Below are 57,671 nucleotides of genomic sequence, written 5' to 3'. Positions count from 1 at the left end.
TCAGGGTGACGACCCCCAACAGGATGTAGATGCCTATGCCCGTGATCCGTTCGGACCTGGTCTCCAGCATGGATGACCCTCCTTCCGTTGTCTAGTCAAGATTACCATAGGCTGCTTCCGCCCATTTTGCGCGCGATCCGGTTTACGGTCAGGAGCAGCACGAAATTGACGACGGCATTGAACAGACCCACGGCGGCGGAATAGCTGTACTGCGCCCCCAAAATGCCGCTGCGGTATACGTTGGTGGCAATGATGTCCGACGCTTCCATATTGAGCGAATTTTGCATCAGGAACACCTTTTCAAAACCGACGCCCAAAATCGATCCGATGTTCAAAATGAGCAGAACGACGATCGTCGGCGCGATGCCCGGCAAATTGATGTGCCACATCCGTTTGAGCCTGCCGGCACCATCCACCTTGGCCGCTTCATGAAGCTGCGGGTCAATCCCGGACAAGGCGGCCAAATAAATGATCGAGCTCCAGCCCATGCTCTGCCACACGCCTGACCAGACATAGATGCTCTTGAACCATGACGGTTCAGTCAGAAAAGCAACCGGCTGTCCGCCAAGCCATACGATAACCGCATTGACGAGCCCGCTGACCGGAGACAGAAACATCATCAGCATGCCGACCACAACCACAGTCGATAAAAAATGCGGGGCATAAGTCACCGTCTGGACGAATCGCCGGAACTTGGATGAACGCACCTCATGCAGCAGGAGCGCCAGCACGATCGGAACCGGAAAACCCGCGATCAACTCATACACCCCGATGCCAAGCGTGTTCCACAGAATGCGCGCAAAATAAAAGCTGTCAAAAAAGCGTTCGATATGCTTGAGTCCGACCCAAGGACTCCCCGTGATGCCTTTCGAGGCGATGTAATCCTTGAATGCGATCTGCACGCCGTACATGGGAATATAGTGGAAGACGATAAAGTAACCCAGAACCGGGGCAATCAACAGATACAGCTGCCAATTCCGGAGCCATGCCGCCGCCCGGCTGCTCCCTCGTCCGTTATTCTCGTACATGCTGCCGACCTTGCCGGCCATCTTGTTCACCGCCGTTTGGCTGTCCACAACGAATTTCCCTCCCCCTTGATCTTCTGTGCAAGATTCATGCCCCATGCTGGACGCTATCTGACACGAATGCATCATGACACAGCTTTGCCGCACGCCGCTATGGACAATTTTCAAGATGCTTACCCATCTCTCAACTCTTCTAACTTGCAGTCCGGAAATCATGAATAATCAAACTAAATCATAAAATTTGCATATACAATTTTTACGTTCTCTTAACATCCGCGCCCAATCGACTTAATAGTGAGCCGTTACATTAATGGGATAGGTATCCGTGCCAAAATGGTTTGAAGGGAGCTTAAGCGGTGATGATTAGCTGGATCAAGGAACGCAGGCGCTCGCTGTTCGTCCAGATTTTCGTTAGTTTTCTTGCGCTGATCCTGCTGTTTGGCGGGGTTTATACGGCCATTTACCATATGTTTAAAGGAACGCTTCAGGAAGAAATCATCCAGTCGAACCAAAGTGATCTGCACGATGCGGCGGGCCGCTTCACCAATCAGCTCCAGCGTCTGCAGGTGCTGCTGTACGATCTGTACAGCCAGGAGGACTTGATCGGCTTTAACAGCCAGCTTCACAGCGCCGAGAGCCAAAACGTCGATTATCTCAAAGCCCGGAGCGTGATTCTCCAAATGAGAAGGGATGTATACAACCCCCTTTTTTACCTGGAAGACGTTATTATTTATTTTGACGAAAAAGATTTTGCCCTCAGCAAATCCGGAAGCAGCAGCGCTTCCTACCTGTTCAGCCATCTGTATGCCAGCTCCGCGTACCCGCAGCCGTTCTGGCAGACCGCCTCCGAGTCGTCTGATCCTCAGACGTTCCGGCTACTGCCGGCGTCGCCGTTTCACGTCAATGTCACGGTGCCGGATGCCAAGCAGCTGCTGCCTTACGTGTACCAGCCGCCTGGCGGACGATATCAGGTGATCGCATTGATCGACATTGAAAAAGCGGCCAGTTCATTTTTCGGCAACACCCAGAACCGGACGATAGGAATCATGGACACGGAGGGAAACCTGCTGTATCAGCATGGAAAACTCAGCATGGATACGCTGCCTGAATTCAAGCCGGGACAGCTTCAGATGCTCATTGACGATACCTATTATTTCAAAACATCGCCGGACCAAGGGCTGACTTATATTACGGCAATACCCTACAGGCATGTCTCCTCGCAGTTCAGCCGGGTGACAGGAACCGTCCTGGTCATCTTCATGCTGACGCTCGCCGTTTCTGTAGGCGTTTCCATCCTCCTCAGCCGCAAGCTGCATACGCCCGTCAAGCGCATGCTGTCCGCCATGCTGGACCATAATCCCTTTGATGCAGCCCCTGCACCCTTGCGGAAGGGCACGGTGGAATATGATCTGATCGCGGAGAGGATCCACGAGCTGCAGCGGGACAAAAACGAGATCCGGGCCAAGCTCCAACAGCAGCGATCCGTACTGACCAGCTATTCGTATATCAGCCGCCTTAAAAACATCAACACGGATATTAACGAATGGAAGGACTTCCTGACGGCGGACGAACGCTATGTCGTGGTGCTGTATCACATCCGGTTCCGCTTGTCCCATACGGCAGATTTGCCTGTGCACGCCGATACAGCCGTCAGGCATCTGCTGGACCATATTCATATCCTGACGACCGGGCAGTTCGAGGGCTCCCATACGTTCCAGCTGGAGAAAAATGAAATTATATCTATTATGAAGGGAGCATCCTCAAGCTCGACTTATCCCTTTCTGGAAGAGATCCGCAGCATGCTGGAGGCGGAGAAGGACCAGATTCTGGTCAGCATTGCCGTCAGCGGCGATATCCACCAGGTATCGGAGTTCAGCCGGGCTTACCATGAGCTGCGGTCGTGGACGGCCCAGGCCAAATTGGTCGAGGAGGCCCAGCTGATTACCGGCAGCCGCTCCCTTCCCGCTTCCGTATCCCTAAGCCCTGCTCAGGAGCGCGAATTCACCGCTTCCCTGCAATCGGGCCAGGACACCCGCTGCCTGCAGCTGATCGACCAGGCGCTGGACTTTATGCTGCGCAAGGAAGCCGGCATCGGCCAATTCCGCTTCTTCGCCGATTCCATCGCCTCGCGGGTCATCTACTTCGTGGAAGCCGCCCAGGTGGAACCAACGAAGATTCAGTCGCTGAAGCAGTGGACCCGCGGGCTGCAGGACTGCCAGTGCGTCACCGATTACCGACAAGTCTTCCGCCAGCTGCTCGAAGCAGCCTGCTCCCTGCTGCGTTCCAAGTGGGATGCGCGGGAAGAGCCGCTGATCTCCAGGCTGCTGAAGGTCATGCAGACCCAGTACGCAGAGGATTTGTCCCTGGATTACCTGTCGGCCAAATTCAATCTGACGAGCACCTATTTATCCGCCTATATCAAAGACAAGACCGGCTTGAATTTCAGCGACCATCTGCAGGGCATCCGGATGGAAAAGGCGCGCGAACTGCTCGCCTGCACCAGCCTGACCGTCAATGAAATCAGCCAGCAGGTCGGGTACCTCAATATCACCTCTTTCAACCGGACCTTTAAAAAGGTGACCGGCATCACGCCGGGTGCCTACCGCAAAAGGCATTGGCTTCAGAGCACCAGCCAAAGCGGTTAGCGGAACCTGGATGCGGCGCTCCGCTCTTTTCGCATGTTGACCCAACACAAAAACAGCCATTTGCCGGTTACATACAGGCAAATGGCTGTTTTTTGCTTGAAGTTATATCTCGAACAACATACATCCCATGATCAGGTTCGCCGCCATGCTCAACAATTCCAGTACCCATAACATGACAAGATCCGCCTTAGGTTAATTTTGCTAATCATATTCCTAAAGCAAAGCGGTCGCAGTGTCACGTCATAAACAAGGCACTCTGTATAATTCTTCTAAAATATCCCACTATAAGAAAGGAAAGATTGCCAAGGGAGGAGGATGAGGATCATGAAACCCCAAATTTCGTTCGTTCAATCGGTCATGATCTTGATGCTCAGCACGGGGCTGATGAACCATGTCATCATTATCCCGGTCCTGCTGGATGCCGCTGATCGGGACGCCTGGATGTCTGTAATTGTTGCGGCGGCATGCTCGCTGGCGTGGATTGTCATCCTGCACTTAGGAATCAGCAAAATCGGCAAGCGTCCGATATTTGACATCGTCTCAAAGGCTTACCATCCTCTTGTAGGGCGCCTGCTGGCCGGAGCGGCAGCGATCTATCTCTTTGCAATATGTACGATTACGACCCGGGACACTGTTTACTGGATCCACCAGACCTTTTCTCCTGAAACACCGATTCTGGTGTTTGCCTTGATCTTTCTTTTCATATCGGTGGTCAACGCGTACCTTGGTATCCAATCGATCGCTAATACGTCCAGCATCCTGCTGCCCATTGTCATCCTGCTCGGCTTTTTCGTCATGTTTTCGAACACTATGCATAAAGACTACTCCTTGCTTAAACCGCTTCTCGCCCATGGCATGCAGCCCGTCTGGAGCGGCGTGATCTATGTGGGGGCCGGCTTCGCGGAAGTGATCATGCTGTTCTTCATGCATCATCACATCAAAACCCGCCTGTCGTATCTATCCTTTATGATCATCATACTTCTGCTGGCGGGTCTCACTATGGGGCCGCTTATCGGTGCCATCACGGAATTCGGGACGGACGAAGCGGGCAAGCTGAGGTTTCCGGCTTACGAGGAATGGAGGCTGCTGACGATCGGCCGCTACATCGAGCATCTGGATTTTTTCAGCGTGTACCAATGGTTCAGCGGCGCGTTCATCCGGATATCCCTCTCCATGTTTCTCATTCTGGATGTATTCCGGATTCAGAGCAAAAAGGGAAAAGCCTGGATGCTTGGCTTCCTTTACGCGGTCATCACCTTCATCTCAACCATGCCGATCAGCGATCAGGCATTTTTACGAATAATGACAAACTATTTGCTCCCTATATCGCTGTGGGGAGTGCTGGCGTTATCCGTTATTATGACTGGACTGCTCCTGCTGGCTCAGCGAAGGGGGAAAGCGGCGTCATGATGAGAAAAAGCAGCCGGAACGGTTCAGCGATCGATGCTTTGGTCTCCCGCTTATTCGATTCGAGTGCGGATATTAAGAATATAACCCTCCAGCTATCCAATGCAGAATACAGCGTTCAGCTGCTGTACTGCCAAGGGTTGTGCGACATCAACAAAGTGGAGCAGGATATCATCCCTGAACTGAAGGGCATCTCTGAAGATGTTTTTCAGTCGGACCAAATGAACCTGCAGCAGAAAGTTCCGTTTCACATGCAGGCCCTGCCTGAAAAAAACCGGGAAAATGCCATCAAGGAAACTGTGCTGAACGGAAATCTTCTGCTCCTATTCAAACCTACTTATCAGATTTACTCGGTGACTGTAGCCGATCCGCCCTTACGGCAGCCGGAGGAGCCTAATACAGAGGTGTCGACCCGCGGACCGCGGGACGGATTTGTCGAAGATGCATACACCAATCTGGCCTTGATTCGAAGAAGGCTCAAGACTGAGATGCTGGCGGTTGAAGCGTTCACGATCGGATCCGATACGTCGACCGAGGTATTTCTGATGTACCATAAGGGTGAACTTCAGAAGAACGTACTTGATAAAATTCGCTCCAGGCTTACGCACGTACGTACCAAGGGCCTGATCAGCAATACGCAGCTGGAAGAAACGTTGACAGGCTTTTCCTTTTTTCCGCTAATGTCCTATACGGGCCGGCCGGACTACGCCGTTAACGCATTGCTTCATGGCAAATTCGTACTAGTGATGAATGGTTCGCCGACGGTGGTCTTTGCCCCCGTGACCTTTAATCTTCTGCTTAACACGTCGGAAGACGCACATTACGTCAATGTCTTCGTGGCCTTCACCAGGTTACTGAGGATAAGCGGGGTCATGCTGTCGCTTTTTTTGCCGGGCTTCTGGACGGCGATTACGACATACCACCAGGATCAGATCCCCTTCACCCTGCTGGCGACCATCGTCAACTCCAGGCAAGGCGTGCCGCTCCCGGTCCCATTGGAGGCCGTGGTGAGCCTGCTGCTCTTTGAGATTTTCAGGGAGGCGGGGATGAGACTGCCTTCATCCTTCGGACAGACCTTGTCGGTCGTCGGCGGGTTGATTATTGGCCAGGCGGCCATCAGCGCAGGGATCGCGGCACCGGGGACCATCGTCGTTACGGCGATTTCGGTCGTCTCCACCTTTACGCTGGTGAACCAGTCCCTAGTCACGGTGGTAAGCTTGCTAAGGCTGGTGATTCTGCTGATCAGCGGGTTTCTCGGACTGTTCGGCACGCTGTCGAGTCTGATGGCGCTCATACTGTTTCTGGTCAATCTTCGATCCTTTGGCACCCCTTATTTGGCCCCTCTATCCCCACCGCAATTTAAGGAATGGTTTAAGGTCCTTTTCCGCATGCCTTGGGGCAAAGGAAAATTCACCGACCAATCCGGAAACAAAGGATGAGTAGAGGCATGAGAACGATAAGATGCATTTTAACTGTGATCCTGCTCTCCACGCTGCTGACCGGCTGCTGGGGAACGAGGGAAATCGATCATATGATCTATGTAAATACACTAGGCATAGATTATGTCAAAGACAAAGTCGTCGTGTACATCCAAATGGTCAACTTTGGAGGGATTGCCAAAAAAGAATCGGGGCAGTCCCAACAGCAGAAGACCTATGTCGGGAAAGCTGAAGACGATGCGTTCGACGCCGCGGTATTCAATCTGTACGAATCGAGTCCGCAGCGAATTGTCTGGAGCAACGTGAAGTCGGTTGTCTTTACCGAGAATGCATTAAAGCACGGACTGATCGATCAGGTTTTTGACGTATGGGACCGGTATTACGAGTTTCGTTATACCGTATGGGCAATGGCCACCAGGGAACCCTTGGAGCGGGTGCTCAATGCGACGTCAACCAGCGAACTGTCCGCCATATACTCGCAGCTGAACAGCCCGATGCGGTCTTATGAACAAAGCTCCATCGTCGCCCCGCTGTATATGTACAAATTCATTTGGAAATGGAAAGAAAAAGGTGAAACGGTCCATCTGCCTTACCTGGAAACCGTATCGGGTTGGACCGACAACCAGAAGCCGTCCCCTAACAACAGCATGGCCGGCGTATGCTTTCTGGATCATCAGAAGTTCCGGAGCTGTCTTCCGGCCCAAGATATCCTGGGTCTCCGCTGGACGGAGAAAAAAACGATAAGAACGCCCCTGATCATCAAGGAAAAAAAGAAAATCAAAGCCGTCATAGTCATGAACAACATCAAATCTTCGATCCGGCCACGTACCGTCAATGGGAAACCTGTCTTCGATTTCAAGGTTTCCATGCAGGGTACGCTTCCGCAGCTGAGCACAAGCCTTCATCGACAACAGCTTGAGCTGCAGGCTGCCAAAGAAGTCAAAAATCAGATCATGGACACGTATGTAACGGGACTCGCCAAAGATATTGACGTGTACGGCCTGTCGGCAAAGCTGTACCGCAGCATGCCCAAGGAATGGCAGGAACTAAGCAACAAAGGACAATTAAAGCTGGATCGGGGCAGCATTGGTATCATTACCGTCAAGGTGAATCTGATCAGCGGCGGTATTTCCAAAATGCGATGATGCACCATCCCTATGACTGCATCGAGGGGTATTTTTCGCGGATGAAGTCAAGGAAAGTTTCCGATACCGGGGTAAGCGGCCTGTCTTTTTTCCATACTACACCGATCGGAAGCTTGCATGCCGGGTCATCGACCTTCACCCAGTGCAAATGATGATTTTGAACACCTATCGTCTTCGGCAGCAAGGCAACTCCAAAACCCGCAGAAACGAGCCCGGCCACCGTATCCAATTCGTCCGCTTCAAATACGGTGTTCGGGCGAATCTGTTTTTTTTCGAACAATTGGTTGATGGTGAAATTTAACCCGCAGGACGTCTTTAAACCGACAAAAGGCTCATCCTGCAGCTCCTCCAGACTGATTTGGCTTTTGCTGCTCCACCGATGATGCTGCGGAAGGGCCAGAAATAATTCGGGCATGCCGAGCAAATGCCAGTTGAACTTGTCATCCAGCAGCTCGGGCGTGGAAAGGCCGAAATCGCATTCGTGATTGGAGATGAGCGTAAGCAATTGTTGATTGGAGCTCTCATGAAGCTCAAAACGGATATCGGTATAACGCTCCCGGAAGGAGCCGAGCAGGCTGGGGATCAGCTGAGCTCCGAGCGTATGCAGGAAGCTAAGGGAAATCACACCCGCCTCGGGATTGATTTGGTTCGCGATCTCCTGTTTGGCTTGCTCAATTTCACGAAAAGCATGTTCGGCCCGTTCTAGAAAAAGGCGTCCGAACCGGTTCAGGACCAGATTACGCCCGCTCCGTTCGAACAAAGCCACGCCAAGCTCCCTCTCCAAGCCTGCGATGGAACGGCTCAAGGCAGGCTGGGACAGGGATAACTGCTGTGCCGCCTTCGTCATATGCTGCAGCTTTGCCACCGCAATAAAATACTCAATCTGCTGCCACTCGATTTTCATCCCCTCCTCATCCATTACATTTATGCATGATTTATATACGAATTATAAATTAGACGAAATGAACGAACAAGGATACGATTCTAACTATAAGGAGGGATCGCAGATGACGTTCGATAAGCAGATGCTAAACCACTTGCGGCAGCCCGTGTCTTTTAAGGTAACTGGAGGCGGCGGCGTTAAGCTCCATGTCGAGGAATCGGGCAATGTCCATGGCCGCCCGCTGCTGTTCCTGCACGGCGGATCGCAGTGCAGCTTGTGTTGGAAGAAGCAGATTCATTCGGAGCTTGCCCTGGACTACCGCCTGGTAACGATGGATTTTCGCGGACACGGTCAATCGGATAAACCGGCGCAAGGGTATGCCGACGGACGGCTGTGGGCGGAGGATATTCATGCCGTCATTCGGGAGCTGGGATTGATTCAACCGGTATTGGTCGGCTGGTCATTCGCGGGAATCCCCCTTCTCGACTATATCCGGGAGTATGGGGAGAACGAGATTGGAGGAGTCCTGTTTGCGGGTGCCTTAACCCGGCTTGGCAAGGAAGCTTTGACCGCGGATATGGGAAGCGACACGCTGAACATGTCGGCGAGCCTCTTCTCTGACGAACCGATGGTTCGGATTAACACACTGGAGCAATGGCTGGAGCAAAGCGTGTTTTATCATACTTTGACCCGCGAGGAGCACTATCTCTTTCTCGGATCCAATGTGGTCGTTCCGGCATTCGTACATCAAGGAATCTTTAACAGGCAGATCACGAACGATGATGTATTGTCATCGATGACGAAGCCCGTTCGGATCACGCACGGAGCCCAGGATTGCACCGTGAAGCTTGAAGCCAGTCGGCGAACCGCTGAAATCATCCCCCATTCCAGGGTATCCCTGTATGAAGAAGCAGGGCATGCGGTCTTTTGGGATCAGCCGGAGCGCTTTAATCTGGAACTCAAAGAGTTTGTTGATTCGATCGGACCGAGCTGAATCCGACACGCTGCATCCATGCTTAGAGCTTAATTTTCTGCAAATCATCCATCATTATTTAAGAGAGGCGGCATCCAAATGAACAATTATCAAGCATTAACGGTAGATTGGAAAGGGGAACATCTGAAGCCGGAAGTACGGGGCTATTCGCTGGAGGATCTGCCGGAAGGGGACGTAACGATCCGTGTTGCATACTCAGGCGTGAACTATAAAGACGGGCTGACCAGCATCCCTGGAGGCCATATCGTGAACAGTTACCCGCATATTCCGGGAATTGACTTGTCCGGAACCGTCGTCGCTTCGTCTGACCCGGCATTCCGTGAGGGAGACGAAGTCCTCGTTACAGGATACGGATTGGGGGTATCCCATCCGGGAGGCTTCAGCCAAATGACGCGGGTGCCCGCTGCTTGGGTCGTGCCCCTGCCGCCGGGTATGTCGGCGAAGGCAGCGATGGCGGTCGGCACCGCCGGGTTCACCGCTGCCTTATCCATTCACCGGATGGAGGAGAACGGACTGGCTACCAGCCAAGGCCCCGTGCTCGTGACCGGTGCCACCGGCGGCGTGGGAAGCTGGGCCGTCGCCATGCTGGCGCGGTCGGGTTATGACGTGACGGCCAGCTCCCGCAAAAGCGCTGAAGCCGATTATTTAAAAAAACTAGGCGCCGCCGAATGCATCTCGCCCCAGGAGCTGGAATTGCCTGAAGGACGCGCCCTTCAGCAGGAGCGATGGGCCGGTGCGGTCGATCCGGTAGGCGGGGCTCTTCTGCCTCATGTCCTAAGATCGGTCCGTTACGGAGGCTCTGTCGCAGTCAGCGGTTTTACCGGAGGAATGGACTTCGCTTCATCAGTGCTTCCGTTTATTTTACGCGGCGTTAATCTGCTCGGCATTGACTCGGTGCAGTGCCCTATGGAGCTCCGGCGCAAGGTATGGGGACGGATCGCGGCCGAGTGGCTGCCGGAAGAAGAAATGCTCGATTCCGTCGTTCACGAGATTGCGCTGTCCGATCTGCCGGACGCGTTGACTCAAATTCTTCAAGGCCGTATGCGGGGCCGAGCCATCGTGAACCTCACTTGAGCAGCATGTCATGGTAAAGCGTGAGACGTGTACTGGAAGGCTGGTCGCTGTTAACGACCAATCCGGTCACGTCTTTTCAATGGTTAGGAGTTAAATCATTTATCATATAATTGAGCGGTTCTGCGTACTCGATCGGCGATCTCTGCCCTTATGTGTTCAGGTTCCAATACGAGAACATTCGGCCCAAAACTTAGAATCGTATCATATAGCCAACTATCCTCCAGAAACTCCCCTTTAACTTGAAGCGAGCCGTCAGGTAAATGGGTGATCGATTCCGCTTGGAAGTAGTCCTGTACTCTCGTTCTTACCTGCGGCTGAAAATGTAACTCCAAATGAGTAACCGGACCGCGATCGTTCCATAAATCCTCGAAGTCCTCGATCGTTTTATCTCGGCGAACAAAGCTCTCTGAGGCAGTCCGCAGGTTGTTTATTCGAGATAATCGAAAGATTCGATAATTGTTCCGAGTTGTACAATACCCGTACACATACCAATGATAACCTTTTAATGCTATCGTCATCGGTTCTATTTTGCGAGCATGATATTCGCCAATCGTGTTTGGGTAATCAAATTCAACCATCAGGTTGTCCTTAATGGCTCCGCGCAATTGTTCTATAATGTCTTGTTCCGATCGTCCGTGCCCCCATGGATTAAAGTCTACGATCATTTTCTGCTTATGCTCCTGCATTTGATCCCGTTCCGCTTTTACGATAAGAGCTTGTACCTTATCCATTAACAGTTGGATCTTCTGATCATCCAGTGAGGAGAGCATCCCGTTCAGGGCTGTCTCAATCACGAACAGTTCTTCAAAAGTCAGCAGTTGACGATCAAGTTTATAATGATCAATCAGTCCGTAACCCCCAGCGTTCCCTGTATAGGATACGATAGGGATACCTGCCTTATTGATTGCGTCGATATCTCGGCAGATCGTTCGGACCGATACCTCAAAACGTTCGGCGAGTTCCTTGCCGCTTATTCTATCGCGCCCCAACAGCAGCGTCACGATAGCAAGAAGCCTGTCGATTTTCAAGGCCCTTGTCCCCCATTTCCGCTTCACACTATAGTTCAATACACACTCATTAAAACACAAAACGTTGGCCTAAAAAACCCGAACCGTTCATGACATAATGATGTCGTAAACGGTATAGTACAATGTCACTGCACCTTAAACGAAAGGAGAGGCAAACATTGATGAATCTAATGATTACAGACAACAAGTATTATCACGCTCCGGATCACCCCGAACTGATTGAGCTTGAAAGCAACCTTTATCTTACCATTTCCGATCAGGGTGCCCCTGGTGGATCTGCCCACCTGGCTGCTGTACAAGCACTTTACACCTCCGCATACGGAGTCAAATCACTGATGATGAAGGAAGGCAAAGATTTTATCGTGCCGGTTCTGGAGGGGCTCTGGTGGGTGGACGGCAATAAGCCTGTTCGGGAAGTGCCAATGGAGCAATGGTATTGGAAACTGCTCATACGAGTTCCCGACTACGTGACAGAGAGCCATTGGGAGAGGACCAAATTAAATGCGAGCATAGACAATCCGCTCATTCAATCTATCGTCCTAGAAACGATCAATGAGGGTAAATGCGTGCAAATGATGCATAACGGCCCCTATGAACGGGAGCAGGAAACCGTGGATTTGATTGAGGCATTTATGAAGGACCATAACCTGGTACAAAACGGGCTTCATCATGAAATTTATATTTCCGATATCATGAGCACCCCTCCGGAGAAGGCAAGGACCATTTTACGACACCCGGTAAGAATGGGCACAATCCTTTAACCAGAAGGTGAGCCTTGTGATCGGATCACTTCGCTTGCCCGTAATTTGCCAAAGGAGGCGGGCAACCGACTGGAAGTCAAAAATGGCGGCGCAGGGATAACCCCCTGCACCGCCATTTTTATCAGTTCCATTCGAGCAAACTTACTGCGGGCGCTCAATCGTGAATATGTCCCCGATCCTCGCGTAATGGTTGCCAGCCAGCCGGCTAACCGCAGCCAGACGCCGGGCGTCGATTCGGCCGTTCTCGTACAGATCCTCCTGGATATGAAACTGAACGATTCGGCCGATGATGAAGTCGCATCCGTCAGAGCCCGTTCCGCCCAGTTCAAGTGCTTGTTCGAGCACACACTCCATCCGGATCTTGGCTTCGGCGACGCCCGGAACAGCGACTTGGGTGCTTTCTACGGGCGTCAATCCGGCTATTTCGATTTCGCTGTGGTTCGGAGGCAGCTTGGCTGCCGTCTCGTTCACTTGGCGAACATTCTGCTCATCCACAATATGAACGACAAACTCCTGGAGGTCGCGAATGTTTCTGGCCGTATCCTTAAGTTCGCCGCCTGACCGCTGAATGGACAGGGAAATCATCGGCGGGTTACTGGACACGATGTTAAAGTAGCTGAACGGCGCTCCGTTCAATACGCCATCCTGTGATTTCGTCGTTACAAACGCGATCGGCCTGGGAATGATGCTGCCAATCAGCAGCTTGTAGTTATCCCTTTCGCTCTGGGCTTTGGGATCGATGGATATCATGCGGGTTGCCCCTCCCTTCAATTAGTCCAGTGTTCTGACTTCAAACGGAAGCAGAACCCGTTCAAGCTCAGCGCGATGAGGTTCGTATTGCGCCGGCAGCATCAGCTGCTGTCCCATCGTTTCCAAAGACTCGTCGTGGGCAAATCCTGGAGGATCGGTGGCAATTTCAAACAAGATTTCCCCATGCTCTTTAAAGTAGACGGCATTGAAATAGTTGCGGTCACGCACATGCGTCACGTGATAGCCGTTGTCAGCAACATAGCTTTGCCAGTCCAACTGATCCTGATCGTCTTTGGCCCGCCAGGCAATATGGTGTACCGTTCCGACCCCCATCTGACCGCGGCCTGCCGAGGCCAGCTTCAGATCGATGACGTTGCCGATATCCGCAGTAGAGCGATACCGGGCCAAATCCCCTTCTTTGCCGATGAGTTCCAGACCCATCACGTTCTCCAGCAATTCCGCCGTCTGCTCCGGATGCGCAGAATACAGGGTCGCGCCTCCGAATCCTTTGATCGCAACGTCCGCAGTTACGCCGCCAAAGCTCCAGGCATTAGGCTCGCCTTCCTCCCGCTCAACGATTTCCAAATGGAGTCCGTGCGGATCGTCAAACGTCAAGTACGTTTCGCCAAAGCGCTGCGTTTTTGTAAAAGGAACCTGAAACTGCTCCAGCCGTTTTTCCCAGAAGGACATCGCATCGGCAGGCACAACATAAGAGGTGACTCCAACCTGGCCGTCGCCGATTTTGCCCTGATACGCGTTTGCCCAAGGGAAGAATGTAATGATCGTCCCCGGTTTACCGCCTTCATTGCCAAAGTACAAATGATAGGTACCCGGATCGTCAAAGTTGACCGTTTTCTTTACCAGGCGAAGCCCCAATACGCCGGCATAAAAATCGACGTTTTCCTGCGGATGACCCACAATAGCTGTAATATGGTGAATTCCCATCGTTTTTTTACTCATTTTAAATTCCTCCCGTGATCTTCATTATTTTAGATCGAATGATTAAACCTGTACATGAAGCTGATGCTTGATTTTTCCGAGCAGCTGTACGAAGGTTCCCGACTCCTCTTCAGACAGCGATCCGAACAGCTGCTCCACCCGCTCCTGATGTCTCGGCATGATGGACTGCATGAACGCTTCCCCGTAGGGGGTAAGAACCAGATGGATTACCCGGCGGTCGTCAGGACACGGTACCCGTTTGAGCATGTTCTTACGCTCCAGCTTATCGATCACATACGTCATGGATCCGCTTGACACCAAAATGCGCTGCGCCACTTCGTGGATCGTCTGCTTGCCATGGAAGTAGAGGACTTCCAATACTGAAAATTCCGTAACGTGAAGGTCGGTTTTCGCCAGCTCGGCTCTAATGCATTCCTGGATTTCTTTAGAAGTCTGCATTAACGCCAGGTACGCTTTATTTTTGCATGTCGATTGCATCCGATTCCCACCCTTCAAAAACCTTAAATTCATTTGTCTTTAATTTGAGATATTTGATTATGAGACAATTCTATGCTTAAATACGTTTGGTGTCAACCCCCTTTTTTTCGTCTTTCTGAATAACCCCTTCCCTGCCTCAGTCAGCCGCTTCTAGAGGGTTTGTCCAGAGTTGATGATGTTTAAATCGACCTTGCATTTCACGGTAAGATGAGCATACTCTTCATACCAGTCAAGTTTCTTCCAGGACGCATAACTCATGCTGTTACGCACATAAGCACCAATCCCGATGCTGTCCACCTTGTTATCCTGCATAAACTTGATCATCTCATCCGCTCTGCTCTCCAGATGCCTGGCTGCCTGCTGCAATAATGTATTTCGGTCCGCATCACTGTGCAGCTTCAATTTTCCGATATACTCAAGCACCGATCCGGACGCCTTGATATGAATCATCACCACGGGTTTGCCGCTCTTGTCGCGAAGAACATCGATCTTCCGGTCACTCTTCAGATAATTGAAGGTGATCAGTTCTTTGTGCTGTCCTTCCGAAGCCAGATGGATCGTCATATCCGCATGCCGCAGATTATGTCGTAACAAAGCCAGTATGTGCAAATCATCCGGTTTGATCCTGGTAATATATCTGTCCCCTCTAAACAGTCCTACGCCGGAGACCGTAATCGTATCTCCCGCGTCTTTGATGATGGGAGCGATCGGATCAATTCCGTCATCGTAATAATCCCGTATGAATTCGTACAGGGTAGCCTCAGGCACCGTTTGATACGCCGCCTCCTTTTCCAGCAAAGTATAAATGTACCGGTCGGTTCGGGGGTGCTCCTTGTAATTTTTTTTAAGCAAATCATAGGCATCGCCATCAGCCAGAGTAATCTTGACTTTAGGCGGAATCGATGGATCTCGGCTCAGTGTATCCATTTGGTCCAAAAGACCGCCCTCGGCTAAAGGCAGGCTGAAGAGAAGGTTCCGCAGCTGTCCGTTAACCAGCAGCAGACTGGTTTGTCTGACCAATTTCGGTTGTGAGTCCTTACTGCTGTGGGCGATAGCTTGCAGCACCTCCCGGTCCGTCTTGGAGTTCGGATCTGCCTTGGGTACGCTCAGTCCGATTTTAAAATTATGGTCCGGCAAAAGATCGTAGCTGATCGTGTGGCAAAATCCGGTTCTCTCCAATATGTGCTGATCGTCGCATCCCGTAAGCATGGCAAGGGTCAACAACAATCCGGGCCATCTTTTGTTCATGATTGGAATTCACCTCTGCTTCGTTGAATAAGCAACAACAAGATCAGAGCAATCGGGAAGCCGAAAGCGAGACCGGTTTCGATGTAAGCTGCGTAATTCAGCCACCTCTGGGCCTCCATCAGCACCTTCGGGATAATGGAGATCACATAACCGAACAGCATGATCAAAAAACTTAATACGACGTTTTTTAATTTGGGAAACATCCTTTTCCCGACCTCAACGGCAGCCCAGCTGTTCATCACCGTCGTGATCATGGTTGTAAACAAGAGAAAACCGTAAAGCAGATTCTCAATGCGTTCAATGAGCGGAAGGTGAACATACGCAAACAAGACGAGAATCGGGTATTGCAGCACCTTCAGATAGCCCAAACCGAAAAAGCCAAAAGAGACGAAGGCAATGAACGCATACACGATGGTCGCCAGCCCACTGCTTATAAATGCCGACCGCATGAGATGCGTTTTTTTGTCCGCATATGGAAAAAGCAGTAGGGTCAGCTCGTATCCGAGAAAAGCTGGATACACATCGAAAAACCCTTTGATTTTGTCCGGATTTCCACCTTGAAAAATGAAAGGCGTAAGCCGGGTCCACTTAAAGTCATGATAGTAAAAAAAGAACAAAAAAAGGATCCACACCGTGATGATATAAAAAACGGTCGAAACTTTGGCAATATTGTAAATTCCCTTATTAATTAATAAATAGGCGAGCACACAAAAAATAAACATAAAGATCATCGGATGGGTCGAAGGAAAAGCGATAATTTGAAAGATAAATATGTACTCCTTCGCGGCCAAACAGCCGATCGTTACCCAAAAACAGCATAAAAAAAGGTATATCGGGAACAGAACGATTTTGGGAATCGACCTTTCTAGCGTTTCAAAGACGGATTTCCCTTTGGACAGCCGATAAACAACAGCAATGATCGCCGTGTTTAGAAATGCAAAGGCCGCCATAATGAATATCGCAAGCCAACCGTTCGTTCCAAAATGCTGGGCAAGCATTCGGGGAAGGCTGAAGCTGACTACGCCGACTTGAGTCATATAGATTAATATGGTGGTGTGAAACGCAGATAACTTCTCCTTCATGAGCCGTCACCTACCTTCTGGGCTTTTGTCTTATCCGGTTTGGCGTCTTGGTTTGCGTAGGTCTTTCATCCAGGATAAAAAATGGAGCCCGGATAAACGTATCTTTCCAATCCCTAAACTTAAACGGGGCAACGGGAGTTAAATATGACGTACCGAGGCTGAGCACTCCCCCAAGATGAATAATGATCGCGGTGAAACCGATCGCAATCCCGAAGTTCCCCCATATTCCTGCCAATACGATGATCCCGAAACGAATGATTCGAATCGAGCCGCTCATGGCATAACTGGGAATAACAAAGGAGGAGATCGCAGAGATCGCCACAGCGATAATTAAAATATTACTTGTCAGACCGGCCTGAACGGCTGCCTGTCCTATCACAATACCCCCGACGATACCGATGGTTTGCCCGATTTTAGTAGGCAGCCGTGCGCCGGCTTCCCTTAGCAGCTCGATCGTGGTTTCCATCAGCAGAGCTTCATATAAAGGTGGAAAGGGAACCCTGCTTCTGGATTCCGTTAACGGGATCAGCAGATTTTCAGGAATCATCTCATAATGATACGTCGTGACGGACACGTAAAGGGCCGTGAAGGCTACTGTAATGATAAAGGCAACGAATCTAAGCAGGCGGATCCCGGTACCGACCATCCATCGTTGGTAGTAATCGTCCGAGGAAGAGAAAAATTCGAACACGGATGTAGGTGCACTAAATGCTGAAGGACTCCCGTCACAGAGCCCGACCACCCGCCCGGATACCAGCTTGGACGCAATCGCGTCCGGACGTTCCGACGTAATGAATTGGGGAAACACGGATTTTGGGCTGTCCTCTATGCATTGGATGAGCATCGAGGTGTCATACACGGCGTCCATTTCAATGGCTTGAATTCTGCTTATCGCCTCATGGACATAATCCATGTTTGCAATTCCTTCTATATAAAGGATAAACACATCCGTTTTGGTGACTTCCCCCACAGACAACCGGATCACTTTCAGATGTGAGCTTCGAATTCGGCTGCGAATGAGCGCCAGATTCGTTCCCGCACGTTCTGTAAAAGCATCATGGGGGCCCGTAATGACCGTCTCCGTTTCGGATTGGGTAACGGCGCGCGATTCGGGGCCGAAAACATCCACTAAATAGGCGGATTGCCCGTAAAAGATAGCTGCCTGTCCGGAAAGAATCCCTTTAACGATTTGCTTGCTGTCCTCACTTTTGGAAAATTGGCTTTGCTCCAACACGCCGGATACTTCAGCTTCACCAGCTTGCAGCAGGGGGTTAATACGTCGCGAGTCAGCTTGTCCATATCCATCATGGGACTAAAGTACACGATATCCACTTGAAGTTTGGGGTACGTTCGATGCACCAGATCGGCGCAATTGTCAAATTGCTCCAGCGTATGTTGAAGAGAGGGACTTTCGTTGTTTTCAGGATATGCCTCGACAATGGCTTCCTGCGATTTAGATTCATCCTTGAGCATGGCCTTCCATAGTTGTTTGAAAAATGACATTTGTCGGTCCCCTTGCAGCACGGTTTATGAATCTTTCTCATCATTTTCGCCATTTCGCAGAGTCCATATACTTGAGAATCGTCGTGCATCGTATGCGTCCGAGGATTGCCAAATACGAAAACTCCTCTTCGGGACGTCTGCACAGACGCTGTGCAGCCGCGGGAAGAGGAGCAGATTCTGCCGTTATTTTAGGTCGATCTCAATCGAAATGATGTCCCGGTTCAAACTCGAACCGCTGTGCCGCTTCGTCAAGCTGGCCGTCAAACGGGAAACGTCATCCGCTATCCCTTAACAGATCAGCCTGCAGCGAAGAGTTACCTTTCATATGGTGGTTCGACAACTTGCCGTCACGAACTCAGTTCTTCCTGCCAAAGAAATCTCAAGGATGCGGCACCTTCATCAGCTGTACCGGGCCAATCAACCCGGATGGGAAGGACTTGCCGTCGTAGCGGTTGGCCAGGCTGTTCGTGACAGACACGCGTAAGCGGTTCGTTTCAGAAAGCAGTCCCGATTCGGTCAAGTCAAAAACGTAAGGCTTCCACATTCGGACTCCCGCCTTCCTGCCGTTCACCTCGAGCTGGACGAACTCATGGGCATCGCCAAGATCCAGCAGGAGTTCTGCCCACGCGGACGGGTCTGCGAGTTCAAGGCTCCGCTCGTAAACAACCGTTCCCGAGAAGCGGTCCATCCCTTCCCAATGAGTCCATGACGACAGCGAAGAGAGCTCCCCGGTCCATGGACCATCCACCACCTGCCAGCCTTCCGACAGGTCCTCCACCGATACGTCCCCATCCCTCTTGCTCTTCGCCGGCTCCCCTGTGAAGCCTGTCCCTTGGTCATCCGAGGCCGGATTCACGGCAACGATGATGCATTCCCTGCGCTCTATACGCAAGTCGACGACCTGTCCATCCTCTTTTCGAACCGTCCTCGCCGCTTCGCATTCCCCCGTCCAAGGCCGCCAATATTCCGCCGCACCGGTGTGGTTGATCCGCAAGGCACCTTCGTATCCTTCTTCGCCCTCATTGACGATGACATAGAAACAGATATCGTTCTTCAGCACCCGGCTGATCCGAATCGCTTCCGCGGCGGGTTCGAGCCTATGCTTCAAGCCCAGCCTACGCCCCAGCGCTTCCGGAACCTCTTCGATTCGGCTTACCGCGATCTGGCTGATATGTGCGCTATCCTTGCCTTCCGGACTCCATTCGATGATCACCCCGCCCTGATCGGCAAACGTCCTCAGGAACTGAAGGCTGGACGGCGCAAGCCGCAGGGAATCCTCAATCAGGAGCGCTTTATACCGGTAACCGGCGATCGCAATCGTCCCGTCCTCTAACTCGCAGGAGGTGTTCAGCAGCGATTCCTCCAAGTAATTGAACTCGATCTGCTGCTCATACAGCGGCTTGACGATTTGCCAAGGCAGGTGTTTAGCCCCCGCCAGTACGGCGACCTCCGTTCCGTTCACGCCGCCTGTCATCATCCAGCTCATCCGCTTGATGTACCTTGCAAACCGGCCGTATTCCGGCCACCATATGTTATGAGGTCCGACATCCGGCGGACGCTCGTCCCTTCGCTCCCCGCGGATGGAGTAATAAAAGGCATGCGGGCTGATCAGATTGACACCCCGGACGAACAGCCAGTCCAGGTACCATTTCATATTGTCGGCGGTCAGCGACCAGCCGCCTTCGATTCCGCAGACGCCGAAGCACTCGTTCAGGTTTCTTCGTCTTCCCCTGTGGCGGGCGGCATCCGATGAGCACTTGCCCATGGTGCTGTGCACGCCGGTGAGCGACTTGCCGTCTTCGGGAGCGATGTACCTCCAGACGACATCCTGCCCGGGAATATGAAAATGCTCCAGCAGCCCAATGTCGTCACTTCCCGCCGGATGACCGGTAAGGCTGATACCATGCGCTTCGCACCAATCGGCGATCTGCTTATAATACGTGCGGCCCAGCCGGTTCCGGACCGCCGTTTCGTAGGCTTCGCGGACCGAAGCGGCAGAGTCTCCCGTCTCGAACCACAGCGCCGGTAAATCCTGCTCCCGAAAGCCGTTCTCGATAAGCTCGTTCAGGAAGCCGTTCGTCCATGGCTTCAGCCCCCTGATATGGCCGCGGCCGAGCAAATCAGGTTCGTCGGTGAAAAAGGCGAATACGGTCGTTCCAAAATAGCGATGCAGCCTTTGATAGTATCTTTCATGCGTTATCGTAATAAAGGTTCTCACCGCATCCGGATTCAGTAAATCAGCCGCTAATGGAGCGTCCGGCTCGCCATCGTCCTGTCCGGGATGAACCCCGCGGATGGTTCCCTGCGATGGAGTCTCGATGAACAATAAGACCGACCAATTTCCTTGTGCCGGCGGTGTGAACGACACGCCGTCGTTCTCACATTCGAGCATGAGTGCCGTTCCCAATTGGACCTCACCTGCAGACGGCTTGATAACAGCTTGGGCCGACACCAGCGTCTCCCCAGGGGACAGTGAGATGGGAACCCTGACGGGGCCTGATCCTTTATCGCATGTGATCTCCTGAAGCCGCAACCCCCGGCTGGCCAACGCGGGATTCTGCTGCACGACGAGTCCGCAGGCGGAGCCGGAAGGATACATCCCTTCATCATACAGAATGACCCGCATCCCCAGATCGGCGGCTTCCGATACGGCGGTTTCAACCAAGTCCATGTATTTCTCCGACAAATAAGGAATCTCTCTGGGCATTCCCATCCGCGGGTGAATGACGAAGCCTGCCACCTCTTTGGCATGAAAATCATGAATTTGGCAGATGATTTCCTCCTCAGACAGGGCATCGTTCCAAAACCAAAAAGGAATAGGGCTGAATTCCGCAGGCGGATCAGCAAACTGCTGTTTAAGATTTTCGATTTCCGTCATGAACTGCACCTCATTTTCACGTTGATCAGCAATCCATACCTGCAGAAATACGCATATGGAATTCTTTTTAGGAAGCGGTTTCAATTCAAACTACAACGATCTTACCGTCATGCAGTCGAAAGGACAATATTAAAATAGTGCGAAATCATATAATAATATGGACTTCAGGGCTGCGCCTCCCCAGAATATCACCTGGTTCCGGACGTGATAATAATCAAATTTTATGATTACCCGCTGTCGTGACTATCCCCGTGCATCCTTCTTCCCGGAAAAACGTAAAGCCGCCATACCGGGCAGCATGTGCTCCAGTACGGCGGCACCTATGCCAATACCGTATTACTTGATGACCATATCCCCCGGTCCCCAGTAGGCCTTCATCGAAGCGATGCTGCCTTGTTCGTCGAAGGTCATCACTTCAATGACCGGTATGGAAATGGTTTTCCCTTCAGCTGAGGTCGTAATCTGCAGCGCCATGGCTCCCGAATTGCCGTGAGATCCCCGTATGGGTCCCTCAAGCCGGATTCGGGTATTTCCATTAACCACCTTTTTGTAAAATTCAGCGATTGCGGATTTCCCTTCTACAGCCGGTGAACCGACCGGATCTTCCACGGTGGCTTCTTCCCCGAAAAGGGAAAGCACGCCTTCCACATCATCCTGATTGAAGCGGTCAATGTACTGTTTCATCACGGTTTTGATCACGTCTTCCTGCGGCATGGTTCCCCTCCTATGAACAGATTTTCATGGGTTATTTGCGATGCTCGCCCAAATGGTATTGTATACCTCCCTTCGTCCGTATGCCAATGGAGTGACCTTATTCATGAAAAGCTGAGATCGGCTCACCTGATAACAGGCGCCCTCTTTCTATCGTTTTTTCTTTTTTCGGACTATTTAGTCAAAATATTATTGACCATTTAGTCCGGAATTGTTATATTAGGTCCATACCTTTGGCGAATTGCTAAACAGGTCCAATCCACCGCAGAAAGCGAGGCATCTCAAATGGGCACGATTTCTTCCGCACAGGCAGAAACGATCATGCAATGGTTCACAGATCGTATTATGAACAAAGATTATGAAGGTTTTCTCGATTTGTTTGATGAGGATATCGTTTTCGAATTCCCTTACGCGCCTGAGGCGCTACCTCAATTTTTGAAGGGTAAAAGGGCTCTGAAGCAGCACCTGGATATGCTGGACACCCTGCTTGAGATTCGCTCTTTTACCAAACCGGTAATCCATGTTTCGGCGGAATCCCCGGTATTTATTGCCCAGTACGAAGGCAACGGGAACGTCTTCGCGGATGGCAAACCATATGAGCAGAAGTATATTTCTGTTGTAGAGGTTAAGAACGGAAAAATTGTCCGGTTTCAGGACTACTGGAACCCCTTAGCACTTTGATCATCACTCAAACGATAAAAAAAGGAGCTGTTCTTATGCATACCGATTCATCCAATCGCATTCTAATCACAGGAGGACAAGGAAAAACTTCCTCCCGTCTCGCCCAGCTTTTGATCAACCAAGGCTACTCCATCCGGACAGCCGGACGAAGCCCGTCCAACATGGAGAATGCCCTGGCAGACCATGCACGCTTTGACTGGTACGACGATTCCACCCACGAAGCAGCCCTGCAAGGTGTTGGTGCGATTTATCTCGTCGCCCCGACGGGCATGCACCCGGATAAAGTCATGATCCCTTTGATCCGCAAAGCACTGGACGCCTCCGTCCGCCGCTTCGTCCTGCTCTCCAGTGCGTCGATAACGGAGCATGGGCCCGTCTTCGGCCCCGTCCATCAGTACCTGAAAGAGCACGCGCCCGAATGGGCCGTGCTGCGGCCATCCTATTTCATGCAAAATTTTACGGAAGCCGGACATGGGCATACCATCCGCCAGCAGGGTCAAATGTTCACGGCGACCGGGGATGGCAAAGTCGGCTTCGTGGATGCGGAAGATATTTCAGCCGTCGCCTTCCATGCGCTGACGGACAAGGAACCGCACAATACGGAGCATATCATTACGGGGCCCGAATCACTCAGCTATGATGAAGCCGCAGCGATAATCAGCCGGCTTACAGGCCTGGCCGTCAAGCACAGCCGCATTACGGAAGAGCAGCTGGCGCAGTCGCTTACAGCCGCCGGTATTCCGAATGACTACGCTGAATTCCTGGCTGATCTGGATCGCCGTATTCGGACGGAAGGCGTGGAAGATCAGGTTACGGACACGGTACTGCGAGTAACCGGGCGGAATCCGCGGTCGCTGGATGAATTTATTCGGGACAACCGGTGCTGGCTGGAGAAGGCTTACGTCTGAGCAACGATGTATAGTTTCAGGCTGTTGATTAACCAATAAACGCTAGCAAAAGAATAGCTCGACTTTATTACGGTCATGGAGCGGGTTTACGGCAAAGAACGATTGGATCATAAGCAGAAGAACAATCCTTTGTCATAAGTCCGTTCCTTTTCCGTAAGGGACCATCTTGTTTATGCAATAAAGATATTCAGAGACGCAATCTCACCGCAAATAATAAATATAATAGAACGGGTAATCCTATTGCCGATAGTATTGTAATTGCAGTACGTACTTTTATCTTATCCCGTAATATAAACATTAAAAACGTATACCCTAAAACACCGACGAATCCACCCAAACCATTTAAAAGGATGTCATCAATGTCTGATGCTCCAATGCCTAAAAGGCCCTGAATGATTTCAATAAATAAACTTATTATTACTATGAATAGCAGATTGGTTGTTCTTTTATTGTTCTTAATTAACGACAAATAGGTGCCGAGAGGAATAAAGATAACGATATTGCCAACCACATTAGCAAAAGCGAATTTTTTTATCGTGGCAGAGTTGCTAAATATATAGTCCTTTATACTATGAAAAGGAATGAGATTGATCGACCTATCTATAGTCCTTTGACTATTAAACAAATCCACAAGCGAAACCCTTGACAAGAACAATAATTTACATAAAAAAAGGATGTAACAAATGAACACTGCATATAAAAAAGCTGTTTCCATTCTCCCTTGTTTATTCATCATACTTCCATTTTTCATTGTTTCCCGCCTATTCTCCAGTGTTCAGTTTACAACATTCGCATCGGCTTTGACTTTAAGCCGACCTAAAGTGTAAAACCATTTTACCACGCCTGTAATAGCTTTTTTACTCTTTAAGCAACATGAAGAAAGGCTATCCCCATGATCATGACCGATGACCACGGGATAGCCCTTTTTGCGCACCGCTTCTATTCTATATGACTACCACTTGGATTGACGACCGACAGCACGATCTTCATGATCCCCAACAGGTCCTGTTCGTCCATCCCCATCTTTGCCGCAACGACCAAGGATATCCGCTCATGCGCCAGAAATCGGGCCAACTCGCGGGTATTGGTTGCCGGATCGATCTCGCCCCGCTCCTTCCCTCGCTCCAGCATGCTGTAGAAAGCCTGCTCCACCTGTTCGGTGTTGGAGCGGATATAGGCGGCCAGCTCCTCGTCATGAGGCGCTTGCTCAATCGCGCTGCTGATGATAAAACACTCCCGGCGCAGCTCCGGGTCCGCCAGAGCGCTGATCATCGCCGTGAAAGCCAGCTTCACTTTATCAATAACCGCACCCGGCTGGTCCATTAATTCCAGCAAATCGCGATTTTTACGATCCATATAATATTTGACGGCCGTCACGAACAGGTCACGCTTCGTACCGTACGTGTCATACAAACTCTGGCGGGCGATGCCCAGCCCGGTTAACAGGTCCGGCAGTGTAGTGCCTTCATAGCCCCGGCTCCCGAAAACCTTCATCGCTTTATGCAGAACTTCATTCGTATCAAATGCTTTAGTTCTAGCCACGTTCAGCTCCCCTTTTCTCTCTCATCATAGGGCAAATTACGTGGAGCTGCAACGTCAGCGGCAGTTTTGCTCAACCAAACGTCCGTGTTTTCAACATCGTCCGGTTTGGATGGAGCCATCCTGAAGATCGTGAGCCTACAGGATAGCCTGAAGCTCGGAAGGCGCGAGCTCAACCTGCGGATCAAAGTCTTCCGATCGTACATATTCGATCAGGCTATGCAGGAACTGCTTGCCCTCCGGCGTATCAATCACCGCTTCCGTATTCAGCGGACAGACCAGAAGCCTGCCGGCGCCGACCCGGCACTCGAACAAGAGGCCCAGCTTATGGTTGCGCTCAAAATTGTCGATCGTCTGTACGATCGGCGACAAGGCTTGGGACAGATCGTCCAGAATGATCGGACGCGAGTGGGTCGCGATGCTCCACCAAGGATACGTCGAATGCGAGGCGCTTGGAAAATGCCGCAGTGCCTGATGCAAGTGATCGATCAGCAGTCCCATCGTACCGACAGGCACAGGCTTGTTCATGCTCTCCGATATCGACCGGAACATCGGGTAACACCAGAAATCCGTGCAGTACGTACCGTCTACGGCGGATTCCAGCCGGGCTGGGTCCGGCGTAAGCAGCAGAGACTCCCCCTGCGCAAGACGCGCCAGGACGCCTGGGTCCAGTGCGGTTACCCATTGCTCGGCTGATACATCGACAGTCACTCCCGCCGGGTAGAGCCAGAGCGGGTAGGTTTTACAGATATCCGTCCCGGTGATCGCAAGTGACAAAGTGACCTGTGTCATACCCGCAGGTTCCGGAACTACGAAGGAGATATCCCCGAAATCGACGTAGTTATCGTCTTTGGATGCTTCTGCAGCCAGCGTTCCTTCGGCCAGGATCGTCCCGCCTTCTGCAACGTTCCAGACGACCTCAGCCGTGTTTAGCGGTATGCCGCGGAAATAAGCCAGTTCGACGTGCGCGCCGAAACGCTCGCCGGCTGTAAAATGATATTTGTCAAAACGAGCCAGCAGCACGGCGTCGGAGCAGAACGTCCGCCACTCTTCCGGAGTCACCAAGCCCTTGCTGTCCATAAAAGCATCCAGCACACCCACGAGCGCCGTCCCTTGGCCGCTGAAATCCTGGAGATCCAACAGCTGAAACCCTGCCAGCCGGCGGGACCGGAAAGCAGCTTCCAGCTCCTCCTTATAGCAGTCTACCGCCAGCTGCCCGGAGTTCCAAAAGTAAGCCTCCGCCAAATGGCCGAGCCCCTTGTCCTCGAGCCGTTTCCGGAACGTTTCGAAATTGCGGGCTTTGAGGGGACCTGTGTATTTCTCGATCTCGGCAAAATTCGGGAAGGTGGCATACTGTCCGATCTCGTGCGAAACGACCGGAATGCGGGGGATCAATTGTTCTTCTACGGCCGACGCCTGCACGGTCTTCGTACCTGTGCCGTACTGGATCTGGATGCTGTTCCCGGATCCTTCCTCCGGTCCTTTACCCAAGATGGACGGCTGGATCTGCTCGTCATAATCTTTCCGGGTGCTTGGCATGTCCGTCTGCACATGGCCCTGCGGCGCGTCGCACATGGCGTAGGAGCCGCGGAAGAGACGATCCCGCGAGAAGCGGACGCCGCAGAAAAAATCCTCCTCCGGGAGAATGTCCGGCACGAACTGGAAGTTGTTCGAGCCTTGCGTATACAAGGGGCGGTCATCGAACGCTTTGTAAGCGGCAAGGATCTCACTGAGGCGCGACTTGCTCCCCCACAACTCGTTCCCGAGCGACATCATGACAAAAGACGGATGATTGCCGAAGCTCTCCAGCATGGAGAACCCTTCCTGGATCAGGTATTCCTGTTCGGCGGCGTTATGATTCGGATCGGATTCGTCGGTGACGGTTCCCCAGAACGGCAGCTCCGGCTCCATATAGATCCCCAGCAGATCGGCCGCGGTAAAAGCAGCTTCCGGCGGACAGCAGGTATGGAAGCGATAATGGTTGATGCCGTACGATTTGGCAATGGTAAGCACCCGCAGCCATTCGTCAACGGTCGTCGGCGCATAGCCTGTCAACGGAAAAATGAGGCCGTCATGCTTCCCGCGCAGAAAGGTCCGGGTTCCGTTAACCGTAAACTTATCGCCGTCAGCCTGGAATGACCGCAGTCCGAATACGATTTCGGTCACGTCCAGCAGCGTTCCCTCCTCGTCCTCCAGACGAAGGTTCAGCTTGTACAGGTAGGGATCGAACTCGCTCCACAGTCTGGCTTCTTCACCGAGCGGGTATGTGATAACGACCTCGCGATCATCGGAAAGGCTGAACGTTTGCGCCTCCGGCCGATGCTCGGAATCGCCGTTGAATCCGGATGCTGACACGACCAGCTTGTCTGCAGAAATGCCCACGCGGCGCGCCTTGACGGTGACCGACCGGCTTGCTGCATCCGGATAGACCTGGACATTTTGCAGGTAACGCTGGCCCGTAAATTGCAGCTCGATCCGTCCGGTGATGCCGTTCCAGTTCGTCTGGGTATCCGGGGATGTAAGATGGCCGCCTTTGGTGGGGTAGTTCGTGTTGTCGACGCGAATGAGCATCGTATGCGTCCCTGCCGTCAGTCCTCCGGAGATCTCGTACACGTGGGGGGTGCTCAGACTGTTACGGCTGCCCAATTCCTCACCGTCGATCCAAACAGTTGTCACACGCGTACGCTCCAGGTAAAGGAAGCAGGGTAACCCCACGAGTGATGCGTCCACTTCAAACGTCCGTGAAAACCAGGCATAGCCTTCAAAACGATACTCATCCGTCAGCGAGCCGATCTCTGCGGCTTCGTTCCGCTCCCCTTTTCGGGCATGCGATGTCGTGCCCGGGAGCGCCATCGTATCGGCGAACGGCGTTTGCAATCCGGACTTCTCCCCATCTAATTGGAGTTCCCAAATTCCGGCTAGATTTAATGTAGTAAGCAAATGATAACCTCCTTGAGATCGTTACGCTGCATGCAGCGTTATATGTAAGACAAACTCTCGTTCTCCTGCTCTTTCCGAGCTACGAAAACGTATTCTGAAAAATTGAATAAAGTATACCCCTAGACCTTGACGAAGGTCAATCGGCTTCTCAGTTACAGTACAAAAAAGCCTGAACTCCAAAAGAGTCAGGCTTCGGTATTGCGGGTCATGTGTTTCGCACTTTGGCTGCTTTGAACGTTTCGATCAGGCTGGTAAAGCTGTTCCCGGCATATCCTTGGTCCATTCCCCGCCTGAAAATCTGGAGAACGGCAGCCGGTAAAGCAGCATCAATCCCCGCATCTTCGGCAGTGTGCACGACATGCTGGACGCTCGCCATACCCATGGCCAGTCTGTCCACATCGCCGGGATGCAGCCCTTCGTCAAGGCGAGGCGTATAGAACGCGATGAAGCCCGGCAGCGACGACAGGGTCGCTGAAGCATACGGCAGAAGCTGTTCCGCCGAAATGCCGTTTGCTTCAGCCAGCGCAAGCGCATGCAGATAGCTGAGCATGGATGTCCAGAACATGTCCATTTGGATCTGGTAATACACCATGGAAAGTCCGGGATCCTCTCCTCTGTAATCGGTGCCGGTCAGCACCTTCAGCGTCTCCTTATAGACCTCAAACGCCTCCCTTGGCCCGCTGTAATACGTATAGGATCCGGATTGGCCGATCCCTGAAGGAGGAACTTGCACGCCGCCTGTGACGAGACGGGCGGCGCGGTCCGCTAGCCACTCCGCCGCCTTACGGGCGTTCGCCGGCGTGTCCGAGCTCAAGTTGACGATCGTTTTGCCTGCCAATTGCTCTGAGGCCGGTTCAAAAATAGTGTACATGGCGTCGTAATCGGTGAGGCTGAGTATCGTGAGCTCATTCGCATCCAAAGCTCCGCCCACCGTCTCGGCCCGGACGGCACCTTGCCGGACAAGCTCTTCCACCTTGCCGGGGGTCCGGTTCCACAAGGTCACGGCATAGCCGCGATCCAGCAGTACGCGCGCCATCGCCTGTCCCATCGGGCCGAGTCCGATGAGGGTGACTGATTTGGAAGGGCCGGCCGCATACGAATCGCCAGCTTGACGGTTGTCTTTTGGAAAGCCTGTATTCATAGGTAATACTCCCTTCATCACGAGATTAAGCCCATCATAAAGGTTTACACTAGTGTCAATGTCAACATAAAAAAACCGGAGCATGCTTCCGGCGCTCCAGTGCTGTTTTGGCTATACGATGTTCTTTTTCCCGTTGGTGAAGGCGATTTGCCTTTCCAGTAATGTTTTCAGCCCGTGCAAGGCTTCGATCTGCTCATTTACCTGCTGCAGCTTTCCCTCATACGTGGCCAGCATCTCCTCGCAATATTCATAACCGTCAGGATCGGCCACTTCCGTTCTGAATAACGCTTTGATCTCTTCAACCGTCAATCCCAGCTTCAAGTACAGCTGGATCGCTTTGACCCGCCCGACGGCCGATTCTGGGAAATCCCGGTAATCGTTATCCAGTCTGTCGGCGATTAGGAGACCTTGATTTTCGTAATGACGGATCGAGCGGGCACTGACATGGGTTAATTGCGACAATTCGCTGATTTTCACTCCGGGTCGCCCCTTTCCTAATCATCTTATCTTCATTATACAGTCAGGATGGTTACAGCCACAATCCATTGTCCCCGCCTGCTTACTCTCTGTTCCGGCCGCTTTACGCTCTTGGCGTTATTTATCTGCGCAGGAATACTTTGGATAACCTTGGTTCACAATAAGATGCGACTTTACGCTCAGAACGGAGGCTTCTTATGGATAACGTTATGCTGGCACGGTCACTGTTCGGATCGTCCATGGCGTTTCATATCATCTTTGCGACACTCGGGGTAGGCATCCCCTTCATGATCGTCATCGCGGAAATTTTGTACCAGGTGAAAAAGGAAAAGGACTACGCCACGCTCGCCAAACGCTGGACCAAAGGCCTCGCCATTCTCCTTGGTGTCGCCATTCCGTCGGGAACCCTGGTCGGCGTGATGCTGTCCCTCTTGTGGCCCGGCTTTATGGAAATCGTCGGCCAAGTGATCGCGCTTCCCTTCCAGATTGAGATCTGGGCCTTTTTCCTCGAGGCGCTGTTCATGTCCATCTATGTCTACGCAGCGGATCGGCTTCCGGGAACACTGCGGATTCTGAGCGTCATCTTCGTTGCGATCGGATCGAGCATGTCCGCCGTGCTCATTACCGACGCTCACGCCTGGATGAACACGCCCAGCGGCTTCCGGATGGAAGACGGCCGGGTGTTTGACGTCCATCCATGGGCGGCCGTGTTCAACCCGAGCCTGCCGACGACGGCCATGCATGTCCTGCTGTCGGCCTATATGACCGGCGCATTTGCGGTCGCTTCGGTAGCCGCCTATAAGCTGCTAAAGCGCGGATCGTCGGACCGCGAGCGGTCCTATCACCAGAAGAGCCTGTTCCTGGGACTGCTCATCGGCGGGATCATTTCGCTCATGACGGCGCTTAGCGGCCACGAAACTGCACAAATGCTGCATGAGCATCAGCCCGAAAAGCTGGCGGCGGCCGAGGGGCTCTTTGAGACCCAAGCCTATGCGCCGCTCGCGATCGGCGGTGTCACCGATAAAGAAACCCGCAGTATTAAAGGCGCCATCGAAATTCCGTGGGCGCTCAGCTTTCTGGCGGGCAACCGGTTCGACACGGTGGTGAAGGGTCTGAACGATTTTCCGGAGGATCAGTGGCCTCCGCTGATCATTCATACGCTGTTCAACGTCATGGTCGGGATCGGCACGCTGCTAATCCTCGCATCGGCCTTTACGGTCGGTCTGCGGCTGCTGACCAAGCGCCCCTATCCGAGGTGGCTGCTGTCCGCCCTGCTGCTGGCCGGCCCGCTGTCCATGATCGGCATTGAAACGGGCTGGGTGTTCAGCTGTACGGGGCGTCAGCCGTGGACGATCTACCATATGCAGACGACGGCGTCGGCCGCGACGAAGGCGCAGCATCTCGGTTCGCTGTTTGTCCTTTTCCTTGGCCTGTATGTTTTTCTGCTCATCGTCACGGCCGTGGTGATGTACTACTATTTCAAACGGCATCCGGTCACCTTCGACGAAGTGGAGGGCGTAAACGGAGAGGGGAGAAGCCTATGAGCGACACGCAGCTTGCAATCACCATTCTCTGGTGCTTTATTTTCATCTATTCCATCGCCGGTTCCATCGACTTCGGCGCAGGCTTCTGGTCCATGGTGTTCAGCAGACGGAATCCGCATGCGGCCGACATCGCGAATCGCTTCCTGTCCCCTTCCTGGGAAGTGACCAACGTCTTCCTCGTCCTGCTCGTGGTCGCGCTGGTCGGCTTTTTTCCCCGGGCCGCTTATGTCCTGGGCACACTCCTGCTTGTGCCAGTGAGCCTGGTGCTCGTCCTGCTGCTGTTTCGGAGCGCGTTCATCGTCTATTCGTACTCTGTCCAGAAGCATGAACTGGCGCTCCGGATCGTGTCCGGCGTCACCGGACTGCTGATCCCCGGTCTGCTCGTCAGCGTGCTGCCGATTTCGCTCGGCGGATTTATTCACATGAGCCAGGGGTTTCCCCAGCTCGAGTTCGGGAAGCTGCTGACCAGCGCTACGCTGTACGCCCACGTCGGCTTCGGCATTCTGACCGAGCTGTTCCTGTCCGCCTTGTTCCTGTCCGACTACGGCCGGGAAGCCGGCGACGAACAGGTCTCGCAGCACTATCGCTCCATCGCGGTCGTTCTGGGGCCGCTGGCGCTGGCGATGGCCGTCTTGGCGACGTTTACGATGGTTCCGGAAGCGTTATGGATCGTAGCCCGGATGCAGGAGCAGTCGATGTGGTTCTTGCTGTCGGTCGTCGCTTTTGCCATCGGGTACGGTACACTGTGGATCCGCCGGAAAAACGGCAGAAAAGGCTGGCTGCGCCTGTCCGTCGTCGCCGTGATTCTGCAGTTTGCCCTGGCGAGCTACGCCTACGGGAGAGCGCATATGCCCTACATCGTACACCCTGACCTGACCGTGGAAGCCGGTTTTACGAACCACTCGATGTTCGTGTCGCTGCTCTGGGGCTACGGCTTCGGCACCGTCATTCTGCTGCCGGCGTTTATTTTGTTCTGGTGGTTATTCCTGAAGGACAAGCGGTACTTGCGGACAAAATAATACGATCTGAAGAAGCTGACCGGCGCCCATTGCCGGCCGGCTTCTTTTGCATGGCATACTGCCGAAACATGGCGGCGTTTGAGCATAGGGAAATTGATGACAACTGTCATATCAAAGTCATGACAACCGTGAATACCGGGAGTTTCGGTCCTTTTGATATGATGAATCCAGTGAAGATCATATCCATTCGGAGGAGTTAACATTATGAAAAAACCATCTGGCACCATCCATAGTTCCGCCATACGCGGAACGGCAAGCGGCGTTTTTTTTATGGCCTTATTCGGTACGCTGTGGGCGTATACCGGCATCATGGGATTGCAGGAGTTCGCAGCTCCTTTGTGGTTAGCCGCAGCTGTCGCCATTGGGGTTGTGCTGTTCATCGGAGGTGCCTCGCTGATCCGTGGGTCGCGGAAGATCAAGGATCAAAGCTCAGTAACTGATGCAAGGCCCGGCAAACGGATCGCCATCCTTTTCAATATCGTCTTTGCGGCAGAAGGTGCCGCAATCGCCATTGCGGTTGCCGTCTGCAATGCCGCCGGCCGCACGGCGTTGATCCCCATCGTGACCGCTCTGATTGTCGGAATTCACTTTTTTCCGCTGGCCTTTTTGTTCCGGGTCAAGTTTTACCATCTAACCGGGGCGTTACTGTGTCTGCTCGCGCTCGCAACACTGTTGTTCCTGCCTGTGGAGGCCAGCTTTGGCGCGGCTCACATCAATGCTTATATGTCCGTTGTCGGCCTTGGGTCCGCCCTGATCCTGTGGGGAACTGGCACTGTCATATGGTTCATGGGAAAAAGATTGCTGAAGGTAAGCAAACTGTAACATCTGTCTTTCATTCCGCCACTCGCCGCATTAGAAAAACGCCGATCGACGAATCTTCAAGGAAAGCAGGCTGCACTTAGCGGAAGCTTTCCTTGCGATATCGGAAATCCAAGTCTCAGATGCTGCTTATCCTGGAACCGGCCAAATGCCGGTTCTTTTGTGTTACTGTCCTGCTTGAAACGTCGATAGTAAATATCGGGCGCAATATGGGCATACATAGAATGTATTCCAAAATAGAAACCGCTGCGAGGTTAATGATATGCCGGAAATTCATTTAGGGCCCGTAACCCTCAAACTAATCGTCGGATTTTTTTTATTGTTCGTGATCGTGAGATTTGCCGGAAGAAAAATCATCAAACAAATTACGCCCTTCACCTTCATCGCCTCCATCGTGTTTGGAGAACTGCTCGGGAACGCCTTGTATGAACCGAAAGTCGGGCTGTCTTATATCATCTATTCCATCTGCCTGTGGGGAGTGCTGCTTGTCATTATCGAATACCTGGGGCAAAAATCGCTGTTTTTCCGGGGGATATTTGAGGGCAAGCCTTCTGCATTGATCAAAAACGGCGTCCTAGATCTTCAGGCGCTGAAGAAAAACCGGATGAACATAAACCAGCTGCAAAGCTTGCTCCGCCAGAGCGAAACCTTCTCGATTCGGGAGGTCGCCTTCTGCTATTTGGAGGCCGACGGCTCCCTCAGTATTTTAAAAAAGTCCCGGTATCAGAAAACGACCGGGGAGGATTTGAATCTGCCTGACAAACCGGTTTACGTTCCCGTAACGATCATCCGCGACGGGAAAGTATTGTGGGACGAAATCAAGGATCTCGGATTTGACGAATCCTGGTTGAGAGCACAGCTGGAACCGTATCACATAACCGATTATAAAGACGTTCTGATCGCCGAATGGCAGGAAGGGGACGGTATTTACGTCCAAACCTATGACAAAGACGCTAGTGGCAGATAGGACCTGGGGTTCCATCATTCGATTTACCAACCTTCGGATCCTGTAGAGGATAGCAGAACGAGGAACTGCATAAAAAGAGCCAGTCGCTGGATATCCTCCAACCACTGGCTCTGCATATCTGCCAAAGCTCTTGTTCGCTGACAGCTACATTCGTTAGCCTGGCTTCAACTTTACGGATAACAATATTCGTCCGGTCGTCTTACTTCAATAGACCGTATAAGTTTGTCCGGTCTGGGCACCTTCCACACTTTTCCGGAACGCTAAGGCAGCTCTTCTAGCAGGTATAGGCTCAAAGCCCGGGAAATAAGGACCATAGGTATCCATGGACTCCTCCAGTACGTTCGGGCTGACGTTGTTGATCCGGATTCCTCTTGGCATTTCAATGGCTGCCGACTGTACGAAGGCTTTGATGGCGCCGCCCGCCATCGCGGATGAGATTCCGCCCACAATGGGACTGTCCATAATAATACCGGTGGTCAGGGTAAAGCTTCCTTGATCATTTACATGGTCCAACCCCAGCAGCACGAGGTTGATTTGTCCTTTCAGCTTCCCTAAGACCGCGATTTCATTACGTTCCGGTGTTAATTCCTCCAGCGGACCGAAGTAAGCTTGTCCAGCGGTGCAGATCACCGCATCGACCTTGCCGACGGCATCATACATGGCGATGATGCTATCAGGTACCGACATATCGACGGTGACGTCAGCCCCTTTGCGTCCGGCCGTAATGATCTCATGGCTCTGCTCCAATTCATGGCGAACCGCCGTTCCAAGCGTACCCATTGCGCCGACGATCAATATTTTCATGTTCGAACCCTCCTACGCCAGCTTGCTGTTTGGCAAGCTCATATCATTGAACAAACACAAGAAATTTTAACACAATAGGAGAATTCCCATCAATGTGGGCTGATAACACTTCGCGGGAAGCCTGTACACATCGGGACGTGACCTCTTCGGACTATTAATTGATATTGTGATGATCGCTTCTGAGCAGAGACAAAAAAAGATCCGCCTTTGGCGGACCTTTTTGACCTGTTGATTATTTTTTAATCATTACAGGCCGAACCGTTTTCGTTGTCAGGACATCGAGCGCATCCCGAACGTCTCTTGCGAAAGTTAACGGTTTCGCATTTTTTTCGAAGTGAATATACCAAATATTAGGGTTTGTAAACAACCAGTGGTTATGCAGCGCGGTTACCTTGATACCATGACTGCGAAGTCGGGAAATAAAAGGATTGATTTCTGCGGTTAAAATAACGGTTTCGCCAAGGCACAAGGCTTTCCCGTCACGGCCAATGTTTTCAAAGGAAAAAGCCTGCGGGATGGCCAGAAATGATTTGGTTCTCTTACCTAAAATCCTTGGCTTAATGTTGTTTCTGACCGATGAAGCCGTACAAACACCGTTAATAACCTGCGGAGTCGCCTTCAAAATGGAAGCGAATTGTCTACAAAGCGGACTAGGACTAACTGCCATCTGTTCATTCCTCCAATCTTGTAATATACCAACATACTATGAAGAGAAGAGAAAGAGAGGAAAGGCGAATATGAACGATTAATAGACTATTTTTTAAATGCTAGATTGATTCCCCCTCCCATTGAACTGCTTATATGGGTTAATGCATGAACAGCGGTATGTCCTTGCAAGGACATACTCGATGTTTACCACACAAAAAAGCCCCCTAACGGGGGCTTAGCTTATTGGCATATGGGTTGAATATCGTTACCCAATCACATTCACAGGCGAGCCTTTCAGGTACGCATCGATCGCCTCGACGATGCCGCGGAAGTAGGCGCGGTAGGTCGCTTCGGTAACGTAACCGATATGCGGCGTGGCCAGCACGTTCGGCATCGTCCGGAGCGGGTCGTCTATAGGCAGCGGCTCCTGCTCGAATACGTCCAGGCCGGCACCCGCGATCTTACCGCTGCGCAAAGCTTCGATCAAAGCCTCACGGTCAACGATCGGTGCCCGCGAGGTGTTGATGAGGTAAGCGGACGGACGCATGAGTCCAAGCTCCCGCGCGCCGATCAACCCTCTCGTGCGGTCACTGAGCACGACATGGATGGAGACGAAATCGCTGCTCTCCAGCAGCTCGTCCTTCGACGATGCGAGCTTCACCCCCGCGGCGGCGGCTTTGTCGGCGGTCAAGTTCTGGCTCCAGGCCGTAACCTCCATGCCGAACGCCTGCCCGATGCGCGCGATGTTGCTTCCGATATGGCCGAGGCCGAGCAGCCCTAACCGCTTGCCGAGCAGGTCTACACCGATCGTGCTCTGCCAGGCTCCGCCGCTGCGCAGCGCTTCGTTCTCTTGTACCAGCCTTCTTGCGAGCCCGAGAATGAGCGCCCAGGTCAGCTCCGTCGTCCCCTCGCCGCCTCCTTGCGTCCCGCATACGACGACGCCTCGTTCCGCAGCCGCGGCCAGATCGACCGAGGCGTTGCGCATACCTGTCGTGACCAGCAGCTTCAGGCGCGGCAGACGCCGGAACAGCGATTCCCGGAACGGCGTCCGCTCCCTCATGATGACGACGATCTCGCAATCTTCGATCGCAGCAGCCAGCTCCTCTTCGTCATCGAAATGATGATCGAATACACGGAGCTCGACGTGCTCCGCGACGGCCGACCAGTCCGTCATCGATAAGGCAACCCGTTGATAATCGTCCAGAATTGCACATTTCATTATCCGTTATTTCCCCTTCCCGATTTTGGTTAGTCCAAGCTCTGCTTACTCCACCCGGACAGCCTGAATATAGACGGATTCTCCGGAAAAGCTGGAAAGCCTGCCGTTTTCATCAGAAAATATCGAGAAAAACCGGCGTACATCTTCTGCAGACTGCAGCATCTTGTTCTCTAAAGCCTCTCTCTCCACTTGCGGGAGTCCGGCCCGCTCGCACCAATCCTGAAACCGGAACGGTTTCGGGAAGCAGACGGCCATCTCAATGCGGAAGCCGGTGCTTTCGAGCAGATGAATCCACTCCGATTTCTTCCATGCCCGGACATGGCTCGGGTCCCGTAACTTTTCTATATCATTATAAAATTGATCCAAAGGGTCCTGCTCGGGAGCTGCGTTGTCTATGAAGAGCAGTTTCCCTCCAGGTTTGGCAACCCGCAGAGCCTCGGCGGCAAACGCCGGTACATCCGTGAAATGATGCGCGGCGATCCGGCAGGTCACCAGATCGAAGGATTCATCTTCAAAAGGCAGCTGCTCCGCGTCTCCCGTTATGTAGCTAACGTTCGTATGTCCATTTCCGCCGATAAAGCGTTCTGCTGCCGCGAGCATGTCACGGGTTAAATCACAGGCCGTTACATGCCGAACCAGCGGGGCAAGCGCATTGGCCACATGTCCTCCCCCTGTTGCGATATCAAGCACATTCATATTCGCATTGGCTTTGGCACATGACACGAGCCAGGCCAGATCCTCGCCTTTGGCATGGATTGCGCTCGTCACGTACTTATCCGCATTCCGGGAAAACTGCTGCTTTACCTGGTTTTTCCTCGACTCGTCCATCATAGACTCTCCCCCTTAAATCATCATCAGCTTCCGAATCGAATTGTCCACGGTCGTCGTCCGTTTGTTTCACAGGATGAAACAACATATCACTTGTTGATACACGATTAAATTTAACACAGGACTTCCGCATTGTAAATGAACCAAGAGTCGCGTTTGAGCAGCGGTCACAAATGCCAGCCTTATCTCGTTATATGTGTAAACCCACGAAAGAAGGTTGATCCCATATGATCGCAGCGGTGAATAAAAAAGAAGAAATTTTAAAGGCTTTTCAATTCAGACATGCTTGCCATGTATTTGATAGCAGCCAAAAAATCCCGGATGAAGACTTCCGCTTTATTTTGGAGGCAGGTAGATTGTCTCCGAGTTCGGTTGGCCTTGAGCCTTGGAAGTTTGTCGTGATTCAGGATGCGGCGCTCCGCGAAAAGTTAAAACCTGTCACGGGCGGTGCCCTGGGACAGTTGCCTACGGCGAGCCATTTTGTTGTGATTTTGGCCAGACAAGACTTAAGGCATGATTCGGCTCATGTCATGAAAATGCTGAAAGACATCCAGCATATGCCTGAAGAAGTGGTGCAGCGGGTTTCCGGGTTCTATAAAACCTTCATCGAAACGGAGCTCGAAAATAATGACCGCCTCCTGTTTGAATGGGCATGCAGACAAACGTATATCGCACTGGCCAACATGATGACAGCCGCGGCTCAAATCGGCATTGATTCCAGTCCCATCGAAGGTTTTGATAAAAAGCAGGTGACCTCTATTTTACAAAATGAAGGTATCATCGGAGCTGGCGATTTCGGCGTATCCTGTATGGTTGCTTTCGGATACCGGCAAGAGGACCCCAAACGTCCAAAAGCAAGGCAGTGCCTCGATGAGATCGTCGAGTGGCGGTAAGGGTTGTGTAAAAGTCCTGATTCCTTTAAGGTGAAAATAGAAATTCAGCTGCGGAAGGAGCAAGTCGGATGCAGGATCTTTACAAGCAGTACAAGAAGCTGTTATTCAAGCTTGCTTATCAATTGACGGGTTCGGTTTCCGATGCGGAAGACGCCGTGCAGGATGTTTTTGTGAAGGTACATGATGTCCCACGGGAACGTTTAACGCAGCCCAAGGCTTTTTTGTGCAAAATGGTCACGAACCACTGTAAAGATATGATGAAATCGGCACGAAAACAAAGGGAGGAATATTATGGAGAATGGCTTCCCGAGCCTTTTCTCATGTTAAACGACGATTCAACGGAAGCATTGGAAAGAGATGATCTCCTCTCTTATGGAATGCTTGTTCTGCTGGAAAACCTGACGACCTCCGAGCGTGCCGTGTTCATCCTACGCGAAGCGCTGGGCTTCAATTACAACGAGATCGCCGAGCTTATGGAAAAAAGCGAAGTGAGCTGCCGGAAACTGTTCAGCCGTGCAAGCGCCAAGATGGGCCGGATCGCCGATGAGCCCGTTCAGATCCACCCTGAGAGCCAGCAGTGGGTTCATGGATTTATGGGAGCGCTCAAGAAAGGGAACATGGATCAGCTTTTATCGCTGCTGGACCAAGATGTCGTGCTGGTTGCCGACGGTGGCGGCAAAGTGGTTGCAACGGTCCATCCGGTTGTCTCCAGGGAACGGGTTGGCCGCTACCTTCTCGGCGGTATGCGTAAAGCAGCCATGTTTGGAGAAGGAACGACTGTCGAAATGGGGGAAGTCAATGGAGAAGCTGCCATACTGATGCGTTCGGAAGACAGCGCAGTCAATGGAGTGCTGCTCTTTCACTTCGAAGATGGGAAGATCCACAACATCTATATTGTTCGAAACCCCGACAAGCTGGGGCATATTTTCTAGCGTACGAACTCAGCACCGGTCATCCAAAAAAGTCATAGCCACGATCTGTGGTTATGACTTTTTCGCTTGAGCGAGAACGGGGTATTACTGTCCCTGCAGGCGCACAAATGTAATATAATCCACGTTGACCGGCTCCATGCCGGCTGTGCGAAGCTTCATGTTGATCTGCCCCCTGTGATACTGGCCATGCAGCGCAAGATGAGTCAAAATGTCTTGAACGGATGTCCGGTACGACCTCCCGTACTGGTTGATGTAGGAAATCACATCGTCCAGACGTTCGTCGGTTAGCTCAGCGAGATATGCGCTGAAGGCTTCCCGCATCTCTTGCGCAAGACGTTTACAGTCATCCAGACTGTCGTTTGGCCAAAGCGGCAGGTGGTTGCTGTCCCGTCCCTGTAGCCGGGTGAACCACACCTGCTCCGCACGCAGAGTATGACTTAGCAGCCGGACCGCTTCGGCTTCGGATTCCCCATCCCCGCCAGCTTCCAGCGCATCCAGTATGCGCTTGTCGGCCCAATACAGCTGCTCGAACATGCTGCGAATCGTTTTCATTTCCTTAAACGCCCCCTTCATACCATAATTTCCCTTATTAAAATTCAGGTTAACTGAGGAGTTCGCCAGCCTGGACCCATTTCCTTCTATGCTCAGTTCGCATGACATAGCGATGGTTATCTCGTAAAAAGCCGTTTATTCATTCGGGCCGGACGACAAGTGAACATCAAAAAACTCCAAGCTAGACAGCTTGGAGTTCCCTACGCTTAAAATACTATTGGCGAGGTACACAGATCGTTAATCTGCCTGAGGTTGTTCCTGAAGAAAAGACAATGTTGACACAACGTCTCCCGTCTTGAGCCGTAAAGAACGAGATGGAAGACGGTCTGGGGAGTCCTAGAATATTGCGGACGGCTTGTACATTCCGCGTCCGTACGGCCGCTCTGAATGCATCCGTATTTAAAGAAATGTTTTGGGAATACAACACATAGGCATCGGCAACGATCATCAAGTCGTCCCCTTGCTTTACCCGTGGTTTTTTCGGCATGGATCTCACCTCCTCGAAATCTATGATGTATTCTATTCGTAAAAATGATAGATTTCTTGGATGCTAACATATCCAAAGCAAAATACACCGATACACAAAAAAGACAATGAAATCCCCTCCCTCCAAGCCTTATGAAAATATTGCGAACGCATCAAAAAATGTTGCTTGCCTTGCATACAAGGCCCCATTTACCATCAATCATGCGGAGGGTGTCACCATGACTTACATCTATCAGATCGAATCGCAGTGAGGGGGTGACGGAAAGTTTGATTCGGAGAAAATGCTGACCAAAATTTGAAAGCGGTTTCTTAACTTGAGAAAAGGAGCTGAACTTGATGAGTTGGTATAAAAGATGGGCTGCGGTTGCCATGACTGCAGTCATGATGGTGTCGCTGGTTCCGGCGGCCCAAGCGAGCGAGCTGGTTCCGACGATGCAGGCAAAAGGGATTTCCCCGGCGGATGATCCCGCGTCGCCACCGGATGAGGAGCAGCCAAAGCTCCGTAATCTTGCCCTTGGACTTCCTTATGAATGGTCTGAAGCCCCGGATCCGTCACATCCTGATGCCGGGAATAAGCTTACAGATGGGAAATATGGACAATTAGATATGAATGACCCGGCCTGGGTAGGACATGTTCGGGGCAAAGCGCGCGAAGTCGTGTTCGATTTGGGTGAGGAGAAGTCGATCGGAAAAGTAACCGCCCATTTTTTTCAGGATTACCCTGCCAACTCCATCCTCGTGCCTCTCACGGTATCGATGTATGTCTCGGACGATAAGGAGAATTGGGGCCTTCTCTCCCATAACGCCACTCAACTGCTTTGGGGAGAAGGACCGCCAAGGGAGGAAATGTTTGTGTGGGACGGCAGCCGGGACGGAATCCAAGGCGGGAGTACGGACGGCAAGCTGGCTTATGCCCGCTATGTAAAAGTCATTTTCACGATGCATCCTACCCTATGGGAATACATTGACGAAATTGAAATTATGGGCACGGACGGAAAGATGGACGGAGCGGTAAAGGTTCCCGCTGAGCAGCCTCATTTTTTGGAGCCGGGCGAAGCTACGGGCGGGATCCGGAATCTGAATCTGCTGTATAACGGGCAGTATGCGAATGGTTTGGGGGACTGGACCAAGGAACGGATCATCCCGAACATCAGTTACGTGGATCAGAACGGGGAACCTACCGACTGGCTTTTTGACGGTGTTTTATATCTCGGGCTTGCTTCCCCTGCCGGCCGGGATTTCGGTCTGGGGCAAACAAATCTGGGGGACTGGACCTGGTATTTGGACAAAACCTTTGCAGCTGCGGGAGATATGCAGCAGTTGAATGAGGCGACCAAGGAAGTCGGGTCCAAGCTGAACCAACCTGATTATAAAGAGAAGGTTGTGCTCATGATTCCGAATCCAGGGGAATCTTTAAACGATTTTGGCGATGTGGACGGGTCAGGGGAATCGTTAAGCTTTAATGCCTCTGTCGTCGGACAAGAGAAAGCCCTCGAAAACAGAAAAAAAGCGGTTCAGTGGTGGCTGGACCAGGTCCGGCAAAGATGGCAGGCCGCGAATTATTCCAATCTGGAGCTTGTCGGCATGTACTGGCTGGAAGAACAAATCAGCACAAGCGAAACGGGACCGGGCTTGATTAAAGCCGTGAGCGGCAAAATCCATGACATGAATCTGAAATTTTTCTGGATCCCCCACTCTTTGGCTTATAAAAGCTATATGTGGAAAGACGTAGGATTTGATGCCGCGGCCCTTCAACCGAACTATTTCTTTGGCGGCATGGATCAAGACCGGCTGGAAGATGCCGCAAATACTGCAAAGCGGTACGGAATGTCGAATGAAGTCGAATTTGATGACCGGATGCTTCAGGACGGCGTATTCCGTGAGCGTTATATCGATTACTTGAACAGCGGCGCCGCAACCGGCTTGATGCAAAAGGGATTCAGAGCTTATTACCAGGGAAATAATGCGGTTTATAATTTGGCGGTGAGCAAAGATCCCGGCCTGCGTCTCATGTATGACTGGCTGTATCAATACTTGAACGGAACATACGACATTCATAACAGTACACCACCTGAAGCAGACGTATTTATCAACGGACAAAAGTTAAATGGCGATGTGGTTGTTCCCAATACTGAAACAGTTGCATTCACATGGGAAGTGCAAGACGATGATAGCGGTTTGACCCGGGTTACGGCCACTTTCGACGGCAAACCCTACGCCCCGGGAACGCCGATTGATCTGAAGGGAATGCCGGGTAAGCATCAACTGGCCATTACCGTGGCGGCTGCCAAATCCAAGACGACAGCTTACACAATCCGGGCGGCATCTACCGCTGACACCATGAAAGCTCATGTGAACCTCTTCGCCGAGCAAAAGCAGTTCACGACGCCCGGAGCTCCCCGCTCGTTGAACGCGCAGCTGGACCAGATGAAGCGTTTTGAAGGAAAGAATGCTGCGCAGTTTGATCAATTCCTCAAAGGTTTCAATGTAAAGCTGGATCAACTGTACGCGGATCGTATTGTTTCCGATACGGCTTATGCTTCGCTGAAAGAAGAGGTGTATGATCTTGCTGGTAACCTGGCGGAAAATAAAACCGTAACCGCCTCTTCCGTCGAAGGCTCCGTTTCGACCTTGGCGCCGAAATATGCCGTCGATGGGTTTTCTTCGACAAGATGGGCGAGCAACTACGTGAATGACAGCTGGTTCCAGGTCGATCTAGGCGAAGCTAAAGCATTCGATACGGTCCGGATCGAGTGGGAATTAGCCCGCGCCAAAACTTACAAAATCCTTGTCTCCAACGACCAGCAGAACTGGAGCAGCGTGATCCAGGACAATGATGGCATCATTACGGCCCATGATGGCAAAGAAACGGTCCATTTTGCCCCCGTTACAGCCAGGTACGTTAAATTTCAGGGGATTGAAAGAGCCACCGATTATGGATATTCCTTTTATGAGTTTGGGATCTATAACCTCTCGCAGTCAAGGGAGTAAGAACTTTGGAATAAGATAAATCTCCTCTTTTCAACCATATAGTCCTTGTGAGAAGAAGACTGCCGTTGAACCGGCAGTCTTCTTTCTTGCTTGCTTCTCATCGGTATAATCCCACTCTTTTCCATATATCTGGACTTGGCTTTAAGCGAAGATTCTATTCATTTCATTTACATATGAACAAATGATCATGTATTATATAATCAACATTTATTTTACTTGGAGGAATTTCTATGCTGGATGTCTTGATTATTGGTACCGGACAGGCTGGTCTTGCAGCTGCCTACTTCTTAAAGCAAAAAGGAATACCATTGATGTTAATCGATAAAGCCAAAGCCTTAGGCGATTCCTGGCGCAACAGATACGATTCCTTACAATTATTCACACCCAGGAATTACAGCCGTTTACCTGGTCTTGATTTGCCTGGGGATCCGAATGGTCTCCCTACAAAAGATGAGGTTGCCGCATACTTATCGGAATACGCTTTAACCTTTGATTTTCCGATTCAGTTGGATACGGAAGTCAAATCGTTAACCTCCATTCCAAGGGGATTTGAGGTGGAGACTAGCAGAGGAACGATTCAATCCAAAAATGTAATCGTGGCTACAGGGCCTTTTCATAAACCGTATGTTCCAGCCATAAGCCAGTCCATTTCAAATGATACGACTCAGCTTCATTCTTCCGCATACCGGAATCCCGGCCAGCTTACACCTGGAAGCGTGTTGGTCGTGGGAGCAGGAAATTCAGGTGCACAAATTGCAGTAGAACTGTCAAATGACTTTGATGTCTATTTATCCGCATCAAACCAGCTCCATTTTAAACCTCTGTACATATTGGGAAAGAGCATTTTTTGGTATTACGACAAATTGGGTTTCTTACAGGCCGGAAATCACACCAAACGCGGGAAATGGTTACGCCAACAACCTGAGCAAATCTATGGATACCAATTAAAACAACGATTAAAAGAAGGGAAAATCAAGCGATTTCCGAGGGCAGCCAGCGCGGAGTCACGTACTGTATTTTTTGCGGACGATCACTATATTGAGGCTGACAATATCATTTGGGCAACCGGGTTCCGCCCGGATTTCTCCTGGATCCAAATCAATCATCTCTTTAATGAACATCAAGAAATTACCCAGTTCAATGGTATTTCTAATATTCCAGGCCTATATTTCATCGGTCTTCCGTGGCTGTCCTGCAGAGGATCTGCACTTTTGGGGTGGGTACAGCATGATGCCAGACGTATCGCCGAGTACATAAATAATGATTTAAAGTCTATGCAGCTGTTCTCGCCGGGACTTATCTAGGTTTAGTACTTCTTTTTTTCGCTCGCAAACAAAAGTCTGAAACCAGCTTCCCGTGTACCGTCCACCCTCGACGTGTCAACCTTGCCTAGAAGTATGCGTAATTATTTCTCAGGAAACGATTTATGATATACTAAAAAAAATGAGTCGAGGAGCCAGCATGAACCATGGATACTGCAGATAAAAGCAAAGCCGCCATTCATGAATTTTTTATTCAGTTTCTTCAGCAAAAAGAAGAATATGAATCCCGAATATCCGCATCCTATCTCGAAGATATCCGGAAGCATATCGGTGCCGAATTCAGTTTGAACATGACAGAACTGCACACCATTGCGTGCATCGGGGAGCAGGAGCCGATCAATGTCACTTCCATCGCGGAAAAGATGAATTTGAGCAAAGGGAACACCTCCAAGATCGCGAGCAAATTACTTAAAGCCGGTTGGGTGCGGAAAGCCCAGCTCAACGATAACAAAAAGGAAGTGTACTTTCGGTTAACTCCTGCCGGCAAAAAGCTGTTTGCTGCGCATGATGAGCTCCATGCGTTGGAAAAGCAGAGAATGTACGAGTTTTTGGGAAGGTACAGCGATGCCGAGCTTGAATTGATCAAGCGCCTGTTTGCAGACATGGTTGACTTCTATCGCTGACACGTATCACCGGCAAACGAACCTCAAATCAAAAAGCAACCGGTAGCCGCCCGGCTGCTTTTTTTGTTACTCGTTGAAGTGAGCACAGCGCCGAGAGCGCTACATTGAAACGATTCATCTCACACGCTACATTTTCAAAGCCCCCTGCGTCATGCCCTGAATGTAATATTTCATGCCGAAAGAGAAAATCAAAATTAACGGAATCGAGGAAATGGCGTATGCCGAAAACTGCGTTCCCATATCGGTGATGCCGAACTGTTTCGTAAAGACGGTAAGGCCAACAGCAACCACCTGAAGACTGCTGTCCCTGATCGTAAGCAGCGGCCAAATGTAATCATTGTACACGCCAACAGCCTGCATAATGAACAAGGTGGCCAGGATCGGCAGCGACAACGGGATGACGATTTGAAAAAATACGCGAATCTCCGATGCTCCATCGATCCGGGCCGCTTCAAACAGCTCGCTGGGGATGCCGGACATAAAACTCCTGCACAAGAAAGTTCCGAAGATTTGCCCGCCGGCTGCACCGGCAATAATGATCACCCAAGGTGTATTCGTTAGTCCCAGATTATTATACAGGACGTACGAAGGAATCAGCGTCAGCACACCCGGAATCATCATCATGGCCAGCATCATCATAAACAGCAGTTCTTTGCCGGGAAAGCTTTTTTTGGCGAATATATATCCTGAAATGGAAGAGAGCAGAATGACACATGCACTGGCTCCGACCGCATACAAGATGGAATTCACCATATATCGCCAAATACTGGTGAACGCAGCGCCGTAATTATTCCATTTGGCCGGAGATGGCAGCCCCCAGAAATTGCCGAGAATTTGCGCATTGCTTTTTAAGGAGCTGACGATCATGAACAGAATGGGCACCAGCATCAGAATGACCAGCACGCACAGCAGCACGATGATGGTGATCTGGGGGAAACTGAGATATTTGATGAGCCCGCCTTCGTTTTTTCTGAGCCTCCTCACGGGGCTGACGCTTTCAGCGGCTGTATCCGTTTCGGTATACATCGATCCCTCTCCTCCTTCCTTAATCTTCTGTTTTAATAAGCTTCATGTTCACAACCGTAATCGCAAGGATCACCAGGAACATACTTACACCGAGCGCCGAGGCATACCCGAGATCGTTGAACTTGGTGGCGGCATAATACATCTGCAGAGCGGGTACATAAGTCGAGTCCATGGGACCGCCGCCCGTAACGATCATGATGCCGTTAAAGTCCTGAATAATGCCTATGAGGGTTAAGATGATCAGAAACTTGAATTGACCGCCCAGCAGCGGCAAATGAATGGAACGGATAATCCGCCAAAGATTGGCCCCATCGATTTTTGCGGACTCGATCAGCTCGTTCGGAATGGACAGCAGCCCTGCGTAAAATACCAGCAGCTGCAGGATGCCTATAAACGGAAACCCGATAAAAATAATAGCCCACAAGGCGGTATTGGGGTCACCAAGCCAACCATGCGCCCAGGAACCAAGCCCGATCAGTTGTAAGACGTTATTGATCAGACCCACGTTAGGATCATACAGGTTTTGCCAAATCAACAATAGGGCCACACCCGGAATAACCATCGATGCGGTAAATGCCGTCCGAAAGCCGTATTGCAGACGTTTACTGCGTAGATGGAAGATGAGTTCAGCGGTAATGAGTGCAGGGATAATCGCTTTGATCAAACCGGTGATGATCAGAATGACCAGGTTGCCCATCCCCTTAATGACATAAGGATCATGAATCATTCGTTCAAAATTGGCCAAGCCGACAAAGGTGGTCCTGCCCCCTGGCTGCCAGTCATATAAGGAATGGAATAAGCCCGAAAAAGCCGGGTAATAGAGAAAGACGAACACCAGAATAAAGGTCGGTGCCAAGCCCAGGTAAATATATTTGCTTTTCCATATCTGGCGGAAAATAACCAGCCGGTTGCGCTTCTTCAAATAATTCAAGTACAGCATAACAAGGACGACCGCCAAGACACCGGCTGCAGCCCATAGCATAGCGTTTATTCGTGCCTTGCTTGCCGCTTTATCGATGACACTGCCTACATCGTACTTAAAAATCCTTCCGTCATTGGTGCCAGAATACAGCGTCTTGCCCTCCCGGTCAAATTGAACGCCCCGGCCTTCCCCCGTGATCTTTGACTCCCACAGCTGCTTTCCGCGCCCGTCGAAAATATAGTAGTTACCGGATAAATCCGAAACGCCGATCCGTTCCCCATCGCTTGAAAAGGCGACATCGGTCACGATGTCCCGCGTGTTAATCGAACCGTTAACGTTCCCTTTCTGATCAAACAATTCCACCTTATTGGAAGCCGTACCCACTGCAGCCAGGCCATTGTCTGAAACGGCCACCGCCTGGATTTGATTATCCGCGCTGAATTTATACAGCAGGCTGCCATCCTTGTCCAGAAGATAGGCGAATTGGTCGCTTGTCGCGGCAACGATCCACTGTCCGCTGCCCGATACGCTCACTTCCTTCAACAGGGAACCGATGGGGATACTGCCTGTCTGTTCTCCGTTATTTTGATCCACAACGATGAGATCTTTGCTGCGCTGGGTAACGAGAACGATGGTGGACCCGTCCTGCGATGCGGCCAAGCTTTTGACCTGCCGCTTCAGATCCGAATCCCACAGCAGACCTCCTGTCTCGTCATATGCATACAGACGCCTGTCATCCGATGAAACCAGAAGCGTGCCGTTACTCAGAAGCGCTACCCCTGTAACGACATTTCCAGCCTCAACCTCATAGATGGGGTTGCCTTCGGAATCGTAGAGAAATGCCTTCGCATTATGACCCCCAACGGTCACACGGCTCCCATCCTCTGATACGGAGAGGGAGGTGATACTCCCCGCTCCTTCAATGGACCAATGGTCTTTGGCAAGTGCTGCGCCCGGGACAAGCCCTAGAAGCAGGATCAGTGCAAGAAATATCCATGGGGCTTTCCTCATGATGAACCTCCCTTTTTATCCGTCATCCTTACGAATTGCCTGCTTCCCTCGGGTAATCATACGGGTCCGCACATGCAAATGCATGTGCAGACCCGTGTGAATAAGTGATTACCGCTGCGGCGGACGCCGCTCGGGGTGATCCAAGTCGGAGAGTTCTTTCTTAGCTTCTTTCATGGCAGGTTCCATATATTTATCGATATTCGCCTGCAGCTGATCCAAATATTGATCCGTTGTCAGCTTACCGCTGAAGTACCGCTGTACGAGCCCTACCCAATCCTGCACGGACGGCTGGTAATCCCACATTCCGCGAGCCAGGTTGTTGGCGGCGCTGGTGTAGCCTTCGGTATTTCCAATCGGCTTGAAATCGGCGAATGCCGCCGCCATCTCATCCGGGAGCGTAATGCCTTTAATGGCCGGTGCGCCTGAGAGGGAGGCGTCGTCACTCTTCTGGATCGCATCCAAATATACGGCGTAACCTTCCGGACTCGTCAGGTACATCATGAAATCCACATTCAGCTCATTTTGCTTCGCATCTTTATTGACGAAACCATAGAATCCGATCGGAATCTGGATCGTTCGGGCCGGTGCCATCACCTCAGGTCCTTCCATGGAAGGCATGTTGAAGAATCCGTATTCGAAAGGCTTCACGCCGCCTGTGGCACCCGTTTTTTCCTCATCCGCGAAATCTTTAGGGAGCTGCCAGTAGGAGGCCGGCGTGCCTAACATTGTCGCCGCCTTTCCCGTCAGGAACAGATTGTAAGCCTGGTCCTCTTTCACTCCGAAAAATCCGTCAGGCACATAATCGAACAGTTTTTTCAGATTTTCCGAGTAAGCCTTCCACTGGGGATTGCCGGCAATTTTGAAGGGACCTTCTTTGTCTTTAACAGCTTTCCATAGCCGCATTTCGTTTTTGGTCACTTTACTGTTGGAATCGTTATACGGATCCGTCAGATCATATTTCCACTGCTCGTCGAGCTCTGGAACGTAAGTATAATCCTGTTCTTGGGACCGGATGATGTTAATATAATCGCGCATGTACTGATCGGCATAGATCCGCACCAGCCATCCCGCCTGGCCGCTCCACATCGATTTGGAGTCTCCGCCGAGCGCCAGCGGTGTATATCCGGCCTTTTTTATTTTATTGAAAGCGTCGATCATCTCGTTAAACGTTTTGGGAGCTTCGGTAATACCGACTTTCTGGAAAATCTCCTTGTTGTACACCCATACGATCTGCACGGATTCAAAGTTCAGGTTGTACAAATGATCTTCGGCTCCAATGCCTTCGAGGTTAATGCCCATCGCCTTCAGATCCAGGGTGTCCTGCCATGGCTGGTTCGTATAAGGATTGACCTTATCGAAATAAGGGTAAAAGTCCATAAATTTTTTACTGTTAACTAGGCCACCGACTTCGTTATTCGTTACCAGGTCAACATCAGGCACACCTGCTGCAAATTGAGCCGTCAGCCATTCCTTGTAGCCTTCCGCCGGCTTGTTGTCGACTTTGACCTTCACTCCCGGATTTTTCTTCATATACGCTTCGGCAACCGCATTCCATACTGACGCCGATGCATTCGGCAAGGAAATGTTAATATTTCCTGTCAGCTGCGACGCGGCCGGATCCTTCCCTGCGTCTTCCTTACCCTGATCCTCACCCGTTGGATTGGATTCTGCGGTGCCTGGATTGTCTGGTGGTGTGGGAGCTGCTTTGGTGCATGCTGACAATAAAGCCAAGAGCATCACAATACTCAAGAGAACGATGAATCCCTTCCTTTTGTTCACATTGATCTCCCCTATTTTCGAATGGTCATGACCTAAAGCGCTTTCAATTACAACAAACTTGAACGAATACGCTTCAGCCGTAAGTATACGTTATAAATTTCGTATACTTTGATAAACAAAGTATACTGTAGGAGTTTGCCTATTGCAATAGTTTTTATTGCGAAACACGCTGAGGCTGCCGCGGATCGATGGGATAATTCGATTAAAGAAGAACATTCTCATGTTTTTCTTTATATATTTTGATATTGTTGACTTAGAGGGAAATTGATTTTTATCTACCCTCTATATGATATTGTAGATCATATTACCGCAAGGAGGCGTTTGTAATGAGAACGGCTTTTACTCCCGGGCAAACTATGGAGGGGCAGGACGCATAATTGCCCTTAAACTGCGGGCTCCCCTATTTGAAACGGGGAACAAAGTTGAAAAAATATGCTTTGCAGCAATTTGATTATCATGTATGGGCAAACCGGCAGGTTTGCGAGCATCTTCAGAAACTTTCTGATGAGGTATATCGAAAGCAAATCGTTAGCGTTTTTCCAACCATCTACGACACTATCGTCCATATTTATGTTATCGATCGAGGTTGGTTAACTTTCTTAACTGAAGGCGGCGTTTCCGAGTTGTCGGAGGAATACTTTGAGCACTTGAAGAACACTATAGAGATTATAGTGGCAGAAACCAACGGCAAGCGTATTGAAGAACTGGGTCAGATGCAAGATGAACTGGCGGCTAGCTTCCGGTCATTCATCGAGCAACATGAGGACATCGAAGCAGTTTATCCGTCAGGAACATTTAATGCCAGATGCGTAGACTATATCCAACATATGGTGAACCACGGAACTTATCATCGTGGTAGCGTGACTGCGATGCTCAGGCAACTAGGGCATCCCGGAATACCAACAGACTATGCCTTTTATTTGTACAATTTAAGCCATTTGTAGGCAAAAAACAGCCTGGAACAGTGAATGTTCCAGGCTGTTTTTTAGTGCGCGCGAACGGGAACTGGCAAACGCCTACCGTTAGCCAAGAGCAAGAGCGTCTGCCGCTAGACGGAGTCTGGAGGAAGCTGGATGCAACCGCTCGGACTGAGGCAGAAAATATCCCTCCGTTAAGGAATACCCTGTGCCTGTTGTACCTATAGTAGGCAAGCCTGCTTCGCTGAGTACCTGAATGTCACGATAGATGGTCCTTACACTGGTTTCAATCCCCTATATCGAACAGTTTCTACTCGATTTCCAAAATCCGGAACACGTGCATTTATTTTTGCAGACTCTTTCCATACGCTTACGAATATTACTCGGATATTATGAAATAAAAATTCTTTTAGTGCAGTAGCGAACTCCTTCTGAACTTCTTGTTTCAAATCATGAAAGTTATCAAGTACAATGAAATTATTTGAACAATGAGACAGAAAGGACTGAACAGCAATGCCGTTTCAGACCTATTCACCCCCGCCTCCTTTGTCTTCCTTCATCGCATACTTCTGGTCCTATACCGGAAAGAATCCGCCGCACTCGAGAAGACTTACCCTACCGGACGGCTCGATCGATCTCGTCATTGATCTGTATGATCGTAAAACTCGTATACACAATCGATATGACAGCGAGATGACACTAGCGTCTTCCGTGATTAGTGGGCCTCACACTGATTATTATATAACGGATTCTTCAAGCGAGCGGTCCATGATTGGCGTACATATCAAGCCCGGCTGCGCTGGTCCCCTTCTAAAGCTGCCTTCTATTGCGTTAAAAGATACGCATGTCTCGTTGGATGATTTATGGGGGATAGTGGCTACTGATCTGCGCGATGAGCTGCTTTATTCCAACACGGTAGAAGATCGATTTCGTATCCTTGAAAAATACTTTCTGTTACGAAGTGATTGGTCAAGGCCATCGCATTCAGCCGTTGAGTTTGCGATTGCCTCGTTTCAGCAGTCGCATCACCCCGAATCCATTGCGAACATGGTTGAACAGGTTAACATGAGCGCCAAACGATTCATTCAAATTTTCAAGGATGAAGTAGGACTAACACCCAAGAGGTTTAGTCGTTTAATGCGCTTTCAAAAGGCGGTACGTCTAATCAGAAAGAGCAATAATATCGATTGGGCCGATCTTGCCATGTCTTGCGAATATTATGATCAGTCCCATTTCATTAAAGAATTTCAGTCCTTCTCCGGCCTCACTCCGACCGAGTATCGCGCTATAGAAAGCCTGCACCCCAATCACATCCCTCTCACGAACTAGATCTCGGGAAAAAATATACAATACAGTGTCTTGTTGGCTCCCTTACAATGCAGAAAGCAGCTATTACATTCTGTATTCAAGGGGGAGAGCAGCTATCATTACTCCATTCAAAATCAATGTTCCGCAATCGGATCTTGAAGACTTGAAAATGCGGCTGGATCATACACGGTGGCCCGACGAAGCGGCTGGCGAAGGCTGGAATATGGGTGCAGATCTCGGTTATATGAAAGAATTAATCGATTATTGGCGAACGCAGTATGACTGGCGTATTCATGAAGCCAAATTAAATGCCTTACCGCAATACAAGACAGTTATAGAGGATACAACCCTTCATTTCGTGCAGGTTAGAAGCGAAAATCCAAATGCGGTGCCGCTTTTGCTCGTTCATGGTTGGCCCGACAGCTTCTACCGATTTCACAAGATGATCCCTCTGTTATCCGACTCCTTCGATCTTGTCGTGCCTTCGATTCCCGGTTTTGGATTTTCGGATCGAAAAACCACAACACCGAAACGAGTCGCCCACCTGTTTGCCAAACTGATGACAGAAACACTTGGATACGAGGGCTTCGCGACTTGCGGCGGGGATATCGGCACTGAAATCGTGACCATGCTATCCACACATCACTCCGACGTTGTGAAAGCGATCTTGTTGACGGACGCTGGTTATCCAACCGGAAGTGAAGATATTACGGAGATGTCCCCTGCCGATCGGCAGTTTATGTTAGATACGCAGACCTGGGTTCAATCAGAAGGGGCCTATCTGAAGCTGCAAGCGACCAAACCGCAAACGCTTGCCTATTCACTTAACGATTCGCCGGTTGGCTTGGCATCTTGGATCGTCGGCATGATCCGTTCGGGAGCTGGCGACGAGACCGTAGATGATGCATTCGGCGGAAGGGACGAACTGCTCACGAATATCATGATCTATTGGCTGACCGGGACGGCCGGATCCGCCGCACGCATGTATCGGCTCATTGTAATGGCCAACCAAGCGAATGTAGATAGTGCTTCGCCGGTCACAGCGACACGTAGAGTACCGGCAAGTATCGTGCTCTTCCCGCGCGAAATCCAGTTCCCCTCAAGTTGGGCTGAACGTTCGGTACATGTGTGCAGCTACAACAAAATGCCCTGTGGCGGTCATTTTGCAGCGCTGGAAAAACCCGAACTTCTGGCCAATGAACTGATACGATTTATCCCTTTACATTATTTCGGCTCGGGAGGAAGTTCATAATGGAAACCATGAGGGAACGAAGTCACTTTGGCACAGATCGGCGACAACATCTTTTCAACGGATAGAATCATGGATGAACAAGGAGGAACTGATGAAATACGCTTATGTTTATGTACTGGATACGATGGCGGACTGGGAACTTGGCTTTGTTACTGCAGAGCTCAACTCCGGTCAATATTTCAAAAACCGCGGGAGTCGCCTTCCCGTTCGAACCGTCGGAGCTTCCAAACGTCCTATCACGACGAAGGGCGGATTAACAATCGTGCCGGAACTGACAGTAGATGAGATCACGTATGAAACATCGGCTATATTGCTTTTGCCGGGTGCTGACAACTGGAAAGATCCAACGAATGGGCCAATCATCGAAAAAGCAAAACAACTGCTGAACGTCGGTGGCTATGTTGCAGCCATATGCGGGGCGACACTTGCGCTTGCGGATGCCGGGTTGCTGGATGAGCGTCAGCATACGAGTAATAGTCTGGAGTATTTAAATTTATTTAGCCCCTCATACAAAGGCGCAGCTCGATATAAAAACGAGAAAGTCGTGGTCGATGGCAATCTGATCACAACCGGTTCGGCCGGCGCACTAGAATTAGCGCGCGAGGTTATTGCGCTGTTGGACCTGTTTGCGGAAGAGACGTTAGAAGCTTGGTATAACTACTTCACTTCAAGCGACCCTAAATATTTTTATGCGATGATGGAGACGCTCCAAGAGAGTAATTCATAACTTGCGAGGGTGACTAAGACGTTGGTCTTGGGTCACCCTATTTCTATTCTCGTAATGAGCTTACCGCGACGCATCGCGGAGCGATAAAAAACTAAAAGCGCTGCGACAGGTTGCTTATGGCTAACCTGTCACAGCGCTCTAACCCCAGGCAGTTAACCTGAATCATCCCTTAGATGGAAGAGGCAAACATACTTGCCGGGTTAGATTAATTCGGCACCCTGCAAATTAACTATTCCTGATGCGCTGCTTCGCCGATAAGGGGGCGGTGCTGTCGCGCAAGATCAGCGTCGGAACGATCTCGTCTTTTACCAGGGACGAATGATCCTCCTCCAGTTCAAACAGCAAAATTTCCGCCGCCCGCTGTCCCATCTTGCGTGTATTCTGATTCACCGTGGTGAGCCTCGGATAGGAATACTCGCCGAGTTTCACATCATCGTAACCGATAATGCTTATATCTTCGGGGATGCTCATCCCGGATTCTCTCGCCGCGTTCATCGCACCGAAAGCCTTATAGTCGCTTGTGGCGAATATCGCCGTTGGCGGTTCCGGCAGCTTCATCAGCCTTTTGAACCCTTCCTCCCCCATCTCCGCCCGTTCGTCTTCACCGTCGACAACGGTGATCAGGTCCGGATGGAAAGGAATATTATGCTGGGTCAGCGCCAGCTTGTAGCCTTGGAGGCGAAGGGAGAAATCCTGATTTAATTCCAAGAGCGAACTGCCTGTCAGGATAATCCCTATTCGCTGATGCCCCTGAGAGATCAGATGCTGGGTGGCCAGATATCCTCCTGTCAGATTATCCGCGATAACATAGGGAATGCCCAAATGCGGATAATAGAAATGCACCGTCACAATGCGCCGATTCTCTTCCTGCCAAGCCGTTAAACGTGAAAAGTCAAAATGCCCTTTCACCGTCAGGAGGATGATGCCTGCGCCGGGATCCTCGGGCAGCTCGTAGTTTTCCCCGATATCCCAAATGTGGAACGCGACACCGTTATCATCACACACCTCTTTAATGCCTTCAAACATATCCGTAAAAAACGGGTGGTTCAGGATGCTAACTTCATGATTCTGATGGGCAAAATACAAGGTGCGCAGCCCTTTGGAATCGGCTTGAGCCGGATTCTCATGGACGAAGCTCCCCTTCCCCCGGATCCTGTACACGAATCCTTCCTGAACCAGATCCGACAGTGCCCGCCTGGACGTAATTTCGCTGGTGTTATACTCTTTCGCCAGCTCAATCTGAGTGGGGAGCGGATCATGCGGCTTGAGTTCTCCGGAGGCGATCTTTCGTTTAATATCGTTCATTATATATTGATACATCGGAGTCTTGTCCGACTTTTCCATATCCATGAAGCCATCACTCCTTACCAAATTGAGTTAAGTATACTTTAAACACAGTCACTCCTGCAAGCAAAAGGGCAGTCTCTGATCCTGGCGGAAAGAGAGACTGCCTGTAGGCGGCGGAACAGTAAATATCATGTTGGACAGCGTCCGGAGACCGGATTCCTCCCGGCAACCCATGTTCCAGATACGGCCATCCTTGCGATTGCCGATCGTCAATTAAGCAAAGTGTTAGCGGAGAGTAATGCGGCTCCTCCCCCTTTGGTGTCTCAGGAGTATGCAGATTATTTATCATCATAAAGGAAATCTATCCGTTACGGATTTAGCCGAGCAGGCCCACAGCAGTGAACGGCATCTCAGAAGGGCCTTCAAACAGGAATTGGGTTTAAGCCCTAAGGAGATGCTGGGAATCATCCGATAAAGGACCCGGACGGCAATTTGGTTAGTCGCGTCGCTTGATTCCTGATGGAGTGGAAAGGACTGGCCGAATAGTACTCATTTGAACTTGATGGAATTTAGTAAAGGGCTGAAATTTTTCAGCCCTTTTCATCATGCTGCAGCTGCGCAGCTTTTTAAATTGAATGTGCTTGTCGTTATCCGCTGCAATCGACCAGTGGTGTCCGCTTTGGTGCTGCCTCATGAACCGGAACCGTTCCTCGAACGTGGACACGATCCTGATCCGTAGACACGGATATGTCGCGCAATCCTGGCGCCTTCCATGTCATTTGTGCGGGCAGGTGAGCCTCAAAGCGGTACACTCCGTCCACATCCCTTTTCCACTGGGCACTGATTTTTCCGTAACGGGTGACCACCGAACCTTCCGCCCACTCCACTTCCGCCACTGCGCTGGGACGGAGCGTAACTTGCCCATGACCCGCCTTAGAAATATCAATCCCAAGCAGTTCCCTGTTCAATAAATACGTCGGTGATGCTCCCCAGCCATGGCATAGACTTACCGGGACAGCGTCCTCCAAATAGGTTGGCGTATGCCCAAGGTAGGGGCTTGGCGTAGTCGAAAAGGGGAGATTCGGATCAAAGGTTTCCCACCAGGTTGTCGCGCCCCGATCCAGCATATCGCCCCAATAATTTCGGATGATGCGTACGGCATCCGCTGCATAACCGTAACGGAAAAGAGTCTCAAGCACGATATGATAAAAGAACGCTCCACGAATTTGCGGAAGCCGTCCCTTCAAGTAATACTCCTGCAAGAACACGGATATTTCCTCCTCATCCATGATTCCCGACCAGGCGGCCGCAAAATTGGTCTGTGCCGTGATACTGGAGGAAAGACCATCTCCGTTCAAACAGTCTGCATAAATCGCCGTATTCGGTATCCGGAGCAGGTTCCGGACGGACTTGCGAAGCTCCGCTGCTTGATGCGTAAATGAATTCCCGCTCTCCTCTTCCCCCAGCTCAAACGCCAGCGCGGCGGCCGTATGCAAAAATTTATAATAAAAGCAAGAGACGGCGGTTACGCGATCCTCCCGGTGGATTTCGTCCGACCAGTCGATAAAGCACCACATGCCGTCCCGATCTGCGTTGGCAAACAATCCGGCGTCATCTTCCTGCTCCGTAAACCACGCGGCAAGCTTCACGATATACGGCCATAATTCCTCTAAAAAAGCCCGATCCTTCGTATAATCGTAATATTCGGCTGCACCAAACAGCCAATGCGCGCAAAAATCGGGCAGCAAATAGGCGTTCCGCTGCGGTCCGGTGCCGGGTATGGAACCGTCGTCGTTTTGTATTTTTGCCGCCTGAAGCAATGACTTCCGGACGAGCCGGGCATCGTTGAACGTTTGATAGACCACTTTGGCCATGACAACCGAGTCAGCCACCCACAGCGCACCTTCGCGATAAGGGCAATCCTCAAAATGGTTCTGGCTGTTGACCATGGTCGTATACCGGCCGACTTCCCAAATCCGGTTCAGCTTATCATCGCTGCTTCGGAAATGTCCCCCGTCCTTGTAAGGATAATGAACAAAACGGACTCGAAGGTCACAAATACGCAAGGGAACAGGCGTCGCCATGACCCCAACCTTAAG

52 protein-coding genes and 1 pseudogene (2 of these 53 only partly in view) are annotated in these 57,671 nt (G+C 51.1%); 23 read left to right on the top strand and 30 right to left on the bottom strand.

Annotated features, from left to right (window positions below):
• Together MKY74_RS13560 and MKY74_RS13555 are read right to left on the bottom strand one after the other, a co-directional pair.
• Positions 1-70, bottom strand: the beginning of a protein-coding gene (locus tag MKY74_RS13560; RefSeq protein ID WP_076168887.1) for a carbohydrate ABC transporter permease. It extends 812 nt beyond the left edge of the window; the window shows 70 of its 882 coding nt (coding positions 1-70); the start codon lies at positions 68-70; its stop codon lies beyond the left edge, outside the window.
• 31 nt (positions 71-101) lie between these two features.
• Positions 102-1,028: an ABC transporter permease gene (locus tag MKY74_RS13555; protein ID WP_076169594.1), complete on the bottom strand. Its 927-nt coding sequence runs from the start codon at positions 1,026-1,028 to the stop codon at positions 102-104.
• Positions 1,029-1,384: 356 nt separating this feature from the next.
• Between MKY74_RS13555 and MKY74_RS13550 the strand changes: the two genes are divergently transcribed.
• The 4 genes from MKY74_RS13550 (at position 1,385) to MKY74_RS13535 (ending at position 7,661) form a co-directional block, all read left to right on the top strand.
• Positions 1,385-3,670 carry a helix-turn-helix domain-containing protein gene (locus MKY74_RS13550; RefSeq protein ID WP_244169244.1) on the top strand — a complete coding sequence of 762 codons (2,286 nt, stop codon included), beginning with the start codon at positions 1,385-1,387 and terminating at the stop codon, positions 3,668-3,670.
• Between the two features lie 324 nt (positions 3,671-3,994).
• The gene (locus tag MKY74_RS13545) at positions 3,995-5,080 is read left to right on the top strand and encodes a GerAB/ArcD/ProY family transporter (RefSeq protein ID WP_076168890.1); all 1,086 of its coding nucleotides are present in this window, start codon (positions 3,995-3,997) and stop codon (positions 5,078-5,080) included.
• Positions 5,077-6,516 carry a spore germination protein gene (locus tag MKY74_RS13540; RefSeq protein WP_076168892.1) on the top strand — a complete coding sequence of 480 codons (1,440 nt, stop codon included), beginning with the start codon at positions 5,077-5,079 and terminating at the stop codon, positions 6,514-6,516. The genes MKY74_RS13545 and MKY74_RS13540 overlap by 4 nt, the downstream gene beginning before the upstream one ends.
• Before the next feature lie 8 nt (positions 6,517-6,524).
• Positions 6,525-7,661, top strand: a complete 1,137-nt coding sequence (locus tag MKY74_RS13535) for a Ger(x)C family spore germination protein (RefSeq protein WP_076168894.1) — start codon at positions 6,525-6,527, stop codon at positions 7,659-7,661.
• Positions 7,662-7,671: 10 nt separating this feature from the next.
• On the opposite strand, the gene MKY74_RS13530 is transcribed toward MKY74_RS13535, so the two are convergent.
• Positions 7,672-8,565, bottom strand: a complete 894-nt coding sequence (locus MKY74_RS13530; RefSeq protein WP_167372851.1) for a LysR family transcriptional regulator — start codon at positions 8,563-8,565, stop codon at positions 7,672-7,674.
• A gap of 103 nt (positions 8,566-8,668) precedes the next feature.
• Here MKY74_RS13530 and MKY74_RS13525 point away from each other — a divergent pair, with 103 nt between their 5' ends.
• Both MKY74_RS13525 and MKY74_RS13520 read left to right on the top strand, forming a co-directional pair.
• On the top strand, positions 8,669-9,538 hold the full coding sequence (locus MKY74_RS13525; RefSeq protein WP_167372852.1) for an alpha/beta fold hydrolase: 870 nt from the start codon (positions 8,669-8,671) through the stop codon (positions 9,536-9,538).
• Positions 9,539-9,616: 78 nt separating this feature from the next.
• The gene (locus MKY74_RS13520) at positions 9,617-10,612 is read left to right on the top strand and encodes an acrylyl-CoA reductase family protein (RefSeq protein ID WP_076168896.1); all 996 of its coding nucleotides are present in this window, start codon (positions 9,617-9,619) and stop codon (positions 10,610-10,612) included.
• A 95-nt stretch (positions 10,613-10,707) separates the two neighbouring features.
• Here the strand turns inward: MKY74_RS13520 and MKY74_RS13515 are convergent, their stop codons facing one another.
• The gene (locus tag MKY74_RS13515) at positions 10,708-11,640 is read right to left on the bottom strand and encodes a helix-turn-helix transcriptional regulator (protein ID WP_076168898.1); all 933 of its coding nucleotides are present in this window, start codon (positions 11,638-11,640) and stop codon (positions 10,708-10,710) included.
• A 161-nt stretch (positions 11,641-11,801) separates the two neighbouring features.
• Between MKY74_RS13515 and MKY74_RS13510 the strand changes: the two genes are divergently transcribed.
• Entirely contained in the window at positions 11,802-12,401 is a 600-nt protein-coding gene (locus MKY74_RS13510) for a GyrI-like domain-containing protein (RefSeq protein WP_076168900.1), read from the top strand.
• A 141-nt stretch (positions 12,402-12,542) separates the two neighbouring features.
• Here the strand turns inward: MKY74_RS13510 and MKY74_RS13505 are convergent, their stop codons facing one another.
• The 9 genes from MKY74_RS13505 to MKY74_RS13465 all read right to left on the bottom strand — a co-directional run bounded on the left by MKY74_RS13505 (position 12,543) and on the right by MKY74_RS13465 (position 22,013).
• The gene (locus tag MKY74_RS13505; protein ID WP_076168902.1) at positions 12,543-13,151 is read right to left on the bottom strand and encodes a flavin reductase family protein; all 609 of its coding nucleotides are present in this window, start codon (positions 13,149-13,151) and stop codon (positions 12,543-12,545) included.
• Between the two features lie 21 nt (positions 13,152-13,172).
• Positions 13,173-14,111 carry a ring-cleaving dioxygenase gene (locus tag MKY74_RS13500; protein WP_076168904.1) on the bottom strand — a complete coding sequence of 313 codons (939 nt, stop codon included), beginning with the start codon at positions 14,109-14,111 and terminating at the stop codon, positions 13,173-13,175.
• A 42-nt stretch (positions 14,112-14,153) separates the two neighbouring features.
• Complete coding sequence (locus MKY74_RS13495; RefSeq protein WP_076168906.1) at positions 14,154-14,588, bottom strand: MarR family winged helix-turn-helix transcriptional regulator; 435 nt, start codon at positions 14,586-14,588, stop codon at positions 14,154-14,156.
• A gap of 150 nt (positions 14,589-14,738) precedes the next feature.
• Positions 14,739-15,836 (bottom strand): Ger(x)C family spore germination protein, encoded by a 1,098-nt coding sequence (locus tag MKY74_RS13490; protein WP_076168909.1) that lies wholly within the window; start codon positions 15,834-15,836, stop codon positions 14,739-14,741.
• Positions 15,833-16,918 carry a GerAB/ArcD/ProY family transporter gene (locus MKY74_RS13485; RefSeq protein ID WP_076168911.1) on the bottom strand — a complete coding sequence of 362 codons (1,086 nt, stop codon included), beginning with the start codon at positions 16,916-16,918 and terminating at the stop codon, positions 15,833-15,835. Before MKY74_RS13485 ends, MKY74_RS13490 begins: the two co-directional genes overlap by 4 nt.
• Before the next feature lie 10 nt (positions 16,919-16,928).
• Positions 16,929-18,152 carry a spore germination protein gene (locus MKY74_RS13480; RefSeq protein WP_244169213.1) on the bottom strand — a complete coding sequence of 408 codons (1,224 nt, stop codon included), beginning with the start codon at positions 18,150-18,152 and terminating at the stop codon, positions 16,929-16,931.
• A complete protein-coding gene (locus MKY74_RS13475; protein WP_244169214.1) occupies positions 18,047-18,421 on the bottom strand; it encodes a hypothetical protein in 375 nt (124 codons plus the stop codon). The genes MKY74_RS13480 and MKY74_RS13475 overlap by 106 nt, the downstream gene beginning before the upstream one ends.
• A gap of 379 nt (positions 18,422-18,800) precedes the next feature.
• Positions 18,801-21,299, bottom strand: a complete 2,499-nt coding sequence (locus MKY74_RS13470; RefSeq protein ID WP_076168914.1) for a glycosylhydrolase-like jelly roll fold domain-containing protein — start codon at positions 21,297-21,299, stop codon at positions 18,801-18,803.
• Positions 21,300-21,635: 336 nt separating this feature from the next.
• Positions 21,636-22,013 carry a nuclear transport factor 2 family protein gene (locus MKY74_RS13465; RefSeq protein ID WP_076168916.1) on the bottom strand — a complete coding sequence of 126 codons (378 nt, stop codon included), beginning with the start codon at positions 22,011-22,013 and terminating at the stop codon, positions 21,636-21,638.
• Positions 22,014-22,295: 282 nt separating this feature from the next.
• On the opposite strand from MKY74_RS13465, the gene MKY74_RS13460 reads away from it, so the two are divergent.
• Positions 22,296-22,691, top strand: a complete 396-nt coding sequence (locus MKY74_RS13460; RefSeq protein WP_076168919.1) for a nuclear transport factor 2 family protein — start codon at positions 22,296-22,298, stop codon at positions 22,689-22,691.
• Between the two features lie 35 nt (positions 22,692-22,726).
• Positions 22,727-23,599: an NmrA family NAD(P)-binding protein gene (locus tag MKY74_RS13455; protein ID WP_076168921.1), complete on the top strand. Its 873-nt coding sequence runs from the start codon at positions 22,727-22,729 to the stop codon at positions 23,597-23,599.
• Positions 23,600-23,786: 187 nt separating this feature from the next.
• On the opposite strand, the gene MKY74_RS13450 is transcribed toward MKY74_RS13455, so the two are convergent.
• From MKY74_RS13450 to MKY74_RS13430, 5 genes are all read right to left on the bottom strand, one after another.
• Positions 23,787-24,350 carry a VanZ family protein gene (locus tag MKY74_RS13450; protein ID WP_208629257.1) on the bottom strand — a complete coding sequence of 188 codons (564 nt, stop codon included), beginning with the start codon at positions 24,348-24,350 and terminating at the stop codon, positions 23,787-23,789.
• A 188-nt stretch (positions 24,351-24,538) separates the two neighbouring features.
• Positions 24,539-25,141, bottom strand: coding sequence for a TetR/AcrR family transcriptional regulator (locus tag MKY74_RS13445; RefSeq protein ID WP_076168923.1), 603 nt, complete (start codon positions 25,139-25,141; stop codon positions 24,539-24,541).
• Positions 25,142-25,276: 135 nt separating this feature from the next.
• Complete coding sequence (locus tag MKY74_RS13440) at positions 25,277-28,078, bottom strand: glycoside hydrolase family 2 TIM barrel-domain containing protein (protein WP_076168925.1); 2,802 nt, start codon at positions 28,076-28,078, stop codon at positions 25,277-25,279.
• Positions 28,079-28,283: 205 nt separating this feature from the next.
• Positions 28,284-29,219, bottom strand: a complete 936-nt coding sequence (locus MKY74_RS13435) for an NAD(P)-dependent oxidoreductase (RefSeq protein WP_076168928.1) — start codon at positions 29,217-29,219, stop codon at positions 28,284-28,286.
• Between the two features lie 111 nt (positions 29,220-29,330).
• Complete coding sequence (locus tag MKY74_RS13430) at positions 29,331-29,696, bottom strand: MerR family transcriptional regulator (protein ID WP_076168931.1); 366 nt, start codon at positions 29,694-29,696, stop codon at positions 29,331-29,333.
• A 197-nt stretch (positions 29,697-29,893) separates the two neighbouring features.
• Between MKY74_RS13430 and MKY74_RS13425 the strand changes: the two genes are divergently transcribed.
• From MKY74_RS13425 to MKY74_RS13410, 4 genes are all read left to right on the top strand, one after another.
• Positions 29,894-31,240 carry a cytochrome ubiquinol oxidase subunit I gene (locus MKY74_RS13425; RefSeq protein ID WP_076168934.1) on the top strand — a complete coding sequence of 449 codons (1,347 nt, stop codon included), beginning with the start codon at positions 29,894-29,896 and terminating at the stop codon, positions 31,238-31,240.
• Positions 31,237-32,259, top strand: coding sequence for a cytochrome d ubiquinol oxidase subunit II (locus tag MKY74_RS13420; protein ID WP_076168936.1), 1,023 nt, complete (start codon positions 31,237-31,239; stop codon positions 32,257-32,259). Before MKY74_RS13425 ends, MKY74_RS13420 begins: the two co-directional genes overlap by 4 nt.
• A gap of 204 nt (positions 32,260-32,463) precedes the next feature.
• Positions 32,464-33,081, top strand: a complete 618-nt coding sequence (locus MKY74_RS13415) for a hypothetical protein (RefSeq protein WP_076168939.1) — start codon at positions 32,464-32,466, stop codon at positions 33,079-33,081.
• Between the two features lie 259 nt (positions 33,082-33,340).
• Positions 33,341-34,045, top strand: a complete 705-nt coding sequence (locus tag MKY74_RS13410) for a DUF421 domain-containing protein (protein WP_076168942.1) — start codon at positions 33,341-33,343, stop codon at positions 34,043-34,045.
• Positions 34,046-34,249: 204 nt separating this feature from the next.
• Here MKY74_RS13410 and MKY74_RS13405 read toward each other — a convergent pair whose 3' ends face one another.
• From MKY74_RS13405 to MKY74_RS13390, 4 genes are all read right to left on the bottom strand, one after another.
• Positions 34,250-34,849, bottom strand: coding sequence for a short chain dehydrogenase (locus MKY74_RS13405; protein ID WP_076168944.1), 600 nt, complete (start codon positions 34,847-34,849; stop codon positions 34,250-34,252).
• A gap of 232 nt (positions 34,850-35,081) precedes the next feature.
• Positions 35,082-35,516, bottom strand: coding sequence for a DUF1259 domain-containing protein (locus MKY74_RS13400; RefSeq protein ID WP_076168947.1), 435 nt, complete (start codon positions 35,514-35,516; stop codon positions 35,082-35,084).
• 246 nt (positions 35,517-35,762) lie between these two features.
• On the bottom strand, positions 35,763-36,716 hold the full coding sequence (locus MKY74_RS13395) for a D-2-hydroxyacid dehydrogenase family protein (RefSeq protein WP_076168950.1): 954 nt from the start codon (positions 36,714-36,716) through the stop codon (positions 35,763-35,765).
• 45 nt (positions 36,717-36,761) lie between these two features.
• The gene (locus MKY74_RS13390) at positions 36,762-37,544 is read right to left on the bottom strand and encodes a class I SAM-dependent methyltransferase (RefSeq protein ID WP_076169599.1); all 783 of its coding nucleotides are present in this window, start codon (positions 37,542-37,544) and stop codon (positions 36,762-36,764) included.
• 227 nt (positions 37,545-37,771) lie between these two features.
• Here MKY74_RS13390 and MKY74_RS13385 point away from each other — a divergent pair, with 227 nt between their 5' ends.
• Positions 37,772-38,437 carry an NAD(P)H-dependent oxidoreductase gene (locus MKY74_RS13385; RefSeq protein WP_076168953.1) on the top strand — a complete coding sequence of 222 codons (666 nt, stop codon included), beginning with the start codon at positions 37,772-37,774 and terminating at the stop codon, positions 38,435-38,437.
• A gap of 68 nt (positions 38,438-38,505) precedes the next feature.
• Positions 38,506-39,369 carry an RNA polymerase sigma factor SigJ gene (gene sigJ, locus MKY74_RS13380; protein ID WP_076168956.1) on the top strand — a complete coding sequence of 288 codons (864 nt, stop codon included), beginning with the start codon at positions 38,506-38,508 and terminating at the stop codon, positions 39,367-39,369.
• Positions 39,370-39,453: 84 nt separating this feature from the next.
• Here the strand turns inward: sigJ and MKY74_RS13375 are convergent, their stop codons facing one another.
• Together MKY74_RS13375 and MKY74_RS13370 are read right to left on the bottom strand one after the other, a co-directional pair.
• On the bottom strand, positions 39,454-39,921 hold the full coding sequence (locus MKY74_RS13375; protein ID WP_076169600.1) for a DinB family protein: 468 nt from the start codon (positions 39,919-39,921) through the stop codon (positions 39,454-39,456).
• Between the two features lie 214 nt (positions 39,922-40,135).
• Complete coding sequence (locus MKY74_RS13370; RefSeq protein ID WP_144025367.1) at positions 40,136-40,408, bottom strand: hypothetical protein; 273 nt, start codon at positions 40,406-40,408, stop codon at positions 40,136-40,138.
• A gap of 335 nt (positions 40,409-40,743) precedes the next feature.
• Between MKY74_RS13370 and MKY74_RS13365 the strand changes: the two genes are divergently transcribed.
• The 3 genes from MKY74_RS13365 (at position 40,744) to MKY74_RS13355 (ending at position 45,343) form a co-directional block, all read left to right on the top strand.
• Positions 40,744-43,398 carry a DUF4855 domain-containing protein gene (locus tag MKY74_RS13365; protein ID WP_167372853.1) on the top strand — a complete coding sequence of 885 codons (2,655 nt, stop codon included), beginning with the start codon at positions 40,744-40,746 and terminating at the stop codon, positions 43,396-43,398.
• A gap of 230 nt (positions 43,399-43,628) precedes the next feature.
• Positions 43,629-44,702: a flavin-containing monooxygenase gene (locus tag MKY74_RS13360; RefSeq protein WP_084203801.1), complete on the top strand. Its 1,074-nt coding sequence runs from the start codon at positions 43,629-43,631 to the stop codon at positions 44,700-44,702.
• Positions 44,703-44,866: 164 nt separating this feature from the next.
• Positions 44,867-45,343, top strand: a complete 477-nt coding sequence (locus MKY74_RS13355) for a MarR family transcriptional regulator (RefSeq protein WP_076168961.1) — start codon at positions 44,867-44,869, stop codon at positions 45,341-45,343.
• A gap of 126 nt (positions 45,344-45,469) precedes the next feature.
• Here MKY74_RS13355 and MKY74_RS13350 read toward each other — a convergent pair whose 3' ends face one another.
• From MKY74_RS13350 to MKY74_RS13340, 3 genes are all read right to left on the bottom strand, one after another.
• A complete protein-coding gene (locus MKY74_RS13350; RefSeq protein ID WP_084203802.1) occupies positions 45,470-46,369 on the bottom strand; it encodes a carbohydrate ABC transporter permease in 900 nt (299 codons plus the stop codon).
• A 19-nt stretch (positions 46,370-46,388) separates the two neighbouring features.
• A complete protein-coding gene (locus MKY74_RS13345; protein WP_076168964.1) occupies positions 46,389-48,302 on the bottom strand; it encodes a DUF5711 family protein in 1,914 nt (637 codons plus the stop codon).
• 108 nt (positions 48,303-48,410) lie between these two features.
• The gene (locus tag MKY74_RS13340; RefSeq protein ID WP_240913217.1) at positions 48,411-50,081 is read right to left on the bottom strand and encodes an ABC transporter substrate-binding protein; all 1,671 of its coding nucleotides are present in this window, start codon (positions 50,079-50,081) and stop codon (positions 48,411-48,413) included.
• A 422-nt stretch (positions 50,082-50,503) separates the two neighbouring features.
• On the opposite strand from MKY74_RS13340, the gene MKY74_RS13335 reads away from it, so the two are divergent.
• Positions 50,504-51,025, top strand: a complete 522-nt coding sequence (locus MKY74_RS13335) for a DinB family protein (protein WP_076169603.1) — start codon at positions 50,504-50,506, stop codon at positions 51,023-51,025.
• 147 nt (positions 51,026-51,172) lie between these two features.
• Here MKY74_RS13335 and MKY74_RS13330 read toward each other — a convergent pair.
• Positions 51,173-51,286 (bottom strand): annotated as a pseudogene (locus tag MKY74_RS13330) (HTH domain-containing protein); the annotation flags it as partial.
• Positions 51,287-51,511: 225 nt separating this feature from the next.
• On the opposite strand from MKY74_RS13330, the gene MKY74_RS13325 reads away from it, so the two are divergent.
• The 3 genes from MKY74_RS13325 (at position 51,512) to MKY74_RS13315 (ending at position 54,285) form a co-directional block, all read left to right on the top strand.
• Positions 51,512-52,327: a helix-turn-helix domain-containing protein gene (locus MKY74_RS13325; RefSeq protein ID WP_076168967.1), complete on the top strand. Its 816-nt coding sequence runs from the start codon at positions 51,512-51,514 to the stop codon at positions 52,325-52,327.
• Between the two features lie 25 nt (positions 52,328-52,352).
• Positions 52,353-53,558, top strand: a complete 1,206-nt coding sequence (locus MKY74_RS13320; RefSeq protein ID WP_279628448.1) for an epoxide hydrolase family protein — start codon at positions 52,353-52,355, stop codon at positions 53,556-53,558.
• Between the two features lie 91 nt (positions 53,559-53,649).
• A complete protein-coding gene (locus tag MKY74_RS13315; protein ID WP_076168969.1) occupies positions 53,650-54,285 on the top strand; it encodes a type 1 glutamine amidotransferase family protein in 636 nt (211 codons plus the stop codon).
• Between the two features lie 225 nt (positions 54,286-54,510).
• On the opposite strand, the gene MKY74_RS13310 is transcribed toward MKY74_RS13315, so the two are convergent.
• A complete protein-coding gene (locus tag MKY74_RS13310) occupies positions 54,511-55,635 on the bottom strand; it encodes a GntR family transcriptional regulator (protein ID WP_076168972.1) in 1,125 nt (374 codons plus the stop codon).
• A 235-nt stretch (positions 55,636-55,870) separates the two neighbouring features.
• On the opposite strand from MKY74_RS13310, the gene MKY74_RS35725 reads away from it, so the two are divergent.
• Entirely contained in the window at positions 55,871-56,047 is a 177-nt protein-coding gene (locus tag MKY74_RS35725) for an AraC family transcriptional regulator (protein WP_084203803.1), read from the top strand.
• Positions 56,048-56,219: 172 nt separating this feature from the next.
• Here the strand turns inward: MKY74_RS35725 and MKY74_RS13305 are convergent, their stop codons facing one another.
• Positions 56,220-57,671 carry the 3' portion of an alpha-L-rhamnosidase-related protein gene (locus MKY74_RS13305; protein WP_076168975.1) on the bottom strand. Its footprint extends 948 nt past the window's final position, so only the last 1,452 of its 2,400 coding nucleotides appear in the window; its start codon lies off the right edge, out of view; the stop codon is at positions 56,220-56,222.

The organism is Paenibacillus sp. FSL R5-0378 (assembly GCF_038009285.1).
In the GTDB taxonomy this organism is placed as follows: Bacteria; Bacillota; Bacilli; order Paenibacillales; family Paenibacillaceae; genus Paenibacillus_AQ; species Paenibacillus_AQ favisporus.
The sequence above is the reverse complement of the archived record's forward strand: the minus strand, read 5'-3'. Positions and strand labels throughout refer to the sequence as shown.

What these genes read in the sequence shown, in the direction of transcription:
- MKY74_RS13425 (WP_076168934.1), top strand. Translation starts at nt 29,894, where the DNA reads ATGGATAACGTTATGCTGGCACGGTCACTGTTCGGATCGTCCATGGCG.
- MKY74_RS13555 (WP_076169594.1), bottom strand. Translation starts at nt 1,028, where the DNA reads ATGTACGAGAATAACGGACGAGGGAGCAGCCGGGCGGCGGCATGGCTC.
- MKY74_RS13405 (WP_076168944.1), bottom strand. Translation starts at nt 34,849, where the DNA reads ATGAAAATATTGATCGTCGGCGCAATGGGTACGCTTGGAACGGCGGTT.
- MKY74_RS13490 (WP_076168909.1), bottom strand. Translation starts at nt 15,836, where the DNA reads ATGAACAAAAGATGGCCCGGATTGTTGTTGACCCTTGCCATGCTTACG.
- MKY74_RS13500 (WP_076168904.1), bottom strand. Translation starts at nt 14,111, where the DNA reads ATGAGTAAAAAAACGATGGGAATTCACCATATTACAGCTATTGTGGGT.
- MKY74_RS13475 (WP_244169214.1), bottom strand. Translation starts at nt 18,421, where the DNA reads ATGTCATTTTTCAAACAACTATGGAAGGCCATGCTCAAGGATGAATCT.
- MKY74_RS13530 (WP_167372851.1), bottom strand. Translation starts at nt 8,565, where the DNA reads ATGAAAATCGAGTGGCAGCAGATTGAGTATTTTATTGCGGTGGCAAAG.
- MKY74_RS13495 (WP_076168906.1), bottom strand. Translation starts at nt 14,588, where the DNA reads ATGCAATCGACATGCAAAAATAAAGCGTACCTGGCGTTAATGCAGACT.
- MKY74_RS13455 (WP_076168921.1), top strand. Translation starts at nt 22,727, where the DNA reads ATGCATACCGATTCATCCAATCGCATTCTAATCACAGGAGGACAAGGA.
- MKY74_RS13315 (WP_076168969.1), top strand. Translation starts at nt 53,650, where the DNA reads ATGAAATACGCTTATGTTTATGTACTGGATACGATGGCGGACTGGGAA.
- MKY74_RS13345 (WP_076168964.1), bottom strand. Translation starts at nt 48,302, where the DNA reads ATGAGGAAAGCCCCATGGATATTTCTTGCACTGATCCTGCTTCTAGGG.
- MKY74_RS13540 (WP_076168892.1), top strand. Translation starts at nt 5,077, where the DNA reads ATGATGAGAAAAAGCAGCCGGAACGGTTCAGCGATCGATGCTTTGGTC.
- MKY74_RS13400 (WP_076168947.1), bottom strand. Translation starts at nt 35,516, where the DNA reads ATGGCAGTTAGTCCTAGTCCGCTTTGTAGACAATTCGCTTCCATTTTG.
- MKY74_RS13325 (WP_076168967.1), top strand. Translation starts at nt 51,512, where the DNA reads ATGCCGTTTCAGACCTATTCACCCCCGCCTCCTTTGTCTTCCTTCATC.
- MKY74_RS13510 (WP_076168900.1), top strand. Translation starts at nt 11,802, where the DNA reads ATGAATCTAATGATTACAGACAACAAGTATTATCACGCTCCGGATCAC.
- MKY74_RS13395 (WP_076168950.1), bottom strand. Translation starts at nt 36,716, where the DNA reads ATGAAATGTGCAATTCTGGACGATTATCAACGGGTTGCCTTATCGATG.
- MKY74_RS13545 (WP_076168890.1), top strand. Translation starts at nt 3,995, where the DNA reads ATGAAACCCCAAATTTCGTTCGTTCAATCGGTCATGATCTTGATGCTC.
- MKY74_RS13525 (WP_167372852.1), top strand. Translation starts at nt 8,669, where the DNA reads ATGACGTTCGATAAGCAGATGCTAAACCACTTGCGGCAGCCCGTGTCT.
- MKY74_RS13465 (WP_076168916.1), bottom strand. Translation starts at nt 22,013, where the DNA reads ATGCCGCAGGAAGACGTGATCAAAACCGTGATGAAACAGTACATTGAC.
- MKY74_RS13520 (WP_076168896.1), top strand. Translation starts at nt 9,617, where the DNA reads ATGAACAATTATCAAGCATTAACGGTAGATTGGAAAGGGGAACATCTG.
- MKY74_RS13310 (WP_076168972.1), bottom strand. Translation starts at nt 55,635, where the DNA reads ATGGATATGGAAAAGTCGGACAAGACTCCGATGTATCAATATATAATG.
- MKY74_RS35725 (WP_084203803.1), top strand. Translation starts at nt 55,871, where the DNA reads ATGCGGCTCCTCCCCCTTTGGTGTCTCAGGAGTATGCAGATTATTTAT.
- MKY74_RS13460 (WP_076168919.1), top strand. Translation starts at nt 22,296, where the DNA reads ATGGGCACGATTTCTTCCGCACAGGCAGAAACGATCATGCAATGGTTC.
- MKY74_RS13360 (WP_084203801.1), top strand. Translation starts at nt 43,629, where the DNA reads ATGCTGGATGTCTTGATTATTGGTACCGGACAGGCTGGTCTTGCAGCT.
- MKY74_RS13365 (WP_167372853.1), top strand. Translation starts at nt 40,744, where the DNA reads ATGAGTTGGTATAAAAGATGGGCTGCGGTTGCCATGACTGCAGTCATG.
- MKY74_RS13550 (WP_244169244.1), top strand. Translation starts at nt 1,385, where the DNA reads ATGATTAGCTGGATCAAGGAACGCAGGCGCTCGCTGTTCGTCCAGATT.
- MKY74_RS13535 (WP_076168894.1), top strand. Translation starts at nt 6,525, where the DNA reads ATGAGAACGATAAGATGCATTTTAACTGTGATCCTGCTCTCCACGCTG.
- MKY74_RS13410 (WP_076168942.1), top strand. Translation starts at nt 33,341, where the DNA reads ATGCCGGAAATTCATTTAGGGCCCGTAACCCTCAAACTAATCGTCGGA.
- MKY74_RS13390 (WP_076169599.1), bottom strand. Translation starts at nt 37,544, where the DNA reads ATGGACGAGTCGAGGAAAAACCAGGTAAAGCAGCAGTTTTCCCGGAAT.
- MKY74_RS13370 (WP_144025367.1), bottom strand. Translation starts at nt 40,408, where the DNA reads ATGCCGAAAAAACCACGGGTAAAGCAAGGGGACGACTTGATGATCGTT.
- sigJ (WP_076168956.1), top strand. Translation starts at nt 38,506, where the DNA reads ATGCAGGATCTTTACAAGCAGTACAAGAAGCTGTTATTCAAGCTTGCT.
- MKY74_RS13350 (WP_084203802.1), bottom strand. Translation starts at nt 46,369, where the DNA reads ATGTATACCGAAACGGATACAGCCGCTGAAAGCGTCAGCCCCGTGAGG.
- MKY74_RS13385 (WP_076168953.1), top strand. Translation starts at nt 37,772, where the DNA reads ATGATCGCAGCGGTGAATAAAAAAGAAGAAATTTTAAAGGCTTTTCAA.
- MKY74_RS13470 (WP_076168914.1), bottom strand. Translation starts at nt 21,299, where the DNA reads ATGACGGAAATCGAAAATCTTAAACAGCAGTTTGCTGATCCGCCTGCG.
- MKY74_RS13485 (WP_076168911.1), bottom strand. Translation starts at nt 16,918, where the DNA reads ATGAAGGAGAAGTTATCTGCGTTTCACACCACCATATTAATCTATATG.
- MKY74_RS13450 (WP_208629257.1), bottom strand. Translation starts at nt 24,350, where the DNA reads ATGAAAAATGGAAGTATGATGAATAAACAAGGGAGAATGGAAACAGCT.
- MKY74_RS13415 (WP_076168939.1), top strand. Translation starts at nt 32,464, where the DNA reads ATGAAAAAACCATCTGGCACCATCCATAGTTCCGCCATACGCGGAACG.
- MKY74_RS13420 (WP_076168936.1), top strand. Translation starts at nt 31,237, where the DNA reads ATGAGCGACACGCAGCTTGCAATCACCATTCTCTGGTGCTTTATTTTC.
- MKY74_RS13435 (WP_076168928.1), bottom strand. Translation starts at nt 29,219, where the DNA reads ATGAATACAGGCTTTCCAAAAGACAACCGTCAAGCTGGCGATTCGTAT.
- MKY74_RS13505 (WP_076168902.1), bottom strand. Translation starts at nt 13,151, where the DNA reads ATGATATCCATCGATCCCAAAGCCCAGAGCGAAAGGGATAACTACAAG.
- MKY74_RS13355 (WP_076168961.1), top strand. Translation starts at nt 44,867, where the DNA reads ATGGATACTGCAGATAAAAGCAAAGCCGCCATTCATGAATTTTTTATT.
- MKY74_RS13375 (WP_076169600.1), bottom strand. Translation starts at nt 39,921, where the DNA reads ATGAAAACGATTCGCAGCATGTTCGAGCAGCTGTATTGGGCCGACAAG.